The 56,544-nt window shown below is 63.6% G+C and carries 55 protein-coding genes, 1 tRNA gene and 1 pseudogene (2 of these 57 running past the window's edge); 21 read left to right on the top strand and 36 right to left on the bottom strand.

Features of this window, described 5'->3' with window-relative positions; translation table 11 throughout:
• Window positions 1–232: the 5' portion of a hypothetical protein gene (locus AC1TPF_RS13845; RefSeq protein ID WP_482144448.1), read on the bottom strand. Its footprint begins 35 nt before the window's first position; only the first 232 of its 267 coding nucleotides appear in the window; it begins with the start codon at window positions 230–232; the stop codon falls past the left edge of the window.
• 338 nt (window positions 233–570) lie between these two features.
• On the opposite strand from AC1TPF_RS13845, the gene AC1TPF_RS13840 reads away from it, so the two are divergent.
• From AC1TPF_RS13840 to AC1TPF_RS13820, 5 genes are all read left to right on the top strand, one after another.
• Window positions 571–1,209 carry a transglycosylase SLT domain-containing protein gene (locus AC1TPF_RS13840; RefSeq protein ID WP_482144447.1) on the top strand — a complete coding sequence of 213 codons (639 nt, stop codon included), beginning with the start codon at window positions 571–573 and terminating at the stop codon, window positions 1,207–1,209.
• A 143-nt stretch (window positions 1,210–1,352) separates the two neighbouring features.
• A complete protein-coding gene (locus tag AC1TPF_RS13835) occupies window positions 1,353–1,991 on the top strand; it encodes a TetR/AcrR family transcriptional regulator (RefSeq protein WP_482138762.1) in 639 nt (212 codons plus the stop codon).
• On the top strand, window positions 1,988–3,280 hold the full coding sequence (locus AC1TPF_RS13830) for an alanine racemase (protein ID WP_482144446.1): 1,293 nt from the start codon (window positions 1,988–1,990) through the stop codon (window positions 3,278–3,280). Before AC1TPF_RS13835 ends, AC1TPF_RS13830 begins: the two co-directional genes overlap by 4 nt.
• On the top strand, window positions 3,277–4,599 hold the full coding sequence (locus AC1TPF_RS13825) for a D-arabinono-1,4-lactone oxidase (protein ID WP_482144445.1): 1,323 nt from the start codon (window positions 3,277–3,279) through the stop codon (window positions 4,597–4,599). The genes AC1TPF_RS13830 and AC1TPF_RS13825 overlap by 4 nt, the downstream gene beginning before the upstream one ends.
• A 10-nt stretch (window positions 4,600–4,609) precedes the next feature.
• Window positions 4,610–6,661 (top strand): neutral/alkaline ceramidase, encoded by a 2,052-nt coding sequence (locus AC1TPF_RS13820; protein ID WP_482144444.1) that lies wholly within the window; start codon window positions 4,610–4,612, stop codon window positions 6,659–6,661.
• 29 nt (window positions 6,662–6,690) lie between these two features.
• On the opposite strand, the gene AC1TPF_RS13815 is transcribed toward AC1TPF_RS13820, so the two are convergent.
• The 5 genes from AC1TPF_RS13815 to AC1TPF_RS13795 all read right to left on the bottom strand — a co-directional run bounded on the left by AC1TPF_RS13815 (window position 6,691) and on the right by AC1TPF_RS13795 (window position 11,378).
• Window positions 6,691–7,332: a hypothetical protein gene (locus AC1TPF_RS13815; protein ID WP_482144442.1), complete on the bottom strand. Its 642-nt coding sequence runs from the start codon at window positions 7,330–7,332 to the stop codon at window positions 6,691–6,693.
• On the bottom strand, window positions 7,332–8,924 hold the full coding sequence (locus tag AC1TPF_RS13810) for a peptide chain release factor 3 (protein WP_482138765.1): 1,593 nt from the start codon (window positions 8,922–8,924) through the stop codon (window positions 7,332–7,334). Before AC1TPF_RS13810 ends, AC1TPF_RS13815 begins: the two co-directional genes overlap by 1 nt.
• A 161-nt stretch (window positions 8,925–9,085) precedes the next feature.
• Window positions 9,086–10,102, bottom strand: coding sequence for a beta-ketoacyl-ACP synthase III (locus AC1TPF_RS13805; protein WP_482138132.1), 1,017 nt, complete (start codon window positions 10,100–10,102; stop codon window positions 9,086–9,088).
• 98 nt (window positions 10,103–10,200) lie between these two features.
• Window positions 10,201–10,776: an aminoacyl-tRNA hydrolase gene (pth, locus tag AC1TPF_RS13800; RefSeq protein WP_482138133.1), complete on the bottom strand. Its 576-nt coding sequence runs from the start codon at window positions 10,774–10,776 to the stop codon at window positions 10,201–10,203.
• Window positions 10,773–11,378 (bottom strand): TetR/AcrR family transcriptional regulator, encoded by a 606-nt coding sequence (locus AC1TPF_RS13795; protein ID WP_482144440.1) that lies wholly within the window; start codon window positions 11,376–11,378, stop codon window positions 10,773–10,775. The genes pth and AC1TPF_RS13795 overlap by 4 nt, the downstream gene beginning before the upstream one ends.
• Before the next feature lie 80 nt (window positions 11,379–11,458).
• Here AC1TPF_RS13795 and AC1TPF_RS13790 point away from each other — a divergent pair, with 80 nt between their 5' ends.
• Window positions 11,459–12,523 (top strand): DMT family transporter, encoded by a 1,065-nt coding sequence (locus tag AC1TPF_RS13790; RefSeq protein WP_482144438.1) that lies wholly within the window; start codon window positions 11,459–11,461, stop codon window positions 12,521–12,523.
• A gap of 3 nt (window positions 12,524–12,526) precedes the next feature.
• Here the strand turns inward: AC1TPF_RS13790 and AC1TPF_RS13785 are convergent, their stop codons facing one another.
• On the bottom strand, window positions 12,527–13,150 hold the full coding sequence (locus tag AC1TPF_RS13785; RefSeq protein ID WP_482138138.1) for a 50S ribosomal protein L25/general stress protein Ctc: 624 nt from the start codon (window positions 13,148–13,150) through the stop codon (window positions 12,527–12,529).
• A 228-nt stretch (window positions 13,151–13,378) separates the two neighbouring features.
• Here AC1TPF_RS13785 and AC1TPF_RS13780 point away from each other — a divergent pair, with 228 nt between their 5' ends.
• The gene (locus tag AC1TPF_RS13780; RefSeq protein WP_482138140.1) at window positions 13,379–13,861 is read left to right on the top strand and encodes a limonene-1,2-epoxide hydrolase family protein; all 483 of its coding nucleotides are present in this window, start codon (window positions 13,379–13,381) and stop codon (window positions 13,859–13,861) included.
• Window positions 13,862–13,944: 83 nt separating this feature from the next.
• Here the strand turns inward: AC1TPF_RS13780 and arsC are convergent, their stop codons facing one another.
• The 3 genes from arsC to glmU are packed head-to-tail and all read right to left on the bottom strand — an operon-like array spanning window position 13,945 to window position 16,779.
• Window positions 13,945–14,286, bottom strand: a complete 342-nt coding sequence (arsC, locus tag AC1TPF_RS13775) for an arsenate reductase (glutaredoxin) (protein WP_482138141.1) — start codon at window positions 14,284–14,286, stop codon at window positions 13,945–13,947.
• Between the two features lie 13 nt (window positions 14,287–14,299).
• Window positions 14,300–15,280: a ribose-phosphate diphosphokinase gene (locus AC1TPF_RS13770; protein ID WP_482138143.1), complete on the bottom strand. Its 981-nt coding sequence runs from the start codon at window positions 15,278–15,280 to the stop codon at window positions 14,300–14,302.
• Window positions 15,277–16,779, bottom strand: a complete 1,503-nt coding sequence (gene glmU, locus AC1TPF_RS13765; RefSeq protein WP_482144436.1) for a bifunctional UDP-N-acetylglucosamine diphosphorylase/glucosamine-1-phosphate N-acetyltransferase GlmU — start codon at window positions 16,777–16,779, stop codon at window positions 15,277–15,279. The genes AC1TPF_RS13770 and glmU overlap by 4 nt, the downstream gene beginning before the upstream one ends.
• Before the next feature lie 156 nt (window positions 16,780–16,935).
• Here glmU and fabG point away from each other — a divergent pair, with 156 nt between their 5' ends.
• Together fabG and AC1TPF_RS13755 are read left to right on the top strand one after the other, a co-directional pair.
• Window positions 16,936–17,691, top strand: a complete 756-nt coding sequence (fabG, locus tag AC1TPF_RS13760; protein WP_482138146.1) for a 3-oxoacyl-ACP reductase FabG — start codon at window positions 16,936–16,938, stop codon at window positions 17,689–17,691.
• Window positions 17,692–17,846: 155 nt separating this feature from the next.
• Window positions 17,847–17,918, top strand: a tRNA-Gln gene (locus AC1TPF_RS13755).
• A 19-nt stretch (window positions 17,919–17,937) separates the two neighbouring features.
• Here the strand turns inward: AC1TPF_RS13755 and AC1TPF_RS13750 are convergent.
• On the bottom strand, window positions 17,938–18,162 hold the full coding sequence (locus AC1TPF_RS13750) for a hypothetical protein (protein ID WP_482144434.1): 225 nt from the start codon (window positions 18,160–18,162) through the stop codon (window positions 17,938–17,940).
• Window positions 18,163–18,281: 119 nt separating this feature from the next.
• Between AC1TPF_RS13750 and AC1TPF_RS13745 the strand changes: the two genes are divergently transcribed.
• Window positions 18,282–18,953 carry a TetR/AcrR family transcriptional regulator gene (locus AC1TPF_RS13745; RefSeq protein WP_482138148.1) on the top strand — a complete coding sequence of 224 codons (672 nt, stop codon included), beginning with the start codon at window positions 18,282–18,284 and terminating at the stop codon, window positions 18,951–18,953.
• A gap of 11 nt (window positions 18,954–18,964) precedes the next feature.
• On the opposite strand, the gene AC1TPF_RS13740 is transcribed toward AC1TPF_RS13745, so the two are convergent.
• From AC1TPF_RS13740 to AC1TPF_RS13725, 4 genes are all read right to left on the bottom strand, one after another.
• On the bottom strand, window positions 18,965–19,732 hold the full coding sequence (locus tag AC1TPF_RS13740) for a dioxygenase family protein (RefSeq protein ID WP_482144712.1): 768 nt from the start codon (window positions 19,730–19,732) through the stop codon (window positions 18,965–18,967).
• A gap of 69 nt (window positions 19,733–19,801) precedes the next feature.
• Window positions 19,802–20,326, bottom strand: a complete 525-nt coding sequence (locus AC1TPF_RS13735; RefSeq protein WP_482138150.1) for an N-acetyltransferase family protein — start codon at window positions 20,324–20,326, stop codon at window positions 19,802–19,804.
• Window positions 20,323–21,216, bottom strand: a complete 894-nt coding sequence (locus AC1TPF_RS13730; protein ID WP_482144432.1) for an oxidoreductase — start codon at window positions 21,214–21,216, stop codon at window positions 20,323–20,325. Before AC1TPF_RS13730 ends, AC1TPF_RS13735 begins: the two co-directional genes overlap by 4 nt.
• 57 nt (window positions 21,217–21,273) lie before the next feature.
• Entirely contained in the window at window positions 21,274–22,812 is a 1,539-nt protein-coding gene (locus tag AC1TPF_RS13725) for a phospholipase C (protein ID WP_482138153.1), read from the bottom strand.
• 120 nt (window positions 22,813–22,932) lie between these two features.
• Here AC1TPF_RS13725 and mfd point away from each other — a divergent pair, with 120 nt between their 5' ends.
• Window positions 22,933–26,553: a transcription-repair coupling factor gene (mfd, locus tag AC1TPF_RS13720; RefSeq protein ID WP_482144430.1), complete on the top strand. Its 3,621-nt coding sequence runs from the start codon at window positions 22,933–22,935 to the stop codon at window positions 26,551–26,553.
• Between the two features lie 34 nt (window positions 26,554–26,587).
• Window positions 26,588–27,220 (top strand): annotated as a pseudogene (locus AC1TPF_RS13715) (nucleoside triphosphate pyrophosphohydrolase); the annotation flags it as partial.
• 78 nt (window positions 27,221–27,298) lie between these two features.
• On the opposite strand, the gene efeB reads toward AC1TPF_RS13715, so the two are convergent.
• The 3 genes from efeB to efeU are packed head-to-tail and all read right to left on the bottom strand — an operon-like array spanning window position 27,299 to window position 30,754.
• Window positions 27,299–28,627, bottom strand: coding sequence for an iron uptake transporter deferrochelatase/peroxidase subunit (gene efeB / locus AC1TPF_RS13710; RefSeq protein WP_482144711.1), 1,329 nt, complete (start codon window positions 28,625–28,627; stop codon window positions 27,299–27,301).
• Complete coding sequence (gene efeO, locus AC1TPF_RS13705) at window positions 28,624–29,841, bottom strand: iron uptake system protein EfeO (protein WP_482144428.1); 1,218 nt, start codon at window positions 29,839–29,841, stop codon at window positions 28,624–28,626. Before efeO ends, efeB begins: the two co-directional genes overlap by 4 nt.
• A gap of 31 nt (window positions 29,842–29,872) precedes the next feature.
• On the bottom strand, window positions 29,873–30,754 hold the full coding sequence (efeU, locus tag AC1TPF_RS13700; protein WP_482144426.1) for an iron uptake transporter permease EfeU: 882 nt from the start codon (window positions 30,752–30,754) through the stop codon (window positions 29,873–29,875).
• Window positions 30,755–31,107: 353 nt separating this feature from the next.
• Between efeU and AC1TPF_RS13695 the strand changes: the two genes are divergently transcribed.
• The 5 genes from AC1TPF_RS13695 (at window position 31,108) to AC1TPF_RS13675 (ending at window position 35,376) form a co-directional block, all read left to right on the top strand.
• Window positions 31,108–31,818 carry a lytic transglycosylase domain-containing protein gene (locus tag AC1TPF_RS13695; protein WP_482144710.1) on the top strand — a complete coding sequence of 237 codons (711 nt, stop codon included), beginning with the start codon at window positions 31,108–31,110 and terminating at the stop codon, window positions 31,816–31,818.
• Between the two features lie 169 nt (window positions 31,819–31,987).
• Window positions 31,988–33,274 (top strand): phosphopyruvate hydratase, encoded by a 1,287-nt coding sequence (gene eno / locus AC1TPF_RS13690; RefSeq protein ID WP_482138162.1) that lies wholly within the window; start codon window positions 31,988–31,990, stop codon window positions 33,272–33,274.
• 31 nt (window positions 33,275–33,305) lie between these two features.
• Complete coding sequence (locus AC1TPF_RS13685; RefSeq protein ID WP_482138164.1) at window positions 33,306–33,890, top strand: FtsB family cell division protein; 585 nt, start codon at window positions 33,306–33,308, stop codon at window positions 33,888–33,890.
• On the top strand, window positions 33,887–34,426 hold the full coding sequence (locus AC1TPF_RS13680) for a DUF501 domain-containing protein (RefSeq protein WP_482138166.1): 540 nt from the start codon (window positions 33,887–33,889) through the stop codon (window positions 34,424–34,426). The genes AC1TPF_RS13685 and AC1TPF_RS13680 overlap by 4 nt, the downstream gene beginning before the upstream one ends.
• Complete coding sequence (locus AC1TPF_RS13675; RefSeq protein ID WP_482138168.1) at window positions 34,423–35,376, top strand: Ppx/GppA phosphatase family protein; 954 nt, start codon at window positions 34,423–34,425, stop codon at window positions 35,374–35,376. Before AC1TPF_RS13680 ends, AC1TPF_RS13675 begins: the two co-directional genes overlap by 4 nt.
• Window positions 35,377–35,439: 63 nt before the next feature.
• Here AC1TPF_RS13675 and AC1TPF_RS13670 read toward each other — a convergent pair whose 3' ends face one another.
• Window positions 35,440–36,039, bottom strand: coding sequence for a TIGR03086 family metal-binding protein (locus AC1TPF_RS13670; protein WP_482144423.1), 600 nt, complete (start codon window positions 36,037–36,039; stop codon window positions 35,440–35,442).
• 61 nt (window positions 36,040–36,100) lie between these two features.
• On the opposite strand from AC1TPF_RS13670, the gene AC1TPF_RS13665 reads away from it, so the two are divergent.
• The gene (locus AC1TPF_RS13665; protein WP_482144421.1) at window positions 36,101–36,550 is read left to right on the top strand and encodes a MarR family winged helix-turn-helix transcriptional regulator; all 450 of its coding nucleotides are present in this window, start codon (window positions 36,101–36,103) and stop codon (window positions 36,548–36,550) included.
• A 5-nt stretch (window positions 36,551–36,555) separates the two neighbouring features.
• On the opposite strand, the gene AC1TPF_RS13660 is transcribed toward AC1TPF_RS13665, so the two are convergent.
• The 5 genes from AC1TPF_RS13660 to AC1TPF_RS13640 all read right to left on the bottom strand — a co-directional run bounded on the left by AC1TPF_RS13660 (window position 36,556) and on the right by AC1TPF_RS13640 (window position 41,152).
• A complete protein-coding gene (locus tag AC1TPF_RS13660) occupies window positions 36,556–37,038 on the bottom strand; it encodes a DUF4395 domain-containing protein (protein ID WP_482144419.1) in 483 nt (160 codons plus the stop codon).
• 129 nt (window positions 37,039–37,167) lie between these two features.
• Window positions 37,168–38,628: an MFS transporter gene (locus tag AC1TPF_RS13655; protein WP_482138174.1), complete on the bottom strand. Its 1,461-nt coding sequence runs from the start codon at window positions 38,626–38,628 to the stop codon at window positions 37,168–37,170.
• A complete protein-coding gene (locus AC1TPF_RS13650; RefSeq protein WP_482144416.1) occupies window positions 38,629–38,844 on the bottom strand; it encodes a hypothetical protein in 216 nt (71 codons plus the stop codon). It abuts the gene before it with no gap.
• A gap of 54 nt (window positions 38,845–38,898) precedes the next feature.
• Window positions 38,899–40,014: a fatty acid desaturase family protein gene (locus AC1TPF_RS13645; RefSeq protein WP_482144415.1), complete on the bottom strand. Its 1,116-nt coding sequence runs from the start codon at window positions 40,012–40,014 to the stop codon at window positions 38,899–38,901.
• A gap of 55 nt (window positions 40,015–40,069) precedes the next feature.
• Entirely contained in the window at window positions 40,070–41,152 is a 1,083-nt protein-coding gene (locus AC1TPF_RS13640) for a ferredoxin reductase (RefSeq protein WP_482144413.1), read from the bottom strand.
• A gap of 149 nt (window positions 41,153–41,301) precedes the next feature.
• Here AC1TPF_RS13640 and AC1TPF_RS13635 point away from each other — a divergent pair, with 149 nt between their 5' ends.
• Window positions 41,302–42,018, top strand: coding sequence for a TetR family transcriptional regulator (locus AC1TPF_RS13635; protein ID WP_482138180.1), 717 nt, complete (start codon window positions 41,302–41,304; stop codon window positions 42,016–42,018).
• 165 nt (window positions 42,019–42,183) lie between these two features.
• Entirely contained in the window at window positions 42,184–42,957 is a 774-nt protein-coding gene (locus AC1TPF_RS13630; RefSeq protein WP_482138182.1) for an SIMPL domain-containing protein, read from the top strand.
• 28 nt (window positions 42,958–42,985) lie between these two features.
• Here AC1TPF_RS13630 and AC1TPF_RS13625 read toward each other — a convergent pair whose 3' ends face one another.
• The 5 genes from AC1TPF_RS13625 to AC1TPF_RS13605 all read right to left on the bottom strand — a co-directional run bounded on the left by AC1TPF_RS13625 (window position 42,986) and on the right by AC1TPF_RS13605 (window position 49,154).
• Window positions 42,986–44,905, bottom strand: coding sequence for a signal peptidase I (locus tag AC1TPF_RS13625; RefSeq protein ID WP_482144411.1), 1,920 nt, complete (start codon window positions 44,903–44,905; stop codon window positions 42,986–42,988).
• A 47-nt stretch (window positions 44,906–44,952) separates the two neighbouring features.
• Window positions 44,953–45,603 (bottom strand): SipW-dependent-type signal peptide-containing protein, encoded by a 651-nt coding sequence (locus AC1TPF_RS13620; RefSeq protein WP_482138186.1) that lies wholly within the window; start codon window positions 45,601–45,603, stop codon window positions 44,953–44,955.
• Window positions 45,587–46,183, bottom strand: coding sequence for a signal peptidase I (locus AC1TPF_RS13615; protein WP_482138188.1), 597 nt, complete (start codon window positions 46,181–46,183; stop codon window positions 45,587–45,589). The genes AC1TPF_RS13620 and AC1TPF_RS13615 overlap by 17 nt, the downstream gene beginning before the upstream one ends.
• A 542-nt stretch (window positions 46,184–46,725) precedes the next feature.
• On the bottom strand, window positions 46,726–47,286 hold the full coding sequence (locus AC1TPF_RS13610; protein WP_482138190.1) for an alternate-type signal peptide domain-containing protein: 561 nt from the start codon (window positions 47,284–47,286) through the stop codon (window positions 46,726–46,728).
• 461 nt (window positions 47,287–47,747) lie between these two features.
• Window positions 47,748–49,154, bottom strand: coding sequence for a carotenoid oxygenase family protein (locus tag AC1TPF_RS13605; protein ID WP_482138192.1), 1,407 nt, complete (start codon window positions 49,152–49,154; stop codon window positions 47,748–47,750).
• Window positions 49,155–49,357: 203 nt separating this feature from the next.
• Between AC1TPF_RS13605 and AC1TPF_RS13600 the strand changes: the two genes are divergently transcribed.
• The gene (locus AC1TPF_RS13600; RefSeq protein ID WP_482138193.1) at window positions 49,358–51,040 is read left to right on the top strand and encodes a DUF7800 domain-containing protein; all 1,683 of its coding nucleotides are present in this window, start codon (window positions 49,358–49,360) and stop codon (window positions 51,038–51,040) included.
• A gap of 279 nt (window positions 51,041–51,319) precedes the next feature.
• On the opposite strand, the gene AC1TPF_RS13595 is transcribed toward AC1TPF_RS13600, so the two are convergent.
• The 7 genes from AC1TPF_RS13595 to AC1TPF_RS13565 form a co-directional block, all read right to left on the bottom strand.
• A complete protein-coding gene (locus tag AC1TPF_RS13595) occupies window positions 51,320–51,523 on the bottom strand; it encodes a cold-shock protein (RefSeq protein ID WP_020108824.1) in 204 nt (67 codons plus the stop codon).
• Window positions 51,524–51,907: 384 nt separating this feature from the next.
• Window positions 51,908–53,509: a GMC oxidoreductase gene (locus tag AC1TPF_RS13590; protein WP_482138771.1), complete on the bottom strand. Its 1,602-nt coding sequence runs from the start codon at window positions 53,507–53,509 to the stop codon at window positions 51,908–51,910.
• A 95-nt stretch (window positions 53,510–53,604) separates the two neighbouring features.
• Window positions 53,605–54,174: a TetR/AcrR family transcriptional regulator gene (locus AC1TPF_RS13585; protein WP_482138195.1), complete on the bottom strand. Its 570-nt coding sequence runs from the start codon at window positions 54,172–54,174 to the stop codon at window positions 53,605–53,607.
• 141 nt (window positions 54,175–54,315) lie between these two features.
• The gene (locus AC1TPF_RS13580) at window positions 54,316–54,738 is read right to left on the bottom strand and encodes an organic hydroperoxide resistance protein (protein WP_482138196.1); all 423 of its coding nucleotides are present in this window, start codon (window positions 54,736–54,738) and stop codon (window positions 54,316–54,318) included.
• Between the two features lie 25 nt (window positions 54,739–54,763).
• On the bottom strand, window positions 54,764–55,210 hold the full coding sequence (locus tag AC1TPF_RS13575) for a MarR family winged helix-turn-helix transcriptional regulator (RefSeq protein WP_482144408.1): 447 nt from the start codon (window positions 55,208–55,210) through the stop codon (window positions 54,764–54,766).
• Window positions 55,211–55,292: 82 nt separating this feature from the next.
• Entirely contained in the window at window positions 55,293–55,805 is a 513-nt protein-coding gene (locus tag AC1TPF_RS13570) for a mycothiol transferase (RefSeq protein ID WP_482138200.1), read from the bottom strand.
• 316 nt (window positions 55,806–56,121) lie between these two features.
• Window positions 56,122–56,544, bottom strand: partial view of an esterase/lipase family protein gene (locus AC1TPF_RS13565; protein ID WP_482144406.1) — the end only. It continues 675 nt past the right edge of the window; only the last 423 of its 1,098 coding nucleotides appear in the window; its start codon lies beyond the right edge, outside the window; the stop codon is at window positions 56,122–56,124.

The raw sequence follows: 56,544 nt of genomic DNA, 5'->3' as shown, positions 1-56,544 counted from the left end.
CATCGTCCGAAAAGGTGCTCTCGACGGTGCCCGGCTTCGAGCCGACGGTGTAATCGAACGAGCCGGTTCGTAACGGTTTGGCGTCTTCGGGCGGGTTTTCGTCAACGAACCTTGTGAAACCGATCACGGTAGGGTAGAGCGGCAAATTCGCAGCGCACACCGCATTTTTGAATAGTTGGACGCCAACAAAAGGTACTTTGCGCGCCTCACGAGGCGAGTTTGTGGTGGACATTCTCGGGTTTGTATATCAATCTGTTATCAACCAGTAACGCAGATGCAACGTCTGCAGCACGAGAAGGTTGGTAGTCATGCAGATTCTTTCCGTATGCACAATCTGCGGTCTCGCTGCGGTTATCGGGGGCTGATACCGCCACCCGGGCCGCCGAAGCGATTCTCGCCTTGACCCTGAGCCAAACGGGTCGGTTGTGGCATGCGCCGGGGCGGCAGCGTCCCTAGTTTCACAAATCCATCGACAGCGATGACCCCACATCGCCGGGAGTACCACTGCGCCCGGCGAGGTTGTCTGCTGCCTGCCGTCAGTCGGCCGAATCACATCTAGGAATCAGTTACATGTCCGTTTTCTCGAACTTGCTCCAGGACGCCCGGAGCAGCGCATCGCATACGCACGCCCGTTACGTCGGGGGCGCCGCCACACTGGCGATTGCCGCCACGCTCACTGCGGGGGCATTCATCACGGAGGAGCCTGCCAACGCCGATACGGCCGCGGTCACGAAGTCTGCCACCCACTCGGCTGTAGTCGAGCCGTCGACCGAGACTGAAGCTCCGGCTCCCGCGGCGCCGGTGGAAACCGAACCCGCACCTGCGCCCGCCGTCGAGGAAGTCGCGCCCGAGCCGGTAGTGGCTCCGCCGCCGCCTGCCCCGGTCTACGAAAACAACCTCGACGGCTGGATTCGTCAGTCACTCGACATCCTGGCCGCGAACAACATCCCGGCGAGCTATGACGGGATCATGCGCAACATCATGCGGGAGTCGACCGGTAATCCGGCCGCCATCAACCTGTACGACTCGAATGCCGCAGCCGGTATCCCGTCCAAGGGCCTGCTCCAGGTGATCGACCCGACCTACGCGGCCTACCACGTCGAAGGCACCTCGTACGACATCTGGGATCCGGTCTCCAACATCGTCGCCGCCTGCAACTACGCAGCGCATAAGTACGGCTCGATGGACAACGTCAACTCCGCTTACTGAGACCGACCGGCGGTCGGCTGACCGTCTGAGCAGTGGAGCGTTTGTGGTTCCGCAGTAGCGGGCTCGGTCGTATTCGCCTACCCTCGCACGAAACAGTGGGTCGTTTGACCCACATGAGGCAGGCGGGGGACTGCGTGGCACGGATGTCTGTGGAGGTGCGGCGGGACCTGCTGGTGCGCGCCGCGTTCCGGGTCATCGCCGATCATGGTGTGGAGGCGGCGACCACCCGCCGGATCAGTGCTGAGGCGGGCATGTCGCTGGCCAGTTTCCACTACGCCTTCGAATCCCGGGACGAACTGCTGGCCGAGCTGGTCGCCAGGGGTACCTCCGACGAACTGGCATCGGTCACCGCACCGCTGGCGCCACCGGAAACATCGGCGGCGCTCGACACGGGTGAATGGAAGCTCCCGGACGATATCGGCGCGCTGATCAAGGCCGGTTTGATGTCGTATCTGGAGAGTGTCGTCTCCGACCCGGGTCGGGAGGCGGCGATGATCACGCTCGCCCAGTACGCGCGCCGCACCGAAGGCCTCGAGCACTTCGCCACCCGCCTGTACACCCGGTACTACGAAATCGCTCAGGTGTCGCTGGAGGCGGCGGCTGCCGCGATGGGTGCCACCTGGACCACCGATCCGGAGTATCTGGCACCGCTGGTGGTGGCGGCGACCGACGGTTTGACGTTGGCCTATCTCAACACCGGTGACCGTGAGGTCGCCGAGCGCATCATCGATGCCACTGTGGCCTCACTCCTTGGGCACCTGGCAGATTCGCCTGCGTCATGAGTATCGACCTGGGTGTGCCGGATCTGGATCTGGTCGCGTCGACGATGCGACCCGATTGGCCCTGGGCGGCCGACCCTGAATCATATTGGGGTGCAATCGATGCGGCGGTTCGGGACTACGGCGACCCGGATGGCCCGGTTGCGGTGCTGGAGCTGACGGCACTGCGGCACAACCTGGCCGATCTGCGGTCCCGGGCCGGGGGTGTGCCGATCCGGGTGGCCTCCAAATCGTTGCGGATCAGGTCGGTCATCGAGCAGGTCCTGGCAGTGGACGGATTTGCCGGTGTGCTGGCCTACGATGTGGCAGAAGCTCATTGGCTGGCAACGGCCGGTGATGTCGGTGATGTTCTCGTCGGATATCCCAGTAGCAGCCGGCGTGCGATCTCGCGCCTGGCAGCCGATCCGGTTGCCGCGCAGCGGGTCACATTGTTGGTCGATTCGGTCGCGCAGCTCGACCTCATCGAATCGGCGCGAACTCTGTCGGGCGTGCCCGGAACTGCTGGGCCACTTCGGATTGCCGTCGACCTCGACGCCTCGTACAGAGCGCCGCTGCTCGGTCACATCGGCGTGCGCAGATCCCCGGTCCGAACCGTCGCCGATGCGGTCGGCCTGGCCACCGAGATCGTCAACCGCGCCGGGATGACACTGGTCGGGTTGATGTCCTATGAGGCGCAGGTCGCCGGGGTAGGCAACGAGATCGACGGAAGGCGACTGCGCAACAACGTCATCAGCGGTATTCAGCGTCGTTCGATGGAAGAGCTCATCGGCCGCCGATGCGAGGTGGTCGCTGCGGTCCGTCAGATCGCCGATCTCGAGTTCGTGAACGCCGGGGGCACAGGCTCGATCGAAGCCACCGCTGCCGATCCCTCGGTGACGGATATCGCCGCCGGTAGCGGCTTCTTCGGTGGGCACCTCTTCGACAACTATTCGCACTTCAAACCGGCACCGGCAATGGCGTTCGGTCTGGCAGTGGTCCGGATACCGGCCCGCAGCGTGGTGACCTGCCTCGGCGGCGGATGGATCGCGTCGGGACCGCCGGGTGGCGATCGGCTTCCGCTGCCGACATGGCCACCGGGACTGAGCTACCTCAGCCACGAGGCAGCAGGCGAGGTTCAGACGCCACTACGCGGCAAATCTGCGCAGGCGTTGTCAGTAGGGGATCGGGTGTGGTTGCGGCACGCGAAATCCGGTGAACTCTGTGACCACGTGAACACCATTCTGGTGGTCGACCACGGTGCGGTGATCGGCGAACTGCCGAGTTATCGCGGCGAAGGGAAAGCGTTTCTGTGAGCGGCCCCCGGGTCTGGCGCAATTGGGGCGGTACGGAATCGGTGATTCCCGAACGGGTCGTCCGGCCCTGCAGTCCTGAGGAGATCGTCGCGGTGATTGCGCAGGCCCGCGCGAGCGGGTCGACGGTCAAACCGGTCGGGTCGGGTCACAGCTTCAGCGCGGTCGCGATGGCACCGGGCATTCAGGTGGACATGTCGGCAATGCGTGGCCTGGTCGCCGTGGACGCCGACGCGATGCAGGTGACGCTGCGGGCCGGGACAACACTGGCGCAGATCCCGGCTCTGCTTGCGCCGCACGGGTTGGCCATGCCCAATCTCGGAGATGTCGACGCCCAGACGCTCTCTGGGGCCACCTCCACCGGAACGCACGGAACCGGACTGGGATTCGGCGGGATCAGCACCCAGATCGTCGGGTTGACGCTGGTGACCGGCACCGGCGAAGTACGCACGCTGGGCTCCGATGAGCCCCGACTACTCCAGGCGGCAGCACTGGGCCTCGGCGCGCTGGGTGTGATCACCGAGATCACGCTGCAGTGCGTTCCGGCGTTTGCATTGCGGGCGACCGAACGACCCGAGTCGGTGGACAAGGTCATCGACTCGTTCCTCGGCAACGTCGAAACACATGACCACTATGAGTTCTTCTGGTTTCCGCATACCGGCTTTGCCCTGACCAAGGCCAACACCCGGGTCCCGATCGACACCCCGCGATCAGGTCCGGGAAAGCTGCGGCGCCACATCGATGACGACCTGGTCAGCAATCAACTGTTCCGGGTCATGTGTGCGCTCGGCGCCAGGTACCCGGCGGTGGTGCCGAAACTCAATTCACTGGCAGGCAACGTCCTGTCGTCGCGCACGTACACCGACACCTCGACAAAGGTGTTCGTCTCAGCGCGTACCGTCCGGTTCCGGGAGATGGAATACGCGATACCGCTCGAACGGGTTCCGCAGGCACTGTGCGAGATTCGCCGGCTGATCGACGCCCGCCGCTATCGGGTCAGCTTCCCGGTCGAGGTCCGAGCGGCAGCCGCGGACGATCTGATGCTGTCCGGCGCATCCGGGCGCAAGAGCGGCTACATCGCCGTACACCGCTATCACGGTGACCCGCAGGACGAATACTTCGACGACGTCGAACAGATCATGGTCGCCCATGACGGTCGGCCGCATTGGGGAAAGATGCACACGCAGAGCAGTGCATATCTCCGTTCGGTATATCCGAGATTTGATGAATTCCAGGCGGTGCGACAAGAACTCGACCCAGGTGGAGTCTTTGTGAACCCGTATCTGGAGTCGGTGCTCGGAATGGTGATCAACAGCGAATAGGGGCGGATGTATGAACGGTGTTGGACCACAACTGTCGAGGCGTCAGATGCTCGGCACGATGGCCGCGGGCACAGTTGTCGCGGGGGCGAGCGGTACGTTCGGCGCGATCGGTGGGGGTGTGGCCGGAGCCGATCCGGCAGGAGGATATCTGGTGGGTGCCGGTCGCGCCGACATGACCGGTGCCGTGGCCGGGCAAGGGATGATGGGGTATTCGCAACCGGCGCAGGTCGCCGAAGGCCTGCACATGCGGTACTGGGCACGGGCTTACATCATCGTCGACAACGCGACGGGTAACCGGGTCGTTTTTGTCACCGCGGATTCGGCGTGCCTGTTCGAATCGATCCACTTCGGTGTACTGGCGAAGCTGAAGTCGCGGTTCGGTTCGCTCTACACCGCGTCGAACGTCAACCTCAATGCCACCCACAATCACAACTCGTGTGGCGGCACGGCGTGGGACTATGCCTACTCCCTCGCGGCTTTCGGATTCAAGAAGAACTCGTACCAGGCCGAGGTCGACGGTATCTACGATTCGATCTGCCGAGCCCATGATTCGTTGGCGCCGGGGACGATCAGCCTGGGTCGCACCGAACTCCACAACGCGAGCGCACAGCGCTCCCGGTCCGCTTTCGACCTCAACCCCGACCCCGACAAGCGGCTGTTCCCCGGTGCCATCGACCCGGCAGTCACCGTGCTCCGACTCACCCAGGGCGGCAACGACATCGGCGTCATCACGTGGTTCTCCACCCATGGCACGTCGATGGCCGATCACAACAAGTTGATCACCGTCGACAACAAGGGGTACGCCAGCCATCGATGGGAGTTGGCTGATCCGGGTGTGGTGGCAGCATTTCCCCAGACCAACGCCGGCGACATGACACCCAACCTGAATCTGGTGCCGTTTTCGCCGTCGGGTCCGACCAAGGACAATCGGGCCAACTGCGCGATCATCGGCGAACGCCAGTATCAAGCCGGACGGCAGGCGTCTGCGGCCGCATCCGGAATGACCAGGACGGGTGTCGATTCGGTGATCCAGTACGTCGACTTCTCCGATGTCGCCATCGACGGTTCGTACACACCGGACGGCAAGTCCGCCCGTACCTCGCCGGCGATGATGGGTGCCGGTGCGGTGGCCACGAGCACCGAGGACAACTACGAACAACCGTTGCCGTTCTTCTATGAGGGGCAGGTCAATCCGTTGGTCGCGGCAGTCGGTGGCCTCGACGCCCCGATCTCGCCGTGGATTCGAGATGTACAGGCGCCCAAGCTGATCGTTGCACCCCTTGGGTTGCTCCCGCCCTCGCCGTGGATCCCGCAGGTGATGCCGATCCAGATCATGCGAATCGGTGATCTGGTGCTGGCCGCGGCGCCCGCGGAGTTCACGATCGTCTCGGGGCTGCGGGTCCGGCAGATCGTTGCCGGTGCGCTGCGGGTCTCGATCGAGAATGTTCTGCTGCAGGGTTATGCCAACGGTTACAGCCAATACGTGACAACACCCGAAGAGTATGTGGCGCAACAGTATGAAGGTGGTGAAACACAGTTCGGCCGGTGGACGTTGTCGGCATATATGCAGAGTTTCAACAAGCTGGCCGGTGCGCTGGCCGCCGGTACGCGACCGCCGAGTGGACCGGCGCCGCTGAACAAGTCGGGATTCCAGCCGGACCTGGTCCCGCCGCCTCCACCGGATGCACCCGTGGCCGGCCACAGATACGGGGACGTGCTCAAAGCGCCGAAGTCGGGATACCGCGCGGGTGAGACGGTCTCGGTCGAGTTTGTCGGAGCGCATCCGAACAACAACCTGCGCCGGACCGACACCTATCTGGCGGTGGAAGAGTGGGGCGAGGGTCAGTGGCAACGAACACTCGACGACAACGCGTGGTCGACGGAACTACGTTGGTCGCGGCCACCGGGAAGTCTGGATGCCTCGGTGATCACCATCTTGTGGAACACCGATGCGGGAACGTCGGGGCGGTACCGGATCCGGTACTACGGCGATCATCGCACCGGCGCCGGAAAGACCCATGGCTTCACGGGTACATCCACCGCGTTCGACGTCAGAGCCTGAGTCGTAACGCCTTTCCGGGTTCGGTGACTCTATGGTTCGACGGAGAACCATCCCGAGACCGCGGCGGTGGGCAGGGGTGCCGACGTAGACGGTTCGGGTTCTGGGTCATCGAGTGGGGCAAGGGGATTGCCGAACACCGCGGTGACGGTGGGGCAGGAGAACGAGCCTGCGATACCGGCACTCGACAGCGCGGTGAGGTCCATCGAACAGTTGTCGCTCTGGTAGGTGGTTCCGTCGATCGCCACCGCCACCTTGGCGACGACCTTGGTGCGCTGGGTGAGGTTGCCGACGAGCATGTCGATGGTCACGCCGTCCGAACCCGGGCCCTTGAAAAGGAACAGCAGACTGTCGATGGGGACAGCCGGATCAGCGTTGCCCCACCGCGGGAAGCCGTAGCAGCGGGCGCTGTGCCCCGGCACCGTCAGTGACACCGTGGCCGAGCCCGAATCGAAGGCAAAGCCCTCCAGCGTGTGATCGACAGCCCCGCTTGGAGACGTCTCCTGACATCGGGCAGGCGCCACTTCGGCGTTGGCAGGTGACGACGCGATCACCGAGGTGGTCGACGACGACGTCGCGGTGGCGTCGGAGGGTTTGGACCCGTCGCTGCAGCCGGCCAGGATCGTCGCGGCGGTGACGACGCAGGCGGCCAGGACGGAAGCCGACCGTCGCATCAGTCTGCCGCCGCCACCAACGGTTCCAGGGTGAGGTTGGCGTGCTCTTTCTCGATGTACTGCAAACGCCACTTGTCGCTGACCAGAGCGAGCAGGGCACCATCGCTACGGGTGAACACCTCGAGTCCGCGCTGGCGGTTCAGTTCGTCGACGCTGGTCTCGTCGGTGCGGCGGGCCAGCGTGTACGGCAGTGGCTCGAAGCGTGCCTCGATACCGAACTCAGTCTTCATCCGGGCAGCGACGACCTCGAACTGCATGGGGCCGACGGCGGCGAGTACCGGAGCCGCGTCGCCACGAATCTCGTTGCGCAGCACCTGGACCACACCTTCGGAGTCGAGCTGGTCGATCGCCTTGCGGAACTGCTTGTACTTGCCCGCCGACTCGGCCCGGCACACCGAGAAGTGTTCGGGAGCGAACGACGGGATCGGCGGGAACTGCACCTTGACGTCGGTGTACAGCGTGTCGCCGGGTGCCAGCGCCATCGCGTTGACCAATCCGACCACATCACCCGGGTATGCGGTGTCGACCGTCGAGCGGTCGCGGCCGAACACGGCCTGGGCGTACTTGGTGGCAAAGGGTTTGCCGGTCTGCGCGTGGGTGACAACCATCCCGCGTTCGAACACGCCGGACACAATTCGCATGTAGGCCAGGCGATCTCGGTGCGACGAGTCCATGCCGGCCTGCACCTTGAAGACGACGGAACTGAACGGATCGGTGACCTCGCGGACGGTGCCGTCGATCGCGGCCCGGCCCTCGGGTGGGGGAGCGAGCTCGACCAGGGTCTGAAGTAGCTGTCGCACACCGAAGTTGAGCATCGCGGAGGCAAAGATCATCGGTGAGGTCTGTCCGGCCAGGAACAGTTCCTGGTCATGGTCCTGACCCATCGCGGTGAGCAGTTCGCTCTCCTCGACGGCGGTGGTCCATTCGTCGCCCTCTTTGGCCAGCGCGGCGTCGGCATCCAGAAGCTCCTCGGGGGCGATGGTGGCGCCGCCGGCGGTCCGGGTGAAATGGATGTACTCGCCGGTGCGCCGATCGAGCAGGCCGCGGAAATCTCCGGCGATACCCACCGGGAAATACAGGGGTGTGGGAGTCAGGCCGATGCGCTCGGTGATCTCGTCGATGAGTTCGAGTGGCGTCTGGCCCGGGCGGTCCCACTTGTTGATGATCGTGATGATGGGGATGCCACGGTGGCGACAGACCTGGAACAGTTTGAGGGTCTGCGGCTCGAGGCCCTTGGCGGCGTCGATCAACATGACCGCGGCGTCGACGGCGGTCAGTACGCGGTAGGTGTCCTCGGAGAAGTCGGCGTGACCGGGGGTGTCGACCAGGTTGATGACGTTGACCTCGTCGACGTCGGCACCTTCGAGGCGATAGTTGAACTGCAGTGCCGTCGAACTGACCGAGATGCCACGCTGCTTTTCCATCTCCATCCAGTCGGAGACGGTGGAACGGCGGCCGGCCTTGCCATGTATGGCACCGGCCTCGCTGATCATCCGGGCATGCAGCGCCAACGCCTCGGTCATCGTCGACTTACCGGCGTCGGGGTGGGAGATGATCGCGAAAGTGCGGCGCCGCGCCACCTCGCGGGTCACTGCGGCGCGACTGGGTGCAGAACCGGTACCGGACGACGTGCTGACTTCAGAACTCACGAGGAAAGGCTACAGACCTCGCCCTATGCAGGACCAATCGCCACATCCGGCAAACCCCTCGTCGACCGCGCTGAAAGACTCCGCGGTCGACGAGGCATTCGCGGTTATTCGAAGGGGACGGGCGGGAGTTTGACCACCTGGGCGGCGTAGCTCAGGCCTGCGCCGTAACCGAGGAGCAGTGCGGTGTCGCCGGGCTTGGCCTTGCCGGTGGACAGCAGATCTTCCATCGCCAGCGGAATCGAGGCGGCCGAGGTGTTACCGGTGTGCTCGATGTCGTTGGCGACCACAGCGCCTTCGCGCAGTTTGAGGCCGCGGGCGAGCAGGTCGTTGATCCGTGAGTTGGCCTGGTGCGGGACGAACACGTCGAGTTCCTGCGCGTCGACTTTGGCGGCCTCGAGGGCGCGCTGAGCGACCTTGCCCATTTCGAACGCGGCCCAGCGGAAGACGCTGGTGCCTTCCATGCGCAGGTACGGGCGCTGCACGCGGTCGCCTTCGAGGAAGGTCAGCCAGTCGATGTCCTGGCGGATGGCGTCGTACTGCGAACCGTCGCTGCCCCAGATCACCGGGCCGACGCCCTGTTCTTTGGTGGCACCGAGGACAACGGCACCGGCACCATCGCCGAAGATGAAGCAGTTGCCGCGGTCGGTCATGTCGAGGGCGACCGAGAGTTGTTCCGACCCGATGACGAGAACACTCGTGGCACTACCGGCACGGATCATGTCGGCGCCGATGCCCATGGCGTACCCGAAGCCCGCACAACCGACGGTCACGTCGAAGGCCGGGACGCCGTTGGCGCCCAGAGCGGTGGCGACGGCGGTGGCCGCGCCCGGGGTCAGCAGCAGGTGCGTGTTGGTGGCCACGATCACCGCGTCGATGTCCGACCCGCTGAGCAACGCGTTGGCGATGGCCTTGCGGCCAGAGTCGATGGCCATCGTGGTGGCGGACTCGCCGGGGGCGCAGAACCGCCGGGACTTGATGCCGGTGCGGGTGTAGATCCACTCATCGCTGGAATCGATGTGCTCGCAGATCTCCTCGTTGGTGACCACACGATCAGGTCGATAGGCGCCGATACCGAGAATCCCGACGTTGTTGATTCCGGTTTGGTCAGCGATGACTGGCATTCGATTCCTCTTCTCAGTGCGGGCTTGATCTGTGTATCGGCCTGCAGGTGGTGCTTGTAACAGGCTAGTTCAATCTCGGGGCGACGACGGAGATCGCCTCACCAGGCATGGACGCGGTTCTGTGCGTCTTCCAGGCTGTACTCAATCAGCAACTCGATCGCGTCGGCGGCATTTTCCAGCAGGAGGGGCACTTCGGCCCGTTCGGTGCTGGAGAAGGGTTTGAGAACAAAGTCGGCGGGATCCTGCCTGCCCGGCGGACGACCGACACCCAGACGCACCCGCAGGTAATCCTTGGTTCCCAGGACCTGCGAGATCGACCGCAGACCGTTGTGGCCACCCTCGCCGCCACCACGTTTGAGGCGGACCGCACCGAAGTCGATGTCGAGTTCGTCGTGCACCACGATCAGCGATTGTGGTGGGGCCGAATAGAAGGCTGCCAGCGGCCCGACCTGGCGACCGGACTCGTTCATAAAGCAGGTGGGCTTGGCCAGGACGACCTGTTTTCCGGCCAGACGGCCCACGGCCACGGCGGTACCGGACTTCTTGTGGACCTTGAACTTCTCGCCGAGCTTGCCAGCCAGATGGTCGATGGCCATCGCGCCCACATTGTGGCGCGTCTTCTCATAGCGGCTGCCGGGATTGCCCAGACCGACAATCACGATGGGATCTGTCACCGGGCCATTCTGTCATCCGGTGTCAGAAGGACCTCGGCGGTCCGGCGTGCGAGCGCGCAGGCATCGCTCTGGGCCCCTGCGGTCCGGGAGACGATGCTGCCCTCATGGAGCAGTGTGAGTTGTCCGGCGAGGACGTATGGCTCGGCGTATCCGCCTGCAGTGCAGATGTATTCGAACAGATCACGCACCCAGGTCTTCTCCTCGACGATCACCGCGACGCCGGGATGCTCGGTGCCGCCGAGCTCGGCGTATGCGTTGATGAATCCGCAGCCGCGGGTCCAGGTGCCCATCCATTGGTCGGTGGCGTCGAACACCGCGAGTGCCTGGTCGCGCCCGGGGGAGTGTTCGGCGATGACATCGAGCACCAGGGACCGCCAGCGCAGGCTCCGGCGACGCAGATACGCCACGATCAGTCCGTCCTTGGACCCGAACCGGTCGTAGATCGTCTTCTTGGTGGTCCCGGCTGCCTCCGCGATCGATTCGACGCCCACCGCGTGGATTCCGCGGCCGTAGAACAGGGTCCCGGCGGCGGTCAGGATGCGGTCGGCGGCCGGTGTCATCGGCGCCTCGCTCGGCAGTTGCAGTGCGGCGACAGTGGTCATCGGGTTCCTCCGAACGTCGGGCAGAGATGTAGCTCACATATCCACTGCAAGTATACCGACCGGTGTGTTTACCTGACCCAATGGTCAAAGCATCCATCCTGCTGGTGCTCATGTGGAGCTCGGGATACCTCGGCGCCGAACTCGGTGCCAGGTATTCGTCGTGGCATATGTTGCTCGCCTGCCGTTTCGTACTCGCCGCGGTGCTGCTGATCGGGTTCTGCGTGTTCCGGGAGTGGCGGAGACGTAGCGCAGCGGAGCTCGACCCGTGGCGGAGACGTAGCGCAGCGGAGCTCGACTGCGTGCGGAGACGTAGCGCAGCGGGGCTCGACCAGTGGACGGTGACTCGACGGGGGTTGGCCCGGCAGGCTGCGCTGGGTGTGGTGATGCAGGGGATGTATCTCAGTGCGATCGGCGCCGCCGTCCAGGCCGGGCTCAGTGCCGGGATCACCGCCCTGATCTGTTCGCTGCAACCGCTGGTGGTCGCGGCCTGTGCCTTCCCGCTTCTCGGGGTGCGGATCGGGCGGCGGGAATGGTGCGGTCTTGCGGTCGGCATAGTCGGTGTCGGCCTGGTCGTCGGCGGAAAGCTGAACACCGGCGGCGCGCCGTGGTGGGCATTTCTGCTCTGCGCTTTGGGGATGTTGGCGTTGACCGGTGGCACTCTGGCGCAACGAATACTGAACGCGCCGGAGCCGATGGCGGTGGCGCTGGCCGTTCAGTGCACGGTTGGCGCGGTTTTGTTCTGGTCTGTGAATGTGGTTGTGGGCGACATGATTCCGCCCGTCACCATCGAGTTCGCCGGGTCGGTGGTCTGGGTTGTTGCATTGTCGACCTTCGGCGGTTGGGGTGCCTACTTCTGGGTGAACCGCGAGGCAGGCCCGGTGCTCTCGAGCACCCTGCTCTTGCTGGTTCCGCCCGCGACGATGTTGATCGCCTGGCCGATGTTCGGTGAGGCGATCGGGCGATGGGAGATCGTCGGAGTGGTGGTCAGCGCGGTCGGGGTGGCGATCAAACTGCTCGGCACATCGGGCGAGAAGGCATCCGGCAAGAAGCAGGCAGGAGAAAAAACTCCGGCCCGCAACACCGAAGTGTGCGGGCCGGAGAAGTTGCAGACGGAGCCGGAGCTGTCGCAGACCTGGCGGGAGTGATCCCTACTCGGCGGCGGGGGCTGCGTCGGCGGCTGCTTCAGCGGCATCCTCGGCATCCGTCGTGGTGTCGGCGGTCTGTGCCTCGTTGACGGCAACGATCAGCGTCTCGGGATCGGAGACCAGGGTGACACCCTCGGGCAGTTCGATGTCACCGGCGGTGATGGTGCTGCCGCCGCTCAGGCCCTCGACCGAGATGACGAGGTGCTCGGGGATCGACAGTGCGTCGGCCTCGATCTCGATGCTGCTGGCATCGTTGGTGACCAGGCTGCCGGGGGTGGGGTCGCCCTCGACCAGGATGGAGACCTCGACCGTGACCTTCTCGCCCTTGCGGATGACGACGAAGTCGGTGTGCTCGATGTAGTTGCGGATCGGGTGAACGTCGACCTGCTTGGGCAGAGCCAACTGCAGCTCGCCCTCGATGTCGAGTTCGATGATGGCGTTGAGGCCGTTGTTACGCAGGATGGCTGCGAAGTCGCGGGCCGGGACGGTCAGGTGCTTGGGGTCGGTGCCGTGGCCGTACAGAACGGCGGGGACGTTGCCGGCGCGACGTGCGCGACGAGCGGCGCCCTTGCCCTTTTCGGTGCGGAGGGTGACAGAGAGCTTGCTGGCGGTATTGGCGGTTGCCATGAGATGACTCCTCGATCGGGTGGTGGATTCGGGCCCGACAAGAAAATCGATGACAGCCACAGTGCACCCTGGAGGGAGAACTACGCCGCGCCGATTACGGTGACCATGGATCACCCTCGCCGAGACAACGGCGCAAACTATACCGGTAGCTGCCCCGGAATCCCACTTCGCCTGATCTACCTGCGGTTTCCGGGCGCCAACGGGGCCGTTGGCGTAGTCTCGGGCGGCATGACGGGGAACACAGAATCAGAGATCACGCAGGCGGGGAGCGTTCCGGTGGCAACGACGCCGTCCGACACGGCCCGGAATTTTCTCGACGCGCTCGCGCTGGGTGACCACGTGGCGGCGTTGGCATTGGTCGATCCGGACATCGAATACGCGAATGTCGGTTACAGCTTCATGCGCGGCAAGAAGCGACTGGCCAAACTTTTTCAGGCGATGAACAAAACGCGCATGGGTTTCAGCGTGAAGTGGGTCAACATCACGGCCAACGGACCGGTTGTGATCACCGAGCGGGTCGACGAAATCGCGTTGGGCAAACTCCGGATGCAGTTCTGGGTCTGCGGCCGATTTGAGGTCGAAGACGGTCTGATCACGGTGTGGCGTGACTACTTCGACCTTGTCGACTTCATCAAGGCATCAGTGCGCGGGCTGGTGGCGATCGCGTTTCCGCGGATCCAGAAGCCGCTGCCGAAGCCGGTGCAGCCCTAGGCTGCACAGATAAAAGCACACCGTCCAGTCAAAAACACACGTTGCAACGTGTGCTTATGACTGGACGGTGTGCTTTTGTGCGACTAGAGAATCTCGTCGACCGATTCGACCGGGCGGGCCAACCGGGTGCCCTTGTCGGTCACCACAAACGGCCGCTCGATCAGGATCGGGTTGGCGGCCATGGCATCGAGAAGCTGATCGTCGGTGGCGTCGGCGAGGTCGAGTTCTTTGTACAGCGACTCGCGCTTGCGCACCGCTGCGGAGACCTCGATACCGGCGTCGGAGATCATCTTCTCGAGTTCGGCCCGCGTCGGCGGCTCCTCGAGGTACTTCACGATGGTTGGTTCAACCCCGGCATCACGCAAGTGCTGCAACGTCTTTCGTGACGTCGAACATTTGGGATTGTGATAGATCGTAGCCGCCATCGCGTCTGTACTCCTATGCGCTTCCGTTGAAAAGACTTGTCACCGATCCGTTTTCGAAGACCTCGCGGATTGTACGGCCAAGCAGCGGTGCGATGGAGAGCACGGTGAGGTTGTCGAACCGCTTCTCCGGCCCGATCGGCAGGGTGTCGGTGGCGATGACCTCGCGGGCGCCACAGTTGGCCAGCCGCTCGGCTGCCGGATCCGAGAAGACGCCGTGGGTGGTGGCGATGACGACGTCGCCTGCGCCGGCATCCCGCAGGACCTGCACCGCGCCTGCGATGGTGCCGCCGGTGTCGATCATGTCGTCGATCAGCACGCAGGTGCGGCCGGCGACGTCACCGACAACCCGATTCGACTTCACCTGGTTCGGCACCAGCGGATCGCGGGTCTTGTGGATGAACGCCAACGGTGCGCCGTCAAACGAGTCGGCCCACTTCTCGGCAACGCGCACGCGGCCGGAGTCCGGCGAGACGATGGTGATGTTGGCGGTGCCGTACTTGCCCTTGACGTACTCGGACAGCTGGCCCTGGGCGTGCATGTGGTCGACGGGTCCGTCGAAGAAGCCCTGGATCTGGTCGGTGTGCAGGTCGACCGTGATGATGCGGTCGGCGCCTGCGGTCTTCAGGAGGTCGGCCACCAGTCGGGCGGAGATGGGCTCGCGTCCACGGTGCTTCTTGTCCTGGCGGGCGTAGGGGTAGAACGGCAGGACAGCGGTGATGCGCTTGGCCGATCCGCGCTTGAGCGCGTCGATCATGATCAGCTGTTCCATCAGGTGCTGGTTGAGCGGGAACGGGCAGCTCTGCAGCACGAAAGCGTCCGAGCCACGCACCGACTCCTCGAAGCGCACGAAGATCTCACCATTGGCGAAATCGCGGGCGGTTTGGGGGGTCACCTCGATGTCGAGCTCTTTTGCGACCGCTTGGGCCAGCTCGGGATGTGCACGACCAGAGAACAGCATGAGGTTCTTCTGATTGTGGGTGGTGGTCCAGGTCACAGCGAGTCACTTTCTTGTTGCACGTTCTCGGTGGCGGAGAGTGCATCGGCAGCAGCTTGTGCCGATGGCGTACCAGGCCGCTTGGCCTGCACCCAACCGTCGATATTCCTCTGTTTCCCACCGGAGACCGCGAGGGCTCCGGGGGGCACATCCTGCGTCAAGACGGTACCTGCTCCGGTGTAGACGCCATCACCGACATTGAGGGGTGCAACAAACATGGTGTCCGAACCGGTTCGGCAATGTGCCCCAATTGTGGTATGGCTCTTGTTCACCCCGTCGTAGTTCACGAAAACGCTCGAAGCGCCGATGTTGGTGCCCTCACCGATGGTCGCGTCGCCGACGTACGTCAGATGCGGCACCTTGGCGCCCTTACCGATCTTCGCGTTCTTCGTCTCGACGAACGTCCCGATCTTGCCTGCCTCACCGAGAACTGAACCCGGACGCAAGAATGCGAAAGGTCCGACCTGCGTGTTTGCACCGATGATCGACTCGGATCCTTGGGTCCGGATGATCGACGCACCGGCGCCCACGGTGACGTCGGCCAGGGTGGTGTCGGGACCGATCTCGGCGCCGGTGGCAACAGTGGTCTGCCCCAGTAGCTGGGTCCCGGGTGCGATGGTGACGTCGGCGTCGATCGTGACGTCGACATCAACCCAGGTGGTGGCCGGATCGATGATCGTGACACCGCCGAGCATGTGGCCCGCCAGGATTCGCCGGTTCAGCTCGGCTCCGAGTGTTGCCAACTGCAGTCGGTCGTTGCAGCCGGCAACGAGGGCGGCATCGTCGATGTGCTTGGCGCGCACCACCTTTGAATGCCGGTTGGCGATCTCTATGACGTCGGTCAGGTACAGCTCGTGCTGCGCGTTGTCGGGGGACAGTTCCGCGAGTGCGCTCCGCAACGTGGTGGCGTCGAACGTATAGACGCCGGAGTTGACCTCGGTGATGCGGAGCTGCTGCTCGGTTGCGTCCTTCTGCTCGACGATCGCCGTGACGGCTCCGTCCTGGGTACGCAAAACGCGCCCATATCCGGTCGGATCGGGCGCGGTCGACGTGAGAACTGTCACTGACGCGGCGGGGGTGCTGGTGTGGTCTTCGATGAGATCGCTCAGCGTCGGGCCGTCGAGGAGTGGGACGTCGGCAGCGGTGACGAGCACGGTGCCGTCGAAGTCGGCGGGCAGTGCCGCGAGACCGGCCCGGACGGCGTCGCCGGTGCCGTTCTGCTGCTCTTGAACCGCGGTAGGGATGTCGCGGCCGAGGGTGGCGGCGATCTCATCGCAGGCGGCGCTGACCTTCTCTCGATCGTGGCCGACCACGACAACAAGGTGATCAGGTTCGATGCCGGATGCGGCGTGCAGCGCGTGGGACAGCAGCGAGCGCCCAGCGATGGCGTGCAGGACCTTCGGGGTTGCCGACTTCATGCGGGTGCCTGCGCCTGCGGCAAGGACCAGGACGGCGGTTGGCCCGGGGGCCGAGCGCGCGGATTCAGGTGCCACGGACATGGGACTCCCTTGGCGGTTGGAGGCGGGGAACGGCCCGATCCTACGCACCTTTCGGGGGCGCTTGATACAACTGGTGGACCATCGGCAGGGCGTTGGACCGTTGTAGACCGGTCACCTGGCGATCGTTATCCGAAGTTCTTCGACAAGGGAGTTGTTGTGAGCGAGCAGAGAACAGCGATCGTCACCGGCGCGGCACGTGGGATCGGTGCAGCGGTTGCGAAACGTCTGTCGGCCGACGGATATGCCGTGGCGGTCCTGGATCTCGACGAGTCGAGTTGCGGTGACACCGTCAAGGCGATCACCGATGCCGGTGGCAAAGCGATCGCCGTCGGCGCCAACGTTGCCGACGAGGCTGCCGTTGCCGCTGCCGTCGAGAAGGTGGCCGGCGAGCTGGGCGCCCCGACCATCCTCGTCAACAACGCCGGTATCACCCGCGACAACATGTTGTTCAAGATGTCGGTCGACGACTGGGATTCGGTGATGAACGTCCACCTGCGTGGCGCGTTCCTGATGTCGCGGGCCGTGCAGCAGCACATGGTCGCGGCCAAGTTCGGCCGGATCGTCAACCTGTCGAGTGTGTCGGCCCTCGGTAACCGTGGTCAGGCGAACTACTCCGCGGCCAAGGCGGGCATGCAGGGATTCACCAAGACCCTCTCGATCGAGCTCGGCAAGTTCGGTGTGACGGCCAACGCCATCGGACCGGGTTTCATCGAGACCGAGATGACCGCGGCGACCGCCGAGCGTGTCGGCGTGCCGTTCGAGGACTACAAGGCTGCAGCGGCGTCCCAGATCCCGGTTGCCCGGGTCGGCCAGCCCGAGGACATCGCGCACACCGTGTCGTTCCTGGCGAGCGAAGGTGCCGGGTTTGTCACCGGCCAGGTCATCTACGTCGCAGGCGGCCCCCGCGACTGATCGACCCTGCTTCCCGCAAACGATCCACCTTTGCGAAGACGCTCCGCAAATATGTGGAGCGTCTTCGTAAATCCGGAGCGTCTGCGACGTTAATGTCGGGCGCCGCGAGCCGGTTGTGGGTTCCGATGAGTCTCATGGCACAATCGTGAGCGCAATCCGCCATGGTGTAATCGGCAACACTCCTGATTTTGGTTCAGGTATTCCAGGTTCGAGTCCTGGTGGCGGAGCAACGTATTGACCGGGCGACTACCGCGCGCGGAACAGTGGGTAGGCCTCGACCGAGGCGATCGTTCCGGTTGGCCCCACCGCCCAGTGTTCGAGTTTCCAGCCCTCGGACTCGATTGCTGTGATCAGCTCGGCCCACTTCTTCGCGTTCCCGCCGAGTTCTGGCGTGAAGACCACTTCGTTGTTGTGCCGTGCTTCGCGTGCAGCGGTACGAATCTTGTCGTTCTTGTTCTGCCCAAATGCCATCGCACGAATCTATCCGTCCAGTCGGCGAGGCAGGCCCGACCGCGCCGGGATCTAACTGATTTGAAACGGGTCCGCATATAGTTGGACTCGATGTCCATTTTTTTGAGGGAAAGGCGACGATGACAGTCGATCGCCCGACCAGCAAGGCAGATCAGGTCCAGCGGGTACCGCGTGCGCGGATGACGGGTCCACAACGGCGTCATCAGCTGATCGAGGTCGCCAGGGGACTGTTCGCCGAACGGGGCTTCGAGGCAACAGCTGTCGAGGAGATCGCGCAGCGCGCAGGTGTCTCCAAACCTGTTGTGTATGAACACTTCGGCGGTAAAGAGGGTCTGTATGCGGTGATTGTCGACCGCGAGATGGAGACCCTCCTCGAGATGATCACGTCGTCGCTCAGCAAGAACCGGTCGCGGTACCGCGTGCAACAGGTGGCGCTTGCGCTGCTGACCTACATGGAAGACCGCACCGACGGCTTTCAGATCCTGATGCGCGGTCCTTCTACGGCAGGCGACTCCGGCAAGTATTCAAGTCTGCTGAACGACGCCATCAGCCAGGTCGAGCACATTCTGGGTGAGGATTTCGAGCGTGGTGGCCGCGATCCGGCGCTGGCGCCCCTGTATGCGCAGGCGCTGGTCGGTATGGTCACGTCCACTGCTCAATGGTGGCTCGGTGTGCGGGAGCCCTCCAAGGAGGTCGTTGCCGCGCATCTGGTCAATCTCTGCTGGAACGGCCTGGTCAATCTGGAGGCCGAGCCGCACCTGGTCACACCGAACGACCCGCCCTCGAAGTGACCGTTGTCGCCTCAGGCCAGCTGTAGGCTCCGCTTGCTCAGGCCCATCCAGAACCCGTCGACGGCCTGGTCGCCCTTCTGCTCGGGATTGTCGCTGGCGCCGAGGGCGACGAACAACGGGGACCAGTGTTCGACGGTCGGATGCGCATACGGCATGCCCGGTGCCACCTCACGGAATCGAACCAGCGACTCCACATCGCCCGCGGCAAAACGCTCACCCGCCCAGGCATCGAACTCTTTGGACCACGTCGGCGGCGTGGCGTTCGGCCGCATGTCGCGCAGAAACTGCAGACCGTGGGTGGTGAAACCGGAACCGATGATCAGCACGCCCTCGTCGCGCAGCGGCTTGAGCCGGCGTCCGAGGTCGAGAAGTTGTTCGGGGTCGAGGGTCGGCAGGGAGATCTGCAAGACCGGGATCTGCGCTTCCGGGTACATCACAGTCAGCGGAACATAGGCGCCGTGGTCGAGGCGTCGACCCCGATCGTGGCGGACGGCCTGCTTGTCGGGCATCAACGCCTCGATCCGGGCGGCCAGGTCGACGGCGCCCGGGGCGTCGTAGCGCACGCGGTAGTAGTGCTCGGGGAAGCCGCCGAAGTCGTAGGTCAGCGGCACGGTGGAATCGGTGGCGCCGATGGTCAGTGGCGCAGACTCCCAGTGGGCCGACACCATCAGGATCGCGGTGGGGGTGGGCAGGTCCGCCGACCACTGTTCGAGCTCGCCGACCCAGCGGGCATCGTCCACCAGCGGGGGAGCGCCATGGCTCAGGAACAGGGAAGGCATACGCGTCACGGACATGATTCTACCAACCGGACCACGGTCCGTTTTGTTCCCCGGCTGGGATCGGGCAGTTCAGACGGGAGGCTGATCCGAATCGACGACGTCGTACTGCATCACGATGCAGTCCACCCAGGAACCGTGTTTGAAGCCGATCCGCAGTAGGCGGCCGGTTTCGTAGAACCCGGCTTTGGCGTGCAGCGGTACCGAACCCGAACCCGGGATGTCCGCGATCACCGACACGATCCGATGGGCCGGTGAGTCTTTCACCGCGTCGAGAAGTCCGGTCAGCAACGTTGCCCCGTACCCCTTGCCGGTATACGCCGGGCTCAGGTAGATGGTGTTCTCGACGGTCCACGCGTATGCCTGCTTGGGCCGGTAGTGGGCTACGTACGCGAACCCGACCACCACGTTGTTCTCGTTCTCGGCCACCAGAAAAGGAAAGCGCTCGGAGATCAGGTTGGCGCGCTTGATCTTCCACTCGGCGGCGGTCGGTGCGACGTAATCGAAGGTGACGACCGTGTGGTCGACGTAGTGCTTGTAGATGGCAGCGACGTCGACACAGTCGGGTGCGGTGGCCTGCCGCAGGGTGACCGTCATAGGGGATACCTCGTGTCGGTTGCGAACTCGGCAAGTTCCCAGAGCAATCCCGCCGTACGGGTGTCGCAGGCCGCCGCGGATCGACCGACCAGCACCGGGGCGCCGCGCAATCCGAACGGTCCATCCGGCCCGACGTATGACCCCGACGGGATGTCCGGGGTCAGCGCCCGCAGCGTGATCGCGGCGCCTTCGGCCGGGGTGTTGGCCAGGAGCCTGCCCGCGCCTGCGATCACACTGTCGACCGCCCGCAATCCGGTGACGCCGAGGATCCCGGTGGTGGCCCACCCCGGGTGCGAGATGGCGGTGCTCGTCAGCGACCCGGACTTGCGCAGGCGGCGATCGAGTTCGAGTCCCCAGAGCATGTCCGCGAGTTTGGATTGCGCGTACGCCGCCGGACGACTCCAGGCGCGTCGCTCGAAATGAGGATCGTCGAGATGGATCTGTCCGGTTTTGTGTGAGCTCGAGCCGACGATCACCACCCGGTCGCGGATCTGCGGCAGGAGCAGGTTGGTCAACGCAAACGGGCCGAGAAAGTTTGTGCCGAACGATGTTTCGAAGCCGTCGACCGTGAAGCCGTGCTCCCGCGCCATGACGCCGGCGTTGTTGACGAGGATGTCGATGTCACCGAGACCGTCTGCACAACGCCGAACCGACGACAGGTCGGCCACATCGAGTTCGATGACCTCGGCGTGCGCACCGGCGGTGTCGGCAGCGATCTCGGCGGCACGTTCCTTACCGCGATCGACGTCCCGAACGGCAAGGACCACGTGGGCGCCGACACGCGCCAGACCCCGTGCGGTCTCCCAGCCCAGACCGTTTGTCGCACCGGTGACCACGATTCGCTTGCCGTCCAAGTGCGGTAGTTTGGCTGCCGACCAGCGTGACTTCATGCAGTCACAATAATGGGCCGACCGGGCGCCGGTTCGAACGTTCCGATGATCAACCGGTCACACCAACCCGCTCGGGGCCGGGCGCGATCCCGGTTCCTGTGTGGGCATGCGATTGGGCGGCACCGGGTAGGGCGCGCCCAGGTTGATGAATCCGGCGGCCACGTTGGGCCCGCACTGTGCCGCCGCCAACTGGACCCGCGGTATCGGGTCCATCAAGGCGGGCTTGGTCGGATCGGGCCTGGCACCGAAGTTGAAGGCCGAGGTCATGTCGCCGGTGACGCTGCGGCGCCACGGCGTCAGGTTGGGAACCTCGACACCGAACCGGGTTTCGAGCAGGCGTAGTTGCGAGGTGTGGTCAAAGGTCTCCGACGCCACCAGGCCACCACGGCTGTACGGCGAGATGACAAGTCCCGGAACGCGATACCCGAGCCCGATCGGGCCGCGGATGCCCTCGGACGACGAGACCGCATTGATGTCGGGGACGGTGACGTACTCGCCGGGAGTGCCCGGGGGCGCGGTCGGCGGTGTGACGTGATCGAAGAAGCCGCCGTTCTCGTCGTAGCTGATGATCAGGGCGGTCTTTTCCCAGACCGCGGGGTTGGACGTCAGGATGTCGAGTACCTGCACGATTCCCACGGCACCGAGTGCGGCGGGTAGCGCGGGATGTTCGCACTCGAGCAGGTTGGGGACCACCCACGACACGGAGGGCAGCCTGTTCGCCGCGACGTCAGCGGCGAAGTCTGCGGGATAGGACGGCTGGATACCGCGACGGTTGAGCTCGGAATCGACATCGGCCGCCTGGGTGAAACAACCCATCATGCCGTCGAGCAACACCGAGGAGATGGGGCCGAAGTCTTTGCTGTTGTAGATCTTCCAGCTGACACCGGCCTCACCGAGGTTCTCCGGCATCGTCCGCCACGAGTAGACGAACTTCGGGAGCAGCGTGGGTGTCTCCAGGAGCGGGCCGCCGTGGGTACCGTCCGGATCGATCGACGCGCTCAACCAATAGAGCCTGTTCGGGTCGGTCGGGCCGATCACCGAGGCGTGATAGTTGTCGCAGATGGTGAAGGCGTCTGCCATCTGAAAATGGACCGGGATGTCTTCGCGCAAATAGTGACCCATCAACGCGGGAGCATTTCCCGGGCCCACCGAGTTGATGGACATGGGCAGCCAGCCGTCGTTGCGTCCACCGTTCCATGCCGCGTGCAGGCCCGCCCAGGAATGGTCCGGGTCGTTGATGCACTCGCCGTCCAGGCTCGCGCCGCTGTTGGTGTCGAGTCGGAACGGCATCGTGTAGCCGGTATTTGTCGGTCCGACGCCGGGGGCCCAGCCACGCTGCTTCCAGGCATCCGACGGATCGTCGAAGCCGCGGACACCCTGCAGTGTTCCGAAATAGTGGTCGAACGAACGGTTCTCCTGCATGAAGAAGACAAAGTGTTCGATGTCGTCCAGCGATCCGGTTCCACCGGGATCGGCCGCGTAGGCGCGGTCGATGATCGGGTTGGCCCATGATGCGAGAAAGGTGGCGCCGCCCACCGCGGCGACGCGGGCGAAGAAATCACGTCGGTTCATGCCGGCGAACGGGCTGGTAGACATCGGAATCTCCTTCTGGGAACCCGCTCACTCTAAGGGCGATCGACCGGTTGTGTGCGACGTTCAGCTGAACATCGGGTGCTCGTGGTCATCGTTGGTTCCGCGCACCCGTAAACTGTTCGTGTGACTGGGCCTTCTGCTGCAATTTTCACCGGACAGCTATCTGGTTTGGCCCAGATCGCGGCCTCGGACGCCGCGCTGACGGGGGTGACCGGGCAACTCGGAACCCCTGAACTCGAACTGGTGGGACCGCCTGCGGCGCGACCGTTCCTCGTCTCCGCGCTGGCAGCCGCCGCGTCGAAGCCGCTGCTCGTGGTCACCGCGACCGGACGCGAGTCGGACGAACTGACCGCACAGCTGCGCGACATCATCGGCAAGCGGGTGACGCAGTTCCCGTCATGGGAGACGTTGCCGCACGAGCGGTTGTCGCCGTCGGTGGACACCGTCGGTCAGCGGTTGCGGGTGCTGCACCGGCTGCGTCACCCCGACGAGGAGAGTTTCGGTCCGCCGTTGAAAGTGGTGGTGACGACTGTTCGTTCACTGGTGCAGCCATTGGCACCCGGGTTGGGTGATCTGGATTCCATCACCTTGCGCGAGGGTGCCGAGACCGACTTCGACGCCGTGATCGCGAAGCTGGTCGAGTTGGCTTACGCCCGCGTCGACATGGTCGGAAAACGGGGTGAGTTCGCGGTCCGCGGCGGCATCCTGGACGTCTTCCCGACCACCACCGACTACCCGGTTCGTGTGGAGTTCTGGGGCGACGAGATCACCGAACAACGGGCCTTCTCGGTGGCCGATCAGCGGAGTCAGCCCGAAGTCGACATGAAGCTCGTCCACATCCATCCCTGCCGCGAACTGTTGTTGACCGACGGTGTGCGGGCTCGGGCAGCCGACCTCGCAGTCGACATGGCCGCGGATTCGTCGGTGGTCGAGATGCTGACAAAGCTCTCCGAAGGTGTCTCCACCGAGGGGATGGAAGCGCTCATTCCCGCGCTGGTCCCCGGTCAGATGCAACTGCTCACCGAGGTGATGCCGGTTGGTACCCACGTGGTCATCCTCGATCCCGAGAAAGTCCGGACGCGGGCATCCGATCTCGCCCGGACCGGAGCAGAGTTCCTCGAGGCATCCTGGACTGCGGCCGGTGGCGGCGGGCTGGCGCCGGTCGACCTCGGTTTGTTGCACCTCGAGGACAGTTCCTACCGCTCGCTGGACGAGGTACACGAACAAACCCTTGCCGCGCAGCGCACCTGGTGGACGTACAGCTCGATCGGAATCGGTAACGAGCTGACATTGACGCCTGGTCCGGCGCCCCGCGGCGACGAGAAAGAAATCGCCAAGACCTTCGCCGGGCTGCGGGCGCACGTCGCCTCCGGCGGTCGGGCAGCGGTGGTCTCGCCCGGTGCCGGTACCGCCGACCGCATCGTCGAACGGCTCGGAGAGGCCGAAGTTCCGGTGCGCCATGCTGATTCGGGTGCGACTCCGGAACCGGGCATCGTCACGGTCCTGCGGGGCTCGCTGTCGGCGGGTTTGGTGCTGCCCGACGCGGAACTGGTGATCATCACCGAATCCGACCTCACCGGTGCCAGGATCACCGGGGCTCAGGACGGTCGCCGGCTCCCGGCGAAACGTCGCAACCAGGTCGACCCACTGGCACTGAGTGCCGGCGACATGGTGGTCCACGATCAGCACGGCATCGGCAAGTTCGTCGAGATGATCGAGCGCACCATCGGCGGTGCGCGGCGTGAATACCTGGTCATCGAATACGCGCCGAGCAAGCGTGGTCACCCCGGCGACCGGCTGTTCGTCCCGATGGATTCGCTCGATCAGCTGTCCCGGTATGTCGGTGGCGAGACGCCGTCGCTGTCGAAACTCGGTGGCTCTGATTGGCAGAACACAAAACGTAAGGCGCGCAAGGCTGTTCGCGAGATCGCCGGCGAGCTGGTGCAGCTGTACGCGGCCAGGCACGCCGCGCCGGGTTATGCGTTCGAGCCCGACACCCCGTGGCAGCGGGAGATGGAAGACGCGTTCGGGTTCACCGAGACGATGGACCAGCTCACCGTCATCGGTGAGGTCAAGGCGGATATGGAACGCCCCGTCCCGATGGATCGTGTTGTGGTCGGCGACGTCGGCTACGGCAAGACCGAGATCGCGGTCCGAGCGGCGTTCAAGGCCGTGCAGAGCGGTAAGCAGGTCGCTGTTCTGGTGCCCACAACCATTCTGGCGCAACAGCATCTGCAGACCTTCACCGATCGTATGCGGGAGTTCCCGGTGACGATCGCCGGTCTGTCCCGGTTCACCGACCCGGGTGATTCCCGCAAGGTCATCGAGGGCATGGCCGATGGCACGGTCGACATCGTCATCGGAACCCATCGCCTGCTGGCCACCGGAATCCGATGGAAGGACCTCGGACTGGTGGTGGTCGACGAAGAGCAACGCTTTGGTGTCGAGCACAAGGAGCACATCAAATCGTTGCGGACGCACGTCGACGTCCTCACCATGTCGGCGACGCCGATCCCGCGAACCCTCGAGATGTCGATGGCAGGCATCCGCGAGATGTCGACCATCTTGACGCCTCCGGAGGAGCGACATCCGGTGCTCACCTATGTGGGTGCCTACCAGGACAAGCAGGTCGCGGCGTCAATCCGGCGTGAGCTGCTGCGGGACGGACAGGTCTTCTTCGTTCACAACCGGGTCAGCACCATCGACAAGACGGCGGCCGCGATCCGGGAGATGGTCCCGGAGGCCCGGGTTGTCGTCGCCCACGGACAGATGGGGGAGGACCTCCTCGAACGCACCGTCACCGGATTCTGGGACCGTGAGTACGACGTTCTGGTGTGTACCACCATCATTGAAACCGGTCTCGACATCTCCAACGCCAACACCCTGATCGTCGACCGGTCCGAGGTCCTGGGCCTGTCGCAGCTACATCAGCTGCGCGGACGCGTCGGTCGAAGCCGGGAACGTGGCTACGCCTACTTCCTCTACAACGGCGAAAAGACACTCACCGAAACGGCACACGAGCGGCTGGCGACCATCGCACAGAACAATGATCTCGGTGCGGGTATGGCCGTGGCGCTCAAGGACCTCGAGTTGCGTGGTGCAGGCAACGTGCTCGGTGCCGAACAGTCCGGACACGTCGCGGGGGTCGGCTTCGACCTCTACGTACGGTTGGTCGGCGAGGCCGTCGAGGCCTACCGCGCGGCGGCCGACGGCAGGCCGATCGCCATGGAGGAAGAGAAGGAGGTGCGGGTCGACCTACCGGTCGATGCGCACATCCCACCCGACTACGTCGATTCCGATCGTCTGCGGCTCGAGGCGTATCGAAAGTTCGCGTCGGCGAACACCGACGAAGAGCTCACCGGAATCGTCGAGGAACTGCTCGACCGCTACGGCCCGCTGCCCGAAGAGGTCCTGCGCCTGGTGTCGGTTGCCAAATTGCGTTTGCTGGCCCGTCAGCTCGGTGTCACCGAGGTCGGGATCGCAGGCAACCAGTTCAAGGTGTCGCCGCTGAAACTGCTCGATTCACAACAGGTTCGGCTCAAGCGGCTGTATCCGTCGGCAACTTACCGCGGCACCACCGGGGTGGTCGGGATCCCGATTCCGCGCACCGGTGGAGTCGGCAGCGACCGGGTGCGCGACGTCGAACTCGTCCAGGTCGTCGCGGATCTGCTGCTGGTCATCGACGGCCGCAATCCGGGCAGCGTCAACATGCGTGTGGCGGCCGGTCAGGGTGCCGATGTCTGATCAGGCCAAAGACGTCGACGCGTCGGGTCGGCAACCGAGCGGTTGGGAGTTGTTGGCGTCGGTCGAGTTGATGGACCGGCTTCGCCTCGACGGTCCGTGGGAGCGTGATCAGACCCACGAGTCGCTGCGTCGCTATCTGGTGGAGGAGACCTACGAACTCCTCGATGCGATCGACTCCGGCGACCGTGATCATCTGCTCGAAGAACTCGGCGACATCTTGTTGCAGGTGCTGTTCCACGCGCGGATCGCCGCTGACCGCGCCGAAGACCCTTTTGACATCGACGATGTGGCACGGGCTTTCACCAACAAGGTGTCGGCGCGCACCCAAGGGGTGCTCAGCGGTGAGCGCATCGATCTGCAGACCCAGCTCGACGAGTGGGAGTCGCGGAAGGCCGCCGAGAAGGCGCGCGGATCGGTGCTCGACGGTATCGCCACCAATCAGCCGTCACTCGCCTTGACTCAGAAAGTGCTCGAAAGGCTTGCCGCGGCGGGCTTCCCGGCAGATCTGATCCCGACCGAGGTTACCGAGGTGCGAATCACCGCCGACGGACCCAGCGTCGAAGATCAGCTGCGCCGCAATGTCCTGGCATTCATGGCCGACATCCGCATCGCCGAAACCACAGCCCCCAAGACCGCTGACGACTGGCGCACCCACTTCCCCCGCTGACCCAATAGTGTGCCCTTTTGGCGGCGCTCACCTGGGGAAACGCTCGCCAAAAGGGCACACTATCGGGGTTCGGGGGCGCTATTCGAACAGGTGCTGGCCCCAGTATTCGCCTTCGGATAGTCCTGGGGGACAGGCGAACAAGGCTGTTCCGGTGTGCATGAGATATTCCATCATCGCGTCCTTGGACGCCAGCGCTCGTTGCATCGGGACGAACTGGGTATGGGCGTCGCGGCAGTAGGCGATGAAGAACAGACCCGCGTCGAGGTGCCCGAATCCGTCGGAACCATCGGTGAAGTTGTAGCCGCGACGCAGGATTCGTACACCCCCGAGATTATCCGGATGGGCAAGGCGCACATGGGCATTGCGGGGCACGAGTGGGCCGGCACCGTCGCTGATGTTGAAGTCCATCGCATCGAACTCGTCGACCTTGCCCAGTGGGGCCCCGTTGCCCTTGAAACGTCCGACGATTTGTTCTTGTTCGAGCAGCATCGCCCGGTCCCAGGGTTCGATGTCCATCCGGATCCGCCGGGCCACCAGGTACGAACCGCCGGTCATCCACTGGGCGGTCGGCGGGTTGTCGCTCTCGGCAACCCAGACGTGCGCGTCGAGCGCCTCGGTGTCATCGGATTTGATATTCGCGGTTCCGTCTTTGAATCCGAACATGTTTCGCGGCGTGGCCTGTGCCGTGGTGGTGGACGACGTACGTCCGAACCCCAACTGCGACCAGCGCACGCTGACCACCCCGAACCCCATCCGGGCCAGGTTTCGGATGGCGTGGACGGCGACCTGGGGGTCGTCGGAGCAAGCCTGCACACCGATGTCGCCGAAGCTGCGAGAACGCTCGATGGCATCGGCCACAAACGCCGGGAGATCGGTGAGCGCGGCCGGCTTGCGGTCGGCGATACCGAATCTGTCCGGGCCGGTGGGGTTTGCGGCACTGGGGCCGAACAGTCCTGGTCCGAATCCGATGGTGATCGTCAGTGACGACGCCGACAAGCCCAGGGCCTCACCGGTATCGGCAGGCGGCGTGTAGTCGCCCATGCCGAGCGCACCGCCCTCGACGGTGTCCAGCCCCCGCGTCATACGCTCTGCGGCCGCGGTCCACCGTTTGAGCATGTCGATCAGCTCGTCGCGGTTGTCGGTGATGACGTCGAACGACGCGAAATGCAGTCGGTCCTGGGCCTCGGTGACGATGCCTGCCTGGCGTGGTCCGTAGAACGGGACGACGTGATCGGCCGGATCGCCACTCGGTTCGGACGCTGTGGCGCGGCCGACGGCGACACCGCCGACCGCTGCTATGGCAGCCGCACCCACCCCGGCAGCGCCGAGCACCGCGCGGCGGCTGACGCCGGTGCGCTCGGTCGGCTGACCCGGGGTGGGTGCGGTTCCGTCTGCTTCGGTCACTATTGCGTCATCACCAACCCGGGAACCAACGACAGCGACTGCGAGAGTGCATCGATCTGATCGGAGAACGCCTTGCGGGCCTCTTCCGGAACCTGATCGTACGACTGATAACCGTCCGCCGTCTGATACTCCTCAATGGATGCGCGCACTGCCGCGAACTGCGCGGTGATCTTGTCCATCAACTCGGGGTTCTTGGCTGCGATGATGGGTTGCATTGCCGCGATGAGGGTTTCGGATCCATCGACGTTGGCCGCAAAATCCCACAGGTCGGTGTGGCTGTAGCGGTCTTCCTCGCCGCCGACCTTGGTGGCCGCGACCTCATCGATCAATGCCTGCGGGCCCTTTACGAACGAACCGGTCTCGAAGACGAAGTCGGGTTTGTCGACCTCGGCCTTGAGCGCGTTGACGTTGGCCAGCAACTCATCGGCCGCCTTGTCGGCTTCGGCCTTGTTGTCGGTCGCCAGGGCGTTGTCGAAGTCGGCCTGGGTCACATCGCCCGGGTTCTCGCCGATGTCGCTTGTCTGCGGTGCCCACAGGAAGCGCTCGATGCGGTGGAATCCCGTGAACGGCGCGGCGCCGTCTTCGGTGTCGTCCCAGCGCATGTCGATCGCGGGATCGAGATCGGGGAACGACTCGGCAACCGGCTCGATGCGTTCGTAGAAGGTACGCGTTTGACCGAACTGCGCCCTCGCGGCGTCGAGGTCACCGGACTTGATCGCCGCGACGAACACGGCGGTTTGATCGGCAAACCCGTTGACCTGCCCGCGGACGTAGTCGAGATAGGAGGCCTTGGCCTGCTCGACATCGGCCGGAACCTTCGCCTTCTCCTTGGTTTCGCCGGTCACGTTCAGCGCTTCACGGATACCGGTTCCGACCATCCCGGGCTTGCAAGCGGTCTCGTAGGTGCCCGGCTCCACGATCTCGACCGTCAATTTGCCGGTCAATCCGGGCCCGATGTTCTCGACCTCACCGAGCACGCGATTGTTGTTGCCGTACACGTAGAACTCGGTGATCTTGTTGCCGTTGTTCGTGACGTTGAACGACACGTTCCCCGTCTTGGCGTCCGAGGTCGCGAGATCGCAACTCGAATCGGTCGAGGTGACGGCGATATCGCCTTCAGAGGCCTCGGCCTTCTCGGTACAGGCCGCCAAGACGAGCGGGCCGACGACTGCCGCGCACAGCAACGCCACGGCCTTCGCGGATCGGGTTGGGTTCATATGGGGTGGAGCCTTTCTCAAAGGTGGTGAATCAGACGGTGACAGGAGCCTGTTGCGGTCTGGTCGCCGCCGCTTTACGGGGCCAGAGGAAGTAGGTCATCACGACCAGCAGGTAGATGGCCCAGCCGATGACCTGGAGCACCGTCGGGTCGGGTCGAAAGTTGAAGATTCCGGCGAGAACCGTTCCATACCAAGATGACTGGTCGTATTGCGCGGTGATGTCGAAGGCTGTGTTCGACAATCCGGGGAGCCAGCCGACGGTCTGCAGTGCCCGGATCGCGTACGCCAGCATGCCCGCGGCGACAACGACCAGAAATGCGCCGGTGTAGGTGAAGAATTTCTGGAAGTTGATCCGGACGGTGCCCTGATACAACAACACGGTGACACCGATGGCGACGACCACTCCGAGGACCAACCCCACGAGCGGCCAGTTGCTGCCCGATGTGTTCTCGGCGTACCCGACCATCAACAACGCGGTCTCGACACCTTCGCGTCCCACGGCCAGAAACGACAACAGCACCACCGCACCCGCACCGACCTCGAGAGCGCGCGCCATCGAGTCCTTGAGTTCGCCGGGGATGGACGCGGCGGCGGTGCGCATCCACAGCACCATGAAGGTCACGATGGCCACTGCTGCCAACGAGGTGACGCCTGCGATGGCTTCTGCGGTCAGGCCGGTCACCGTCGACGTTCCGTAATGGATGACTACGAAGATGGTCAGCACCATCACGATCGCGGCACCCACACCGAGCCACACCCACTTGAGGGCGTCCCGCCGGTCCGACTTCACCAAGAACGCGACCAGGATCATGACAACGATCCCGGCCTCGAGTCCCTCGCGAAGACCGATCAGTCCGCTCCCGAACAATTGGGTCGCCACCGAGGGTGCCGAACTACCGTCAGCGACGTACAACTGTGCTCCCTCTGTATTTCGGCCTGGTTAGGGTCGGATTGCCTAAGACGCGACTGTACAACGGAATCCGGGGAACTCCGAGGGGTAATTCTGGAGTTGGGACATGATGGGGACTTTGTGCCCCATCCTCTGCGACCTGCGCATTCGGGCAAATCGGACAAAGCTCATCGAAGTTCGGCGTGTCGTTCGGCGATTCGGTGCCGGGCAAGCCCGGCCCGGTCGGGCACAGTGGAATGGTGACCCCGCAACTGAGGTGGCGGGTCGATGAAGACGAAGTGAGGATGACGGTGGTGTGTGGGCGTCGGCGAGAGCCGGGAAGTGCTCGGCGAACGATTGCCCGACGGGTGGCGGTCATGGGCGCCATCGTCGGCGTGATGGCGGCGAGTGCCGGATGCCTCGATCTACCGTCCAAGCCAGAGGTGGTGATCCCGGAGGGCATCCCACCCAACCCCGGTGCGCCGGTGCCCTACTTCGACATCAACGCGCCCGGCCGCACCGCTGAACTGGTGCGTGAGTGGGCGACCCCGATCTCCGAGCAGAGCCGGATCCCGCTGGTCGCGCTGGAGGCCTACGGCAACGCAGCGGAGATCCAACGTCAGCAACACCCCGAATGCGGTATCACCTGGACAACACTCGCCGGGATCGCCGGCGTGGAGAGCAAACACGGTCAATATCGCGGTGCGCAGATCGCCGCCAGTGGCGACGTCTCGCCGGAGATCCGCGGGGTACCGCTCGACGGGACGGCAGGCAACGCCAAGATCGCCGACACCGATGGCGGTGTGCTCGACGGTGACAATCGGCTCGACCGGGCGATGGGCCCGTTCCAGTTCATCCCGGCAACCTGGGAACGCTTCGGCGTCGACGCCAACGGCGACGGTGTGGTCGATGTGGACAACATCGACGATGCAGCGCTCTCCGCGGCGCGCTACCTCTGTGTCTCCGGGGGCGACCTGACCACGCCCGAAGGCTGGGAGAAAGCGGTCAAGGTCTACAACAACTCGATGCAATACGTCCTCGATGTCCGCGATCATGCCAACGCCTACTCGGTGAACGTTGCGTACTGATTTCTGGGCGGTTCGGCGTCTGCGGATATCTGGGCAGATCGCATCTGCATCGACGTCGGTGCGTCAATCGTTATCTGGCTGCTTTGGGCATTAGGCTCTAAGGCGATACGCGCCACCTCCTCGGTGCGGGCGTGAACGTGCAGTGATCAACATCTGAAGGAGATGAGCCGTGGCCAGCATCGATCAGGTCGGAGCCCGCGAAATTCTGGACTCGCGGGGTAACCCGACAGTCGAGGTCGAAGTTGTTCTGGACGACGGAACATTTACCCGCGCGGCGGTGCCCTCGGGCGCCTCGACCGGTGAGCACGAAGCAGTGGAACTCCGCGACGGTGGCGATCGCTACGGCGGCAAGGGCGTTCTGAAGGCCGTGGAGGCCGTACTCGGAGAGATCGCACCGGCCGTGATCGGCATCGAAGCCGACGATCAGCGACTGGTCGATCAGGCGCTTCTCGACCTCGACGGAACCCCCGACAAGTCCCGCCTCGGTGCCAACGCACTACTGGGTGTCTCCCTGGCCGTGGCCAAGGGCGCTGCCGAGTCGGCCGGACTCCCGCTGTTCCGTTACGTGGGCGGACCCAACGCACACATCCTGCCCGTCCCGATGATGAACATCGTCAACGGCGGCGCGCACGCCGACACCGGTGTCGACGTCCAGGAGTTCATGGTCGCGCCCATCGGAGCGCCGACGTTCAAGGAGTCCCTGCGCTGGGGCGCCGAGGTGTACCACTCGCTGCGGTCCGTCCTCAAGGCCAAGGGCCTGTCGACCGGTCTCGGTGACGAGGGCGGCTTCGCTCCGGACATCGCAGGCACCCGCGCAGCGCTGGAGCTGATCAGCGAGGCCATCGGTAACACCGGCCTGAAGCTGGGCACCGATGTCGCGCTCGCGCTCGACGTTGCCGCCACCGAGTTCCACACCGAGGGCAAGGGTTACGCCTTCGAGGGCAGCATCCGCACCGCTGCGCAGATGGCCGAGTTCTACGCCGAGCTGCTCACCGAGTTCCCGCTGGTCTCGATCGAGGATCCACTGTCCGAGGATGACTGGGACGGCTGGATCGCGCTCACCGAGGCAATCGGCGACAAGGTCCAAATCGTCGGCGACGACCTGTTCGTCACCAACCCCGAGCGTCTCGAAGACGGCATCAACCGCGGCGCGGCCAATGCACTCCTGGTGAAGGTCAACCAGATCGGCACCCTCACCGAAACCCTCGACGCCGTGGCGCTGGCACACAACAGCGGCTACAAGACGATGATGAGCCACCGTTCGGGTGAAACCGAAGACACCACCATCGCCGACCTGGCAGTGGCATGTGGTTGTGGACAGATCAAGACCGGTGCACCGGCTCGTAGCGAGCGCGTTGCCAAATACAACCAGCTGCTCCGCATCGAAGAAGGTCTGGGCGACGCAGCCCGGTACGCAGGCGATCTTGCCTTCCCGCGGTTTTCCTTCGAGGGCTGAGAAGCACCGAAAGTTGATGGACGCGTAGGCCATGGCCGAAAGACGAAGTCGCCGAACGGGATCGCAAGACGCATCCCGGCGTGAGCGGGGCCGTGGGCAGGCTGACGGCGGAGCCCGGCCGGCACGGTCGGGGTCGCGCAGTCGCGGCGGCCCCGGCCCTACCCGGGCCCGGGCGACATCGCGGACCGCCCTCTCGCCGACGATGACGTTGCCGCGGACCGCGGCGGCGTTGTCGTCGCGATGGGAGGCGATCAATCCGAAGCGGGCCGTGGTGCTCGCCGCGGTGCTCAGTCTGCTGGCGTTGTCGCTGGCGGTGCCGATGCGGACGTACTTCTCGCAGCAGACCGAGTTCGACGAACTGCGAGCCGGCAATTCGCAACTCGAGCAAGAGGTTCGCGACTACGAAGAGAAGGTCGCCGAGCAGGGCGACCCGGCCTATATCGAGGCGCAGGCGCGCGAAAGATTGCAGTTTGTGATGCCGGGGGAGAAGCCCCTGGTGATGCAGTACCCGGAACCGCCGGGCAAGACGGACGAAGAGCGTGAGGCGGAGAAGCAGGCCCAGAACCCCTGGTACACCAACCTGTGGGAATCGGTATCTGTGCCCGAGAAAAAATGAGTAATTCAGAATCCAATCAATCAGTCTCCCAAGATGATCTCGACCTCATCGCAAAGCAGCTGGGACGCTTGCCCCGCGGAGTTCTCGAGGTCAGCTACCGCACGCCCGACGGTCGACCTGCGGTCGTCAAGACCGCACCGCGGCTACCCGACGGCACACCGTTCCCCACGCTTTACTACCTGACCGATCCGCGTCTGACCGCCGAGGCGAGTCGACAGGAATCGGCAGGGGTGATGCGGGAGATGACGGCCCGCCTGGCCGAAGATCCAGAGCTGGCCGCGCAGTATCGTCGGGCCCACGAGTCGTATCTGGCCGAACGCGACGCCATCGAATCGTTGGGGACCGACTTCACCGGCGGCGGGATGCCGGACCGGGTCAAGTGCCTGCACGTCTTGATCGCGCATTCCCTGGCAAAGGGTCCCGGCCTGAATCCATTTGGTGACGAGGCCGTGTCGTTGGCCGCCGCAGCCGGACTGCGCGGCAGCGCGATACCCGCCGATTGGCCGGAACTGCCTGCGCGCGAAGAGGATTCATGAGCGACATCGTCGCGGCGGTTGACTGTGGCACCAATTCGATCCGACTGCTGGTGGCCGTCGCTGGGGACGACGGACTGATCGACCTGCATCGCGAGATGCGAGTTGTCCGGCTCGGGCAGGGTGTTGATGCCACCGGTGCGTTTGCCGATGAGGCGATCGAACGCACCCGCGTCGCACTGGCCGACTACGTGACGACCATGAAGTCCCACGGTGTCAGCGAGGTCCGGATGGTGGCCACTTCGGCCACCCGGGACGCCGCCAATCGCGACGAGTTCTTTGCGATGACCCGGGAACTGCTTGGTGCGGTGTCACCGGGCGCGGTCGCCGAGGTGATCTCCGGCGATGAGGAAGCGCGGTTGAGCTTTGCCGGTGCGGTGGGCGACCTCGATCCTGCGCAGGGGCCGTTTGTGGTTGTCGATCTCGGTGGCGGGTCCACCGAGGTGGTGATGGGCGACGGCGACGGCGTCCATGCCGCGTATTCGGCCAACATCGGCTGTGTCCGGCTGACCGAACGCTGCCTGCACAGCGATCCTCCCACCGACGCCGAGATCGGCGATGCCATCTCGGTGATCAAAGCGCTTCTGGGTGAGGCTTTTTCGCACGTCGACATCGACGGGGCAAAGACATTTGTGGGCGTGGCCGGAACGATGACCACCCTCGCGGCCCTGGCCGCAGACCTACCGGAATACGACTCCGAGCGGATTCATCTCTCGCGCATCGGCTTCGAGAGGCTGTCGCAGGTGTGCTGGGACCTGGTGCGGATGCCGCGGACGGAGCGGGCTGCACTCGGGCCGATGCATCCGGGCCGCGTCGACGTCATCGGTGGCGGATCGCTGGTGACCCTGGAACTCGCAGAGATGATCGGGGAGCGGACCGGTATCACCGATCTTGTTGTCTCCGAACACGACATCCTTGACGGAATCGCGCTTTCGCTGATCAAAGCGGACTGAACCGGGGTTTTTGGACCGGTGTCTTCGGCCGGTGGCGGCTCTGCCTGCAGATGAGAAGCGGGCTCAGGTCGATGGCCACTGCGGTGAGCGCCCGAGCAGCGCCAGCGTCCGGTCCAGTCCGGTCGAGTTGGCTGGATGTTCGGTCCGTGGCTCGAAAGGGGCACCGGGCAGGCGGCGGGTTTCGCCATCAGTAACCTGCTGGGCGATTTGTAGCGCCAGATCCGTCAGCTTCTGGTCGGGGTCGATGTGACGACCGATGGCACGCGCGACGTCCCAGGCGTGGACGAGGGAGTCGACCAGGTGCATGGCGATCGCTTGGGAACCGATGAATGTCTGATCGCGGGACAGTTCCGGCAGTGCGAAGTGCCGATCGGCGACGCCGGGCTGCGCGAACGCCGCGGTCACCGCGGTGGCTGATTCCAAGTAGTCGCTGACCGGATCGTCGCGCTGCGTTCCGGTGGTCCACAGTGCGTCGTCGCTACCGTTGCCTGCGGCCGCTGCGGCGAAGCCATTGTTTTGCACGGTCATGTGGTCCAGGAGTTCCGCCAGATTCCACTCGGCGCACGGGGTCTGCCTCGTCAGCTGGTCGGGCGAGATCAACCGCACTGCATCGACGGTGAGTTGTACGGCTTGGGTGTGAGATGTCTGCAAGGGCTTATTCATAAGCGCAAGCATATCGTATGCACGTTGCTTACGGATAGCCCGAACGCGATAGTTTGATGACATGAGTGAGCAACCGCGACCAGATCTGGCAGCGATGTTGTTGCCGCTCGCCCGTGCCCTGATCGAGATCGAAGAGCCGATCTTGGCCGAGAACGACCTGACCATGTGGGCGTATTCCGTGCTGCTGGAACTCGGAGAAGGGCCGGTCCGGACCCAACAGGCGTTGGCGTCGGCAATCGGTGCAGACAAATCGCGTCTGATCCCGATTCTGGACAACCTGCAAGGGCGGGGGATGATCACGCGCCGACCCGATCCGTCCGACCGTCGCGTCCGTTTGGTGGCGTTGACGGCGGAGGGGCAGCAGATCCGCGACCGGACCCAGGACGCGATTCAACGCGCAGAAGGAAAAATACTCGGGCCTCTGACTCCGGCGGAACAGCAGGACTTCATCCGGTTGGTACGCGTTCTGCACGACTCCGTTCTGGCCGCCGCGGACCCGATCCCGAAGTAACCAGGTCAGGGTGTGACGGGTGCGCGCAGCGAGATGTTGTTGCAGGCCTCGCAGACGCTCTCCGGGATCACACCGGCGCGCTGTAAAAAGCCAAAGATGGTGCAGCCCAGGCAAAACCCGAGGACCGACTCCAAAAGTGCGGCCACCACCAGCAGTCCGGTCACGATCTGGGCGGCCAGTCCGAGGCCGAGTAGCGACAGGATCAGCGCAGAACCACTGAAGACCAGTCCGATCGTCTGAGCAAATCGTTTCGGCGGACCGGGAACCAGCTTTGTCTTCTTGATGAGGTGCGGAACGACGACGCGGACGGAGAGCTGTCCGAACGGTGAGAGCGTGGGCCCCGATGCCACCCGCAATGCAAACCCGATCGCCAGCACCGCGTACACGATGGGATTGTTGATCACGATCGCCGCCACGGCGAGCAACACCACCAGGCCGGCGGTCGATCGCGCGGCGTAGTCGTTGACGGGATTCGGAAAAGTCAGCACCGGCCCAGGCTACCGGCCGATCTGGCCCGTCCCAACAATTGCGCCCACCCTGCCCCCAACCCCCGATGATGTGCTGTTTTGGCGCAGCTCACCTGCGGTTTTACTCGCCAAAACACCACATCATCGGGGTCAGGCGGGGCTGGGTTCTTCGAGTTCGGCGAGGCGTTCTTGTTCTTCGGCGTGTTTCTTGACGGCACTGAGCCCGGGCAACAGGAAGCTTGCCGCGGCGCACAGGGCGTATCCGCAGATCGGCACCCAGGCGGCGATCGTGAACGCGTGAAGCAATTCTGGCTGGGTGTAGCGACCGGCCTCGCCGAAGAAGAGCACGCCGGTGACGGCCACCCCGACGGCGCCGCCGATCTGGGCAAACGTGTTCAATGTGCCTGACGCCGCACCGGAATCGGACACGTCCACCGTGGATAGTGCGATGTCGAGCAGTGGCACCAACATGATGGTCAGGCCGAGGCCGGCCAGGGCCATCGGGAAGACGGTGTCCCAGCTCGAGAAGGCCGCGTCGGCGTCTCGGATGACCACGATGGTCCAGGCGGTGCCCGCGCTCATCATGAGACCGCCGATCAAGGGCAGATTGCGTCCGAGTCGGGTGGTCAACGCGGCTCCGATACCGGCGGCGATCGTGGCACCGATACTGAACGGCAGCGTCATCGCGCCGGCGGTGATGGCCTCGAAGCCGAGCCCGACCTGTACATAGAGCGCCAGGATCAAGAAGAACGACGTGATCGAACCCTGGAACAGGAACTGGATGGCCGAACCACCGACGAACCCGCGATTGCTGAACAGCCGCAGTGGGATCAGCGCGCTGCCCTCGGTCGTGCGTCGCCGTTGTTGGAACACGAATGCGGTCAATGCCACCGGTGACAGCGCCATCATCACGAACGACCATGTGGGCCAGCCCAGCTGCCGCCCCTCCACCAGGGGATAAACGAGCAACAGCACGCCGCCGACGGCGAGCACCACGCCGAGGAGGTCGAGGTTGGTGACCTTCTCGGACTTGGTGTTGGGGATCAGGAACCAGCCGGCCACCGCGATGATGATGCCGATCGGGACGTTGATGATGAAGATCGCCCGCCACTCGCCGCCCAACGGGTTGTCGGTGACCAGCCAGCCGCCGAGAACCGGACCGATCACCGCCGCCATCGCGGTGATGGTGCCGAGGATCGCAAAGACCGGCGCGCGCTCCTTGGGGCGGTAAAGGACCTGCACGTTGGCCAGAACCTGCGGAACCATCAGCCCGGCAAAGAAGCCCTGCAGCACCCGCGAGGCCACCAGGATGTCGCCGGTCTGCGCGGTGGACGCCAGGACCGAGGCCAGGGTGAACCCGACAATGCCGACGAGGAAGACCTTTTGGCGGCCATAGCGGTCACCAAGACGTCCGGCCGTGATGAGGACGCCTGCGAACGCCAACACATAGCCGCCGACCAGCCATTCGATCTGTGCCGGTGTGGCGTCGAGATCGCCGCGGATGGAAGGAATCGCCACGTTGACGATCGTCACGTCCATGAGATCCATGAACATTGCGAAGGCGAGGATCGCCATCGCGAGATTGCGCCGCTCGTAGATCGGCGCGGTCATCTAGATACTCGGACCGTCTGTGCGTTCGGGCTCGTCGAGGCGGGCACGTTTGGATGCCTCACGCATTTCGATGCCATCGGTGATCAGATCACCGATCTCCCTGGTGACGTCGACGACCGCTCCGGTGATGATCGACGCGATCCGCCCGACCCGGTGAGTGGTCTGTTCGATCAGTTCCTGGGCGATGTCCTTGTTGCGTTCGAATTGCGAGACCATGAGGGCCTTCCGTGTCGATGCCGGAATCGTCCCATTTCGTCAGAGGATTCGGCGTTAGGCAGCAACTTTGGACTCGACCTTAACACTGAACTGGGCATCATCGGCCAGCCACGAGTTGGGCAATGACAGCCGGGCGATCTTCCGCCAGGTCGATCCGATCTGATGACTGAAACTGCCGGTGTTGTAAGGCAATCCGTAGCGCTCGCAGAGTTCGCGGACCTCCCCTGCGATCTGCGGGTAGCGGTTGGCCGGGATGTCGGGGAAGATGTGGTGCTCGATCTGGTGCGAGAGGTTGCCGCTCATGATGTGGAACAACGGTGTGCCGCTGATGTTGGCTGATCCGAGCATCTGTCGCAGGTACCACTGGCCACGGGTTTCGTCTTTGGTCTCTTCCTGACTGAAAGTCTGCACACCGGAAGGGAAGTGGCCGCAGAAGATGATGGAGAACGTCCACACGTTGCGCGCCAGGTTGGCGCCGGCGTTACCCACCAGCGTGCTGACGAAGAACGGTCCGGTGAGTGCGGGGTAGATGACGTAGTCCTTGAGGACCTGTCGGCTGGCCTTGTGCCACATGCCCTTCACCAGACCCTTGACATCGGTCCACTTACGTTTGCCGGCCAGGATGTTCTCGGTCTCGAGGTCGTGCAGCATCACACCCCATTGGAACAGCACCATCAGTGCGCTCGCCCAGGCGAGGTTGCCCAGGTAGTAGGGGTTCCACTTCTGGTCGCGGTCCATGCGGAGGATGCCGTAGCCGATGTCGCGGTCCTGGCCCACGATGTTGGTGAAGGTGTGGTGCATGTAGTTGTGGCTGTGTCGCCACTGATCTGCCGGACAGACTGTGTCCCATTCGAACTCGCGTGAGTTCAAGCCGGGTTCACGCATCCAGTCGTACTGGCCGTGCATGACGTTGTGCCCGATCTCCATGTTGTCGAGGATCTTCGAGACACTCAATGCCCCGACGCCGGCAAGCCAGGCCGGTGGGATGAACGGGAAATACATCAGGGCGCGTCCGGCAACTTCAAGAGCGCGCTGCGTCTTGATGATGGAGTAGATGTACTCACGATCGGCGTCGCCGAGGTCGGCGACGACCCGGGCGCGCAGTGCATCGAGTTCGCGGCCGAGTTCTTCGACCTTTTCATGGGTGAGGACAAGTTCGTTGGTGGTCATGGTGACTCCTACAGAGTTGTCGGAAAATTGGGGTTGCGGGGCGAGTGGGGGGCTGTCAGATGTCGATGACGCAGTCGCCGACCGGTTTGCTGATACAGAGTTGGATGTGCTGATCGGATTCGGTGTCGGTGTCGCCGGTGAGGATGTTCTTGGTCAGCCCGGAGCGCTTGATCGCGCTGCACGAGAAGCAGATGCCCATCCGGCAGCCGAATTCTGGTTGTAGGCCCGCGCTCTCGGCCTGTTCGAGGATGGACGCACCGTTGTTGGGTGCGTTCTTGCCGCTGGCCGCGAAGCTGAGCTGCCCGTGTGCGGGGGCATCGTCATCATCGGCCGGTGCGACGAGCACAAATTGCTCGATGTGCAGATTGTCGATCGCGCCGATGTCGGTCAGGTGGTCACGCACGCTGTTGTGCAGTGCGGACGGGCCGCAGAGAAAGACCGGGGCGTCGGCTGCGTAGGCGCTGGGCAGGTGTTCGGGGCGAAAGTGCTCCGCCAACGATCTGTCGCCGGTCGGGCGGGTGAAGTGCGTGTCGATGTTCCACTCGGGGTGGTCGGCGGCGATGGCGCCGAGTTCACGTGCGTACGGGTGATCGTCGGCGCTGCGCGCGTAGTGGATGAAGTCGACGTGTCCGCGGTAGTTCTCGGCTACAAGTGTTCGCAACATTGAGAGCACAGGTGTAACGCCGCTGCCACCGCTGATGAAGATCATCCGATCGGGCCGCTCGGCGGGCAGCGTGAACGTTCCGGTCGCGGGCGAGAGTCCCAGGACTTGTCCAGGTGCGGCATGGTCGCGCAGGTGCCGGGAGACGACTCCGTCGTCGTGCGCAGTCAGTGTCAGCTCGATGTGGTCACGCGTGGTGGCACTGTTGGCCGGCGAGTAGCAACGCGTATGTCGCACACCTTTGACAACGGCGCTGACCTGGACAAACTGACCGGCTTCGAATCCGGTCCACTGGCGGGTCGGACGCAGTAGCAACGTCACCGAGCGCGGCGAGCGGCGTTGTACGTCGACGATCTCGGCGCGTAGCTCGGTCCAGGTGATGCGGGGATCGATCAGCTCCAGGTAGCGGTCGACAGCATGGGGAGTGAGGGCAGCTTCGAGTACTGGGCCGAGGAATCTGGAAATGGTTCTCGACATGGTCGAGTCCTTTCGTTCAGTGCACGACTGTTCACTAGCAGTGTCGCATCACCGCACCCCCTGCCGTCAAGGGTTCTTTGTGTAACGGCCACCACTTTTTGACTACGGGGTTGCAGAAATCTCTGGTGTACGGACGTACACTCAGCTGCGTGTCACGGAGTTCCAAACATCACAGCTCGAGCACCCACAGTGGTTCTCGGCGTGATTCTGCGTCCTCGGAGCGTGTTGCCGAGGTGTCGCGGACCAGGGCCGAGCAGAAGAGCCGTACCCGCCAGGCTCTGCTCGACGAGACTCTCGAATTGGTGGGGGAACGCAGCTTCTCGTCGATCAGTCTGCGTGAGGTGACCAAGCGGGCCGGAATCGTGCCGACCGCGTTCTACCGGCACTTCGCCTCGATGGAAGAGGTGGGTGTCACCCTGGTCGAGGATGCGATGCGGACCCTGCGTCGCATGTTGCGGGATGGTCGTCGAGATCTCGCCGCCCGCACGGCCATGCCCACCGCAAAGGACTCCCTGGCCGTGGTGGTCCGGCAGGCCCGCGCCAACGAATCGCAGTTCCGGTTTCTCGTACGAGAGCAGTACGGCGGGAGTACCGAGGTCCGCCGGGCCATCGACACCGAGCTCAAACTGCTGTCGCGGGAGCTGGCCATCGACCTCTCCCGCATACCCGAATTGGCACACTGGCCCGCCGATGATCTCGAGGTCGCCGGAGATCTGATCGTCACCGTGATGCTCCATGCGGTTGCCGAACTGGTCGAGCTGGATCCGCGGAACACCCGTGAAGAAGAAGAGTTGATCCGGCGGACCGAAAAACAGATCGTCATCACATTCCTGGGAATGGGCGCGTGGCGGCCATCTGAGCACTGACGGTGCCACAGGTCAGCGCGCCCCGGTCACGGTGTAATAAATGTGAAGCGGGGTTGGTGGCCACTGCCGGTGGTCCGGACGCCGTGAACCCCGCTGCCGCGCCACCGCCGGTGTCGGTGTCGGCGATTTCGGTGATGGCACAGCGATTCTCGATACAGTCGCCACGTGGATAACAGAGAACCTCGATCAATTGCCCGCAGGCGAGTGCTGAATGCACCGAGCCCGCGCCGGGCCGCCATCGCCATAGCCGGCTCCGCCGTATTGGTATTCGGCCTTGCGGCATGTGGCGACGACAACCCATCGGATCCGGTGAACCAACGATCGGTGACGGTGGTCGGCAACGGTGAGGTCCTGGGGGCGCCCGACACGTTGCGGGTCGATATCGGTGTCGAGACAACCGGCGACGACGTGTCGACGGCGATCAATGCGGCCAACGCACAGATCACCGCGGTGACCGATGCGGTGGTCAATGCCGGTGTGCCCCGCGAAGATGTACAGACCCAGCAGGTGACGGTCTCACCTGACATGACCAATCCGGGCCCCGGCGGTTCGAGTCAGATCTCGGGCTACCGGGCGACCAACTCGATCCGGGTGAACGTCCGCGATCTTGCCAAGGGTTCTGACGTGCTCAAGGCGGCAGCCGAAGCCGGCGGCAACTCGGTCCGGATCAGCAACGTGTCGTTTGTCATCGACGACGATTCCGAGCTGGTGGCCAATGCGCGGGAAGAAGCCTTCAACGACGCGCGAAGCCGCGCTCAGCAGTACGCAGATCTGTCGGGCGACGATCTCGGCGCCGTGTTGACGATCGACGAGACCACGTCCGGGCAGGCTGTTTCGGCGTCTGAACAACAGCGCACGATGCTCGACAGTTCGGTGCCACTGGAACCGGGCCAGCAGACCGTCGGATTTTCGGTCACCGTGAAGTGGCAGCTGAAATAGCGCCGGTACAACTGCTACGGGTGCGTGATCAGCTCCCGGCGGGGACATTCTCGGTTGCCGGCGGGAGCTCCTGCGGCTGCGGCGGTATCGATCCCGCCGGACCCTCATCGGTGGGAGGTGCCTCAGTCGGCGGCGGTGCGTATGGAGATATTGTCCATATCCCAGATGTGCGGCTGATGGTCCGATCTCCGGCCGAATCGGTAACCCGCAACTCGTCTGAGCCATCCATCCAGTCTGCGACAGTGTGTTCCGACGCCGATGTGCGAAATTCCTCCACATTCGACGCGTCGCGGATGACCACGACCGGCCCGGAAGTGGTCTGCATCAGTTGGGCTGAATAGCTTCCGGAGTGTGAACGCAAAACCGGTGAAAGTGGCTGCTCCACAGGGACTTCAGCAGTTGGCGTGGTTGTGATCGGCGGCGCTGTCGTGTTCGTGTCGCCGGGCGGTGTGTCAGATGGTATTGGTTCGGTGCCGGTTGTGGCCGGGGTCGTTGTCGAACCCCGGGGCGTCGTACTGGCGGGCAGGGTGGGAGCAACTCGGGATGCGGTCGGCCCGGCCGCAACGCAGGCGACACCTGGCGCTGAGCTGGCCGTGATGTTATACGAGACGTACCCCGTGGAGTAGGTTCCGTTGGTTGCCCGGGTGCGTACCTCTGCTCTCGCCGCGGTTCCGGTGAGGGCACCGGTAGTGAGGTTGCCGAAGGCGATGGTGCTGGGAATCGATTGTCCCGCAGCAGTACCCGCTGGGGTATTGATGCTCGCCACATAAGCGACGTTGCCTGTCCCAGGGTCTCGAACCGTTACCTGGTAGGTGTATCCGGAGATATGAGGCCATGAGATTGTTGCTGTTTTGGCGGGAGTGTTTGTGGCGCAGTTGATCGATGCCGGCGGTGGGACGTACCCCGCGGTCGAATCCTGTTCACTCAGACCACAATGCATGTTCGCGGCCAGAGCGGCTGAGGCATCGGTATAGACCCGGTAGCCACGCCATTCGGACGAGACAGCTCCACCCGGGAGCATTGTGTGGATTTCAGCGTCGTACGAGGTAATCGAAGAACTCGCGGGGAATCCGATGGCGTTCAACGTCACGGAGACTGTCGAGCCAACTGCTGCGGTGACCGGCGGAGCCACGTCGACCGTTCGCCGGACGGTGCCATTGGTTTCGCGGGTAATCACTCGGTACTGGTAGGGAGGGCCGATGTGTCGCCATTTCAGAGTGGGCGTACCTTGCGAAGCGCTGCCACCATTTTCGCACGTTACATAGTTGGTAGTATTGATTCGGTCGTTGATTCGTGGGACGAATGCGGTTCTCGATGCGAAGGAACCCGTTGTGGCAGTGGCTGAATCGGAGTATGCTGCGGCGGTCCCTTGAAAGTGGGCGGCACCGATCACGACCACTGTTGCGAGCCCGAGAACGAGCAGGGAAACACCCCCAGCGGCACGCCCGGTGATGACCGAATTTTTTGCCGCGCCGGATGACGATCGACGACCGTTGGGGAAGATCACGAGCCAGACGAGGGCGACGACGATCAACCCACAGAGGATTTTGGCAGCGAGAGTGTTGAACCAGGCCACGAGATAACCGAGCCCATCGACGTGGAACATGACGCGTTTCGCCGCATCGACCACATATTTCTCGTTATCGGACGCACCGTTGGCATCGCCTCGAAGTGTCATCGCGACGGCACCACCCGCGGATGAGTCGACTGACACGACACGGTGCGTGATGCGAATGCCCTGCTGGTTCTCAACGCTGAGGACGTCACCGGGTTTGATGTCCGTGGCGGATACGTTCTGTGCGAATGCCAGGGCGCCAGTGGGGATGGTCGGTTCCATCGAGCCCGACTGAAACACCAGGGGCGTGATACCGAAGAAGACCGCCGCGATCATTGCGATCAAGCAGCACAGGCCGACGAGGGCTGAGGAGGTCAGAGCAATTTCCCGCATGAGACGGACCCGCCGTGGTCGCGCGGGGCGCAAGACCGTTGGTTCACTCATGTGGACGTCGCGTTGAAGTTCAGGGTGATCGACGGTACCGATTGGGCCTGCACGGTCATCGGAGCGGCGGGAGCCAATGCAACCACGATGCACAGGTCTTGTGTGCTGGGGGCCTGCGCAGTACCGGTGGCCGCACCGAGCGGTTGGGCAGTGGTCATCACTGGTACTGAGCCACTGGCGCTCAGTACCGAGCTGCCGAGCTGCGTGCCGCTACAACTACCGGTTGCCAGACCGCCCGAGGTCCCATTCGTGGGTGACGAGCCGTCGAAAACAGTCATTCGTAGGTGGTTGGCGAGCGCGGGACCACCCGCCGGTGTGCTCGCGGCCATCGTGTAGGTGATCGGGAGCGATGACAACGTGTTCTGCACTTTCAGCGTTGCCGCCTTGCTTTCGCCGGGCAGCATATTTGCCATGCTGAAACCTGGTGAGCCGGTGAAGACGTATGCCTTGACTCCGAGGACCCTCAGATCCACCACACCGGTTTTGAACTCACCCGACGTCGCACTCGCCGAGTTGCTCCACAGGGCCATTGTGCCGACCGCGCCGAGACCGAGAACCATGCACAGGGCCAGTAGCGCACGTATTCTTACACCGAGCGGGCCGGTGAGTTTCTCTGCGATCAGAGCCGGGTCAATGTGGAGTGGCATGGTCTGCTTCCTCCGTCACCGACTCCTCGCGCCGACTCCTCCGGCCGTCTCGCACACCCCCGAGTAGCATGACGCCCGCGTACGTAAACAGTCCGAGCGCGAGTGATCCGACGATCCACGCGCGGTGCTGGCCCGTGAGCCAGTTGTTGACGTACCCCAGGTACGGGATGGAGTACCAAACTTTACCCCTGATCTGTTCCGCGATAACGGGTTTCGCGTCTGGAGCATCGTTCGCATCGCCCTGTGTGGTGAACGTACGGTCCCCGCGGGCGTTCTGCGAGGACGCAACTATTCTGTGGGTCACGACCGCGGACTTACCGGTTTCCAGCTGGTAGGTGACGGGTGTGCCGATCTGGAGGTCGTCGGCGTCGACGGGTTTGACGACGATCAATGTCCCCGGTGGATATGTCGGATTCATTGATCCCGTCAGCACAGTGAACCTCTCGGCACCCGCAACCATCGGAATCAAGATGGTCACCGTCAATATCGCAAACATCGCCAACAGTAGGGTCCAACTCGCAATTGTGCGGACCCACCACAGCGGGCCGTCGTCTTTTCGTTCAGGAATCCTGGTCGTCATATCGCTTGGTCCACCCGGTAGCGGAGAGTAACCGTCGTCTTTTTGTTTTGCTGTGCGCCGGCTCCGACAGTAGCGCGCAGGCACCACACCTCCGATTTGCCGACAGCGAGTGAACGGGCGGCTGTGGGGGCCGGGAAACTCGTCCACGGACCGCCGACAATTCTATTGGGGTTACCCGATGCCGGGCAGTCAGCCGCACCGCTGACGATCCATGCAGTGAACGTCAGTGGGACCTCCATCGAATTCGCTACCATCGATTGGAGGCGATATTCGGATTTAATTCCGGAATTCGTATCACCCCCGACGGAAATCGTCAGTGGTCGTTGTACCACCGACCCAGAGGACAGATTTTCGCCGCCGAAATCTGCCCACGGATAGTTGTTTGCGCCGCCTGCAAGGATCTTCAGCTCACCCGAACGAATACCGCTGCCAGTCGTGGCAGTCTGGTCCCGCCAAAATGCCCCCGTCTGATTTGTCGACCACAGCGCCAACGTAATAACAGCTGCAGCGGCAAGTGCCCACCATCGATACCTCTTCACGGATCAAGGGGTGGCTGGATTGGTGTTCTGCTCCAGGTTCAGCGTGGTCGCGGTGAGGTTGACGGCTTGATTCTGGCCGACCTGGCCGGTGGTGGTCGGGTCGAACTCAAACGCCACCGTCACAACAATGGGCTGTTTACCTGGTGTGGGTGAGATCTCCACGCCGGTGGGTCCGGTGGGTAGCGCTGCGCCGTTGGCGGTCACGGACACCTGGGGGGTCCCCAGGGCGGCCAGCAACTCGGCGTCTCCGGTCACAGCGCCGATATTCGCAGTGAGAGTAGCTGTCAGATTGTCACCCTTGGCGTTCACGTTGGTGTTGCAGGTGTACGACACTGCATCGCCCGGGACAATTCGAAACGCCGTGATGTTCGTTATTTGGGTGCCTTTGTTCACGTCGGTCCATGTTCCGCCGCCTGTGCAATCGTCGAGCGAAAGCTCACCCGAACTGACAATACCGCCTGGAGTGCTTCCGGAGTCGTTCCAGTAGGCTAGGCTACCGGCGCCGCCGAGGAGGATGATTGCCCCTGCTCCGGCTGCAATCGCTGCTTTGGTCTGTTTCTTCATTCTGACTCATTTCGCTTTGATGGTTGGACTCACGATTGGTATCCCGAAATACCACCAGATCGTTACAGATCCAAATTATTTGCGTCCAAATTATCTGCGATTGACCGGTTTTCTGCGGCGAAAGACTGAATTTCGCGATAGCTGTGACACGGTGTTTCACTTTCACATGAAAGTGACTCTCGGTGAGGTTGCCGAATTCCATTCTCGAGACCTGTGTGGAATCGGTCAGGATCATCGAATCGCGATGGACTTTCGTCCGAAAAACTCCCCCCAGTGGATGGTACGCACCTTTGTGGGAATAATTAGCGCATATTGCGTTATATAGGTTCTGATCGCGAATCGTAAATGATTATTGGTAGATGATTCGCGAAGGATCGATAACGGGTGAGGCGCGATGAACACGAACTGAGTGTGGAGACCTCTTTGCGATGGGCCGCAGATGTCAGCGGGAAACTCCGCGTCTACCGCGGCGTCGCGGGCATCCATGCGCCGTGCAGACCGGCGGGGACCCTGATCGGAAGTTGTACCGTGCACAGAGGTCCGGCGGCGGGATCGTCGGTGGGGAAGACGTAGAACGACGACGTCATGGTCTCTCGGTCGGTGCCGATGGTGCCCCAGTAGTCGTTGGTGGCACCCGACATGAATATGGGCTCGCCGACGACCACTGTGCCCGAATCCCAAAAGGTTTGGCTGCCGGTGGTCAGATCGTCGAAAAACAGGGTGTCGATGCCGGGCCGGCCTCCGGGTAGCTGCCCGGCTGAGGCGATGGCGGTGTGCGGCCGAGTGAGTGACCGGTCGTCGACACGGGGGAACTCGACCATCGAGTCGCTGAGCGTTGTGTGGGTGACTCGGCCGCTGATGGGGTCGAGCAGCGTGCGGGTGATGTCGGCGACTCCCGGCCCGGTTGCCACGCCCAGATTCGTCGGCTCGTTCCACCGCACGTAATCGACTGCCACCTCACCGTTTTCGGTGTCGAAGGCATTGGCGAAGTGCCACACCCAGAACGGATCGGTGTCGAACCACTTCACGGGTGAGCCGTCGCGGGGCACCAGGGCGATGCGGGTGCCCCGCTCGGGAAGCCATTCCAGGGGCGATGCGCCGGTGGTGAATGATGCGATGATGTCGAACTTCAGTGGGCAGACAAAGATCACGGCGTAACGCTGGGTCAGGGCCATGTCGTGAATCATCATCGGTGTATTGACGCCGTTGATGGGAGTGGGTGGGCGCGTACAGTTTCCATCTGGGCCGACAACGGACCACGTCAGAAAGGGTGCCTCGAACGCGTAGTTGAAGAGCAGCATCTCGCCGGTTGCCGGGTCGATCTTCGGGTGCGCGGTACTGCCGCCGAGCATTGCGCCGTCGCACGATTCGCGTCGGATGGTCGACAGGTCGGCCGGATCAAGGGAATATGGCTGTGCCGCCTCGGCCATTGCCAGCAGTCGGCCGCCGTGCTTGACGACGTTGATGTCGGGCAGATCGCGTCCGGTGTTCTCGTCCCCGTCCAGATCGTCTTCGTTGGGGAAGTACGGATCAAAGAGTCCGGACCACAGAGCGCGACCGACCTCCTCTTCCGAAACGACGGCCGGCGTCCGGACGAAACGGTTTCGGTACGACACCGATGTCCCGTCGAAGTCGATCTGATGGACCATGGCGTCGCCATCGATCGGATATGTGTAGCTGCCGATCGGATCGAATCGTGGGTTGGGACCGTTGCGTAGGTAGCTGCCGACAAGATCTGTCGGCAGGTCGCCGACCACGGTCAGCGCGGGCACATCGACTTCGCTGCGCTGCGGCGCAAAGACCCCGGACAGGTACGGGTGACCGGCCATGTCGACCACTGCTGGTCGTGGAACATGCGGAGTGGTCATCGTCAACGCCCCTATCCCACTACGGAATCGTTGGACCTACGGTGACTGAACGCCGCAGCGCTGTCCCCGTGGATAGTACCCACGGATCCGGTCGCCCGCAGCTGCGAGAGCAGACCACCTATCGGCTGCGCGCCGCGCGTGGTCACGAACGGCGATGACCAGGAAACGTGCGGAATCGGCGGATCGGTGAAACTGTGGGACGGATGAGCATGAGAACGCCGGGACTCGTCCTCGGACCGATCCTTCGCTACGTCGACACCACGCGAGCCACGGTCTGGGTGGAAACCGAGGACGAGTGCAACGCCGAGGTCCGGACGTCCACCGGCCAGATCGGCGCCGAGAACACGTGGTCCGTGCACGGTCATCACTTTGCGATCGTGCAGCTGGTCGGTCTTCCCTCCGGCAGCGTCATCGACTACACGGTGACGCTGACGCCGTCGGGCGATCCGGGATCGGAGGTGACTCCGGTGATCTGTGCCGAAGGACAGTTGAGGACGGCGGCGCACGACGACGCACTGACCGTCGCGTTCGGTTCGTGTCGTCGAGGCGATACCTACGACGACGATCGGCTCAAGGCGATCGGTGCCGATGGACTTGCCGGGTTGGCAGCTCAGGTGAAAGACCAGGACGCCGAGTTGTGGCCGCAACTGCTGCTGTTGCTCGGAGACCAGGTGTATGCCGATGACCCGTCGCCCGAGATCAAGGCACTGCTCCGTGAGCGTCGCGAAACGCGGAACGATCCCGAACTGGGTGACGAGGTCTTCGAAGAGATCTGTGACTTCGAGGAGTACACGTGGCTCTACCGGGAATCCTGGGGAGCGCCGCAGGTGACCGGGTTGATGGCAACCATTCCGAGCTGCATGATCCTCGACGACCACGACCTGCGCGACGACTGGAACTCGTCGTCGGACTGGCGGAAGGAAATGGAGCAGAAGCCCTGGTGGCACCGACGGGTGGTGGGGGCGTTCTCCTCGTACTGGATCTACCAGCATCTGGGCAACCTGTCGCCGAACGAATTGGCGAAGGACGAGCTCTACCTCGCGGTGCGGTCGGCGGGTGGTGCCGAGGAACGAGAAAAGCTGCTGTCGGACTTCGCGCTTCGGGCCGACAGCGATCCGGCGTCGGCCCGCTGGAGTTATGTCCGGGATCTGGGCAACACCCGAATCATCATGATCGACTCGCGGTGCTCACGCGACCTCACGCCGGACGGGCGAGCAATGCTCGACGAACTCGAATGGAAATGGCTCTGCGAGCAGGCATTGACCACCGACGCCCGGCATATCGTGTTCGGTACGTCGCTGCCGTATCTGATGCTGCCTGCGCTTCACCAGCTCGAACAATGGAATGAAGCTGTCGCGCAAGGTGCTTGGGGTCGCCGGTGGGCGAAGGTAGGGGAGAAGCTGCGCCTGGCACTCGATCTCGAGCATTGGGCTGCGTTCGGCAATTCCTTCGAGCAGATGGTGACTCTCGTCAGCGAACTGGTGAGCCGGCCGCAATCGCCGGCGAGCATTCTGTGGTTGTCCGGCGACGTGCACTGTTCCTACGTTGCGCAGGCGGAACTGACCGATACCCCGCCGAACAACACGATGCTGTATCAGCTGACCATGTCCCCGTTCCGCAACCCGCTCGACTTGCCGATCCGGGTGGTGAATCGGCTCGCGATCCGGCGGCCCGTGGTCAAGTTCCTACACTTCCTCGCCCGCCGGGCGGGCCTCGGCGATCATGCGATCACCTGGCAGGTCGACGCCGGACCATGGTTTGACAACGGGGTGATGGTGCTCAGGCTGAAGGGCGAGACCGCGTCGGTGCTCATCGAGCATGCGACGACGGGCCCAGGCGGTTCGCAAGATCTCGTGCAGACACACGAGATGGTCCTCACCCACTGACTGGCCGGCGACACATTCGACGGTCGGCGCATGGGGTCGAGCTCCACCGCAGAAGTTCAACCCGGTCAGAGCGAACCCTTGTGAAGAGTCAGGTCGAGCCGGAGCGCACACGGAATCGACACCGACGACATGTGAGTCGGGGTGGTGAACTGGTGTGGTCAATAAAAGATAGTTGACCACGGTTGATCGGTAGTGTTCCTACCGAACGGACCGGACGCAAAAAAGTGGGCGACCCGCGATTTCTCGCTGGTCAACCCACTTTTTTGAAGTCTAGCGATCTTAGATCGCGGTCACTCCGGTAGCCTGGGGGCCTTTAGCACCCTGGCCGATTTCGAACTCGACTCGCTGGTTCTCCTCGAGGGTGCGGAAGCCGCCGCCCTGGATCTCGGAGTAATGAACGAAGACGTCATCTGAACCGCCGTCGGGGGCGATGAAGCCGAAGCCTTTTTCGCCGTTGAACCATTTCACAGTTCCCTGTGCCATATTAAAGTACTTCTCTCTTTTTTCCTGCAGAACGCATTAACACGTCCCTGGTACATAGTGTGGCATGGATTCCCCGAAACCGGAAGTGCTACGAGCAAGTTGGGTGCGAAGGGATTTGCTGCAGGCCGTTGACCTGCGGTTATGTCGCGGCGCGCCGTGAGTGGAGACTGGCACGACTGTGCAGATCTGCTGCAAAGGGGCGACGGGAGCGGGTTTCATCTACGAGATTCACGCCCTTGCAGGTCTGTTCCGGCCTGTGGTGGCCGCCACGGGAATCTGCCCGTGGCGGCCGGCGTCACTGCTTTCGGTCGGCATTTCTGTTGCACAGCAACGGTTCTTGGGATCTGGTCGAGAAAGGCCGACCCACCCGGTCCGGCGGACGGCTCAGATGATGGTTCCGACGTCCTCTCGGACGAGGTGGTCCATCGCGCGTTCGGCGATCGCGGCGATGGTCATCGACGGGTTGCAGGCCGCCGAGTTGCCCGGCATCAGCGCGCCGTCGAGGACGTAGAGGCCCTTCTGTCCCTGGACGCGTCCCTGGAGATCGCAGACCGCACCCATGCTCGCGCCACCGAGTGGATGCCAGGTGGACGGAAACGTCAGGTTCGTGTCGGTGGTCAGGGTCGTGGATCCGGCGATCTTCTGGACGGCGGGACCGATGTGGCCATTCTGGATGTCGGAGTCGCCGTCGATGGGCCAGTGCAGCGTCGCGTTGTCGGTTGTCGAGTCGTAGCCGAAACGTCCGCGGTCGGCGCTGACCCCGAATCCGACCATCATCGTGCTGCGGGCGTCGACACCCAGGCTCGGGATGGACGCCTGGATGATCGTGAACGCGGACTTCGGGTCGTTCCAGTTGCGACTGCCGTAGACCACGGGACCGCCCTGTGGCGTGCCGAACCCGGTCGCCGGGTTGGTCCACAGGTAGATGCGGTCGGCGTTGGTACCCCAGTTGCCGCCCAGTCCGTCAGGCATGTCTCCGATGGCACCCTTACCGGCCGCCCGCATCAGCAGGTTGGTGGTGTTCATGCTGCCCGCCGCCATCACCAGTGCGTTGGTGGTGAGGATCTTGTTCTCCAGGACGGTGCCGCTGGTGTCGGTCCGCTCGACGTATACCCGCCACCGGCCGTCGCCTGTCCTTTCGACATCGGTGACCTCGTGCAGGGTGTGGACGGTGGCGAGGCCGGTGGCCTCGGCAGCGGCGACGTACGTGACGTCGACCGAGTGCTTGCCACCGTTGTTGACACCGAGGGCGCCGGCGCCGTTGGTGTACGAAGGCTTCATCTTGCCGCGCAGCTCGTCGAGTGCGTAGTTCCAGTCGATGGGCATCGGGATCTTCGACACCGGGAAGCCGGCGCGTTTGGCGCTCTCGGCGAACATTCTGGGGGCTTGGTAGTTGGGGGTTGCGATCAGCTCATCGGGTGCGACCTGGAGCTTCAGCATCTGAGCCACGCGCGGGTAATGCACCCGGTCCATGGTCTTCCAGTCGAGCGCCTCCGGGAAGTTGGCATTGAAGACAGCCTCATCGGGCTGCAACGTCATTCCTTGGTAGACAAGGGATCCGCCGCCGACCCCGGCCGCGCACAGGGCGGTCATGTTTTGGCCGATGATCGCTTCGATCAGTCCGGTGTACGGCTCGAAGACGGCAGGCCTGCCGAACAGCTGTGGGGCGCCCTTGTGCCAGAGGATCCGCTTGTCCGGGGCCGTGGCAAGGGGAAATGTGTTGGAGTTCGGCCCGGTCGCCCACCGGCGGCCACGTTCGAGGATCGTCACCGGCACGCCGGCTTCGGTCAAACGCAGGGCGGCCACGCCACCACCGAAGCCGGAGCCGATCACTATGGCCCGGTGGTCTTCGCGAGTGACCGGTATCCGGGCGGCAGGAGTGCGCGCGATCGGTGTCGATTTGGCTTGTGCAACCGTCGAACTCGCTGCGGCCACTCCGACTGCTGCTGCTCCGGCCAAAAATGCACGGCGTTTTATTTCAGACAACATTGCCCCCCGGTTTGCTGTTCATCGTCGACCGAAGAAGCGCCGCGGACGCGGGTTGGTCGCCCGGTAAAGTTAGACAGTCGCACTCAGAAGTGTCAAGAGATGTTGGGTGGTTCGATCCAGGACTGCATCGCTGGTGCCAGCCACCGGGTCAGGAAGTTTCGTAGATCATCGTCCTCGGTGACATCGACGTCTTCGAAGAGAACGGTCGACAGACCCAACCGCAGGCCCATCGCGACGATGTCGTCGATGTGTTCTTTGACCTCGGCATGTCGTTCGGCGAGCGGCGCGAGCAGTTCATGGGCAATCGGTTTTGCGCGGGAGATCATGTCGGTATCGAAGATCGGATTGCCGACTTCCGCATGGAGCAGTGCCGCGAGCGCCGGGTGGCTTCTGACCGTTGCCCGGCCGGCGACGATGAGTTCGACGATGTATCCGACCGGTGTCTCGACGGCTTCCAGGTGGCTGCGGATGTCTCCGAGGATATCGATGGTCAGCCCTGCGACGGCCTGAGAGACGAGGTCTTCTCGAGAGCCGAAGATCGAGTAGACGGTCTGGCGGGAGACGCCGGCAGCGCTGGCGACAGCGGCGATGTTGACCCCGTCGAAACCGTCGGTTGCGATCAACCCGAGTGTGGCTTCCAGGATCTTGTTCCGCGATCTCATCCCGGCATTATCAACCACATGGTCGGTGCTTTTGCATTACCGGCGCCGCTGCGAGGAGGGGTGCTGACGGACAAACGGCAGCAGGCGGGCCATATGACCCGACGGCTGCCGTCGTCTGTTTGGTTGAGTGGGTGAGCCCGCTCAGTCGTCGGTCACCACGAGCTTGACGTCGATGTTCCCGCGGGTTGCGTTGGAGTAGGGGCAGACCTGGTGCGCCTTTTCGGCGAGTGCGGTCGCGGTGTTGTGATCGAGGTTCGGGAGCGTTACCTCCAACTCGACGGCCAGGCCGAAGCCGCCGTTGTCGAGGCTTCCGATCGAGACACGGGCGCCCACGGTGGAGTCTGTGTCGTCGGCCTTCTCCTGGCCGGCGACCAAACGCAGTGCCGAATGGAAGCAGGCGGCGTACCCGGCGGCGAAGAGCTGCTCGGGATTGGTTCCGATGCCATTGCCGCCCATCTCTTTTGGAATCGACAGATCGACGTCGACCTTGCCGTCGGTGGTGCGGGCATGACCGTTCCGGCCGTCACCCGTGGCGAGTGCTTCTGCAGTGTAGAGAGCTTTCATGATGGTGCCTTTCGGAGTTGGGTGTTCACGAACCGACTGGATTGCCGGATTCGCGTAGTGCGACGGTCAACCGTTGGACCGCTTCGCGTAGCTCTTCGACTTTGTCCAAGTCCAAACCCGTTGCAGCAAAGAGCTGTTCGGGCACGCACTGGGCTTTCGATTCGAGCGCACGTCCGGCGTCGGTCAGCGTGACCTCGACCGATCGCTCGTCGGTCGGGGAGCGATCCCGCCGGATGTATCCGGCCGCCTCCACCCGCTTCAGCATTGGCGAGAGCGTGCCCGAATCCAGTTGTAGCCGTTGCCCAAGTCGACGGACGGTGATCGACTTCTCCTCCCACAACACCAGTAAGACCAGGTATTGCGGGTAGGTCAGCCCGAATTCGTCGAGCATCGGCCGATACGCGGCGGTGGTCGCCCGCGATGCCGAATACAGGGCGAAGCAGAGTTGGCTGTCCAAACGAAGTGCGGTCACATGTCTGAACGTAGTGCACAATTCAGTTGTGCACAACCATTCTTCGCGACTTCTCAGTGACCTGCTGATTCTGCAATCAGGATCAGGATGCTGCGCGGGCGAATACGCCGGCGATGAACGCGGCTTGGCCGACGTGCTGGAGATCGTCGGCGATGACGCTGACCAGGCGGACGCCGAGGGTGACGGGCGGATCCCAGTTCCGGTCGACCACGGCGTCGAGGTCTTCTGACGTCAGGTTTTCGACAAACGCGGCGGTTCTTTCCTGGACGGCGTCGTGGTATCCGAGAAGGAGGTCGATGGTGGTCTGAACCTGTCCGACTTCGTCACTTGACTGTCCGAAGCCGATCTCGCCGACTTTGAATGGCAGTGCGAATCGCCCGTACCAATCCTGTGCAGTCCAGATCTGCTCGGAATTCGCGACTCCCGCCACGTGGTCGTCCTGCACACGGGTCAGATGCCAGATCAGCCATGCGATCGTGTTGGCGTCAGGGTCGATCCGGTAGTTGAGCGCGGCATCGGGAAGATCGGAGACGGTTGCGTGGACCTCCTCGGAAACCCGGCTGAATGCGTCGCGGATCAATTCGGCCTCATTCATGATCAAGTCCTTTCGCTGTCAGGGGACACGCCGATCCTCTCTACCTCTCTACTCCGGCGCGGTGACATCGGCGGGCGATCGCGCGACTTCGGCGGCAGGCGAAGGCTGTCCGGTTCTACGTCGGCAGGGGATCGTCTGTGTGCCAAAGGGTTTGGATGCGGTATCGAGTGGCGGCAGGTCCGGACGGAGCGATCACAGCTCCGCCGTCGCGGTTCACGGTGCTGCCGTCTCCGTGCAAACCTGCCATTACCTCTTCGGAACGACCACGCTCACCTATGTGTGACGGCGTGCCGTCACCCTGGCCAGGTCGAGTCACCTAGCCGAAGAGCCAGGCGTTCGGTTCGCACACGATCGGTACCGGCAGCCCGTCATCGTTCGTCCCGCCAACCGCCCGCGCAGCGATGGACGCCGCACGAGGTGAATAGTTCATCGATAGGTGATCGGATGTGTCGACCTCGCAGCCGTCTTGCAGCGTGATGTTGTCGACGGTCGCGCCCGGGCCGGGAGTGAGGAATGTCGACTCATACGGTGTGGTGACCTCGTCATACCTGGTACCGATCACGGTGTATTTGACGCCGGGGACGGTGTCACCGTCGGCATTGAGGGTCTTGAGGAATTCCGAGTCGTAGACCTGCTGGATTCCGGCGACACCGACCACGAGTGCAACCGGGCCGAGGATGTCGATTCCGAGGTTGTTGATGGTCCGGCCCAACGTGCCGATACCCAGCAGGCTGGTCCC

The organism is Williamsia sp. Y853 (assembly GCF_056786495.1).
This window is presented reverse-complemented; position numbering and strand designations above follow the sequence as displayed.

Coding starts and splice junctions, on each gene's coding strand:
- AC1TPF_RS13620 (WP_482138186.1), bottom strand. CDS start 45,603: ATGCCACTCCACATTGACCCGGCTCTGATCGCAGAGAAACTCACCGGC.
- AC1TPF_RS13670 (WP_482144423.1), bottom strand. CDS start 36,039: ATGAATAAGCCCTTGCAGACATCTCACACCCAAGCCGTACAACTCACC.
- glmU (WP_482144436.1), bottom strand. CDS start 16,779: ATGTCCGTGGCACCTGAATCCGCGCGCTCGGCCCCCGGGCCAACCGCC.
- AC1TPF_RS13665 (WP_482144421.1), top strand. CDS start 36,101: ATGAGTGAGCAACCGCGACCAGATCTGGCAGCGATGTTGTTGCCGCTC.
- AC1TPF_RS13570 (WP_482138200.1), bottom strand. CDS start 55,805: ATGAATGAGGCCGAATTGATCCGCGACGCATTCAGCCGGGTTTCCGAG.
- AC1TPF_RS13650 (WP_482144416.1), bottom strand. CDS start 38,844: ATGGTCTCGCAATTCGAACGCAACAAGGACATCGCCCAGGAACTGATC.
- arsC (WP_482138141.1), bottom strand. CDS start 14,286: ATGGCGGCTACGATCTATCACAATCCCAAATGTTCGACGTCACGAAAG.
- AC1TPF_RS13645 (WP_482144415.1), bottom strand. CDS start 40,014: ATGACCACCAACGAACTTGTCCTCACCCATGAAAAGGTCGAAGAACTC.
- AC1TPF_RS13790 (WP_482144438.1), top strand. CDS start 11,459: ATGGTCAAAGCATCCATCCTGCTGGTGCTCATGTGGAGCTCGGGATAC.
- AC1TPF_RS13585 (WP_482138195.1), bottom strand. CDS start 54,174: ATGAGATCGCGGAACAAGATCCTGGAAGCCACACTCGGGTTGATCGCA.
- AC1TPF_RS13655 (WP_482138174.1), bottom strand. CDS start 38,628: ATGACCGCGCCGATCTACGAGCGGCGCAATCTCGCGATGGCGATCCTC.
- AC1TPF_RS13640 (WP_482144413.1), bottom strand. CDS start 41,152: ATGTCGAGAACCATTTCCAGATTCCTCGGCCCAGTACTCGAAGCTGCC.
- AC1TPF_RS13675 (WP_482138168.1), top strand. CDS start 34,423: ATGAGCGACATCGTCGCGGCGGTTGACTGTGGCACCAATTCGATCCGA.
- AC1TPF_RS13695 (WP_482144710.1), top strand. CDS start 31,108: ATGGGCGCCATCGTCGGCGTGATGGCGGCGAGTGCCGGATGCCTCGAT.
- AC1TPF_RS13680 (WP_482138166.1), top strand. CDS start 33,887: ATGAGTAATTCAGAATCCAATCAATCAGTCTCCCAAGATGATCTCGAC.
- AC1TPF_RS13745 (WP_482138148.1), top strand. CDS start 18,282: ATGACAGTCGATCGCCCGACCAGCAAGGCAGATCAGGTCCAGCGGGTA.
- AC1TPF_RS13740 (WP_482144712.1), bottom strand. CDS start 19,732: ATGCCTTCCCTGTTCCTGAGCCATGGCGCTCCCCCGCTGGTGGACGAT.
- AC1TPF_RS13615 (WP_482138188.1), bottom strand. CDS start 46,183: ATGACGACCAGGATTCCTGAACGAAAAGACGACGGCCCGCTGTGGTGG.
- AC1TPF_RS13580 (WP_482138196.1), bottom strand. CDS start 54,738: ATGAAAGCTCTCTACACTGCAGAAGCACTCGCCACGGGTGACGGCCGG.
- AC1TPF_RS13600 (WP_482138193.1), top strand. CDS start 49,358: ATGAGCATGAGAACGCCGGGACTCGTCCTCGGACCGATCCTTCGCTAC.
- AC1TPF_RS13595 (WP_020108824.1), bottom strand. CDS start 51,523: ATGGCACAGGGAACTGTGAAATGGTTCAACGGCGAAAAAGGCTTCGGC.
- AC1TPF_RS13795 (WP_482144440.1), bottom strand. CDS start 11,378: ATGACCACTGTCGCCGCACTGCAACTGCCGAGCGAGGCGCCGATGACA.
- AC1TPF_RS13750 (WP_482144434.1), bottom strand. CDS start 18,162: ATGGCATTTGGGCAGAACAAGAACGACAAGATTCGTACCGCTGCACGC.
- AC1TPF_RS13685 (WP_482138164.1), top strand. CDS start 33,306: ATGGCCGAAAGACGAAGTCGCCGAACGGGATCGCAAGACGCATCCCGG.
- AC1TPF_RS13780 (WP_482138140.1), top strand. CDS start 13,379: ATGACGGGGAACACAGAATCAGAGATCACGCAGGCGGGGAGCGTTCCG.
- AC1TPF_RS13840 (WP_482144447.1), top strand. CDS start 571: ATGTCCGTTTTCTCGAACTTGCTCCAGGACGCCCGGAGCAGCGCATCG.
- efeO (WP_482144428.1), bottom strand. CDS start 29,841: ATGAACCCAACCCGATCCGCGAAGGCCGTGGCGTTGCTGTGCGCGGCA.
- AC1TPF_RS13730 (WP_482144432.1), bottom strand. CDS start 21,216: ATGAAGTCACGCTGGTCGGCAGCCAAACTACCGCACTTGGACGGCAAG.
- AC1TPF_RS13610 (WP_482138190.1), bottom strand. CDS start 47,286: ATGAAGAAACAGACCAAAGCAGCGATTGCAGCCGGAGCAGGGGCAATC.
- AC1TPF_RS13820 (WP_482144444.1), top strand. CDS start 4,610: ATGAACGGTGTTGGACCACAACTGTCGAGGCGTCAGATGCTCGGCACG.
- AC1TPF_RS13605 (WP_482138192.1), bottom strand. CDS start 49,154: ATGACCACTCCGCATGTTCCACGACCAGCAGTGGTCGACATGGCCGGT.
- AC1TPF_RS13625 (WP_482144411.1), bottom strand. CDS start 44,905: ATGCGGGAAATTGCTCTGACCTCCTCAGCCCTCGTCGGCCTGTGCTGC.
- AC1TPF_RS13785 (WP_482138138.1), bottom strand. CDS start 13,150: ATGGCAACCGCCAATACCGCCAGCAAGCTCTCTGTCACCCTCCGCACC.
- AC1TPF_RS13830 (WP_482144446.1), top strand. CDS start 1,988: ATGAGTATCGACCTGGGTGTGCCGGATCTGGATCTGGTCGCGTCGACG.
- AC1TPF_RS13735 (WP_482138150.1), bottom strand. CDS start 20,326: ATGACGGTCACCCTGCGGCAGGCCACCGCACCCGACTGTGTCGACGTC.
- AC1TPF_RS13835 (WP_482138762.1), top strand. CDS start 1,353: ATGTCTGTGGAGGTGCGGCGGGACCTGCTGGTGCGCGCCGCGTTCCGG.
- AC1TPF_RS13815 (WP_482144442.1), bottom strand. CDS start 7,332: ATGCGACGGTCGGCTTCCGTCCTGGCCGCCTGCGTCGTCACCGCCGCG.
- AC1TPF_RS13725 (WP_482138153.1), bottom strand. CDS start 22,812: ATGTCTACCAGCCCGTTCGCCGGCATGAACCGACGTGATTTCTTCGCC.
- AC1TPF_RS13805 (WP_482138132.1), bottom strand. CDS start 10,102: ATGCCAGTCATCGCTGACCAAACCGGAATCAACAACGTCGGGATTCTC.